Here is a 41,815-nt window from a genome sequence, read left to right as displayed (position 1 = left end):
TTTTATCAATCCGCCCTATGCAGAACACGGCAATAAACGCTCTATAAGAAATGCAAACAATAGCGCAAAAATCGCTGTTGCCCAAGATTATAATACTTATAGAGAATATTCAAGCGAATTTGGCACTAGTATGCGCGAGCTTTTTGCGCAATTTTTTGTGCGAATTTATAAAGAGATTCCAAATTGTATTTTGGGGAGTTTTTCCACACCAAAGCATATAAACTCTCAAAATTTTAGTAAATTTAGGCAATTATTTAAGGCAAAATTTTTAAAGGGATTTGCCGTCCCGAGTTATACATTTGATAATGTGCCCGGCGCATTTCCTATCTGTTTTTTGGTGTGGGATTTAGGCAACAAGAAAGATATTAAAAAGATTCGAGTTCAGATTTTTGATGAAAACAATAAGAAAATTTGTAAAAAAAATTTCTATGTAGAAAATAAGTTTATTAGTGCGTGGCTTCGTAAATTTTATGACAAAAATAACGAAAATTTAGCTTGGTTGATTTTGCCCGGTGTGGATATGCAGATTCAAAACGGAATTTACATAACAAAACAACCCACACAAAGCGATATTAAACAACATAAATTAGCCCAAATTACCAAATATAATTTGATTCCATTTTGTGTATATTTTGCCGTCCGCCACGCTATCAAGGCTTCGTGGATAAATAATAAAGACCAATTTTTGTTTCCCAAAAATAAATGGCGACAAGACACAGAATTTCACAACGATTGCCTAGCTTTCGCGCTATTTTTTGGACAAAATAAAATCACTTCAAAAGATGGCATAAACCACTTTATCCCATTTAGCGAGCAAGAAGTCGGCGCAAAAGAAGCGTTTCAAAGCGATTTTATGGTGCGATTTATGGAGGGCAAAGTCAAAAATGGGACACTTCTTGACTGCTTTGTCCCAAATGAAAAAATGACTTTTTCAAGCGAGGCAAAAGCCGTTTTTAGCGCGGGATTAGAGCTATGGCGATATTATCACGCGCAGGCAAAATCTAGCGAAAAATACCTAAATGACGCAAGTTTGTATGACATAAAAGAGTATTTTCAAGGACGAAGCGAATCTAAAAACGGCAAGCAGGGCAAGCTAAACGCAAAAAGCGAGGATTCTCATTATAATGACTTGCTAGCAAACTTACGCCTAGCCCTAAATGATTTAGCCACAAAAATACAGCCAAAAATCTATGAATACGAATTTTTGCTAGAATGACTTAAATTAGATTTTGGCAAAATCTAAAATCCAAAAAGGCAATCAAATGACACAAAAAACCACTGCAAAAAAAGACATTTTGCAAGATAACCCCACACAAAAACAGCAAAAACAGCAAACACAACCAAGACAGCAAAAATCTACCCCAAACAAAAACTTGCCCCCACCAACCATAAGCAAAAAAATCCTAAATATCGTGGGGCGCACAAACGCAAAATATGGGCTTATAAAAGAGGGCGATAAGATTTTGCTAGGGCTTAGCGGGGGGAAAGACTCTACGCTACTAGCTAGCATTTTGGCGTATATGAAAAAGCACGCGCCTTTTAAGTTTGAGTTTAAAGCGATTACGATTGACTATGGACGCGGTGGGGAGTATGAGTGTATAGCGGAGTATTGCGAGGCAAATGAGATACCATATCAGCTTATTCGCACCGATATTTATAAGATTTTAGAAGAGCATAAAAGAGAGGGGACGATTTATTGTAGTTTTTGCTCGCGTATGCGGAGGGGTAGCCTCTATACGCAGGCGTTGCAAGGTGGGTTTAATAAAATCGCATTAGGGCATCACCTAGATGACGCAGCGGAGAGCTTCTTAATGAATCTTACCTTTAATGGTGCGTTGCGCTCGATGCCTCCCATCTATAAAGCGCAAAATGGGCTTTTTGTAATTCGTCCGATGATTTTTTTGCGCGAGAGGCAAATCCGTGATTTTATCGCAAATAATGGAATCTATATCGCCCCAGATTGCAACTGCCCGATAAATTGGCTACCAGAGGACAAGCGCCCAAAAGCACGCGCAAACACCAAAGAGCTACTAAGCACGCTAGAATCTAGCAATCCTATGCTTTTTAAATCCCTCCAAAATGCGTTTAAAAACCTGCACGCAAATAGTTTTTGTGATGAAAATTTTTTAGATAAACAAGAATAGAAATTTAAGATTGTTTGCATTGTGTGCGTTTGGTGGTGCGGTTTTGTGGCGTGAGTTTTACGACTTAGATTTTGGGGCTAAATAGATTTTTGCATTAAAATAGATTTTTGCAAAGCGAAGTGCAAAAAACACGCCAAAATTTATGCAACAAAATTTATGCAGTTTGTGTAGCGCGAAAAAATGCGCACAAAATCTAAGAACAAAATCTAAGAAGGGGGGATTTTAAAATATGTGTTTATTTCTTCTTGTGGATTTGTTAGGTATTCGATTTGTTGGGGGAATCTATCTTTTAGACACATCCAATGCGTGCGTTTGTGTTCGCTTGTCTTTAGCGTCATATCGGCAAACGCGACAAAGCCGTATTCGCTAGGGTCGATAGAAAAAACCTCTATGCCATTTGCTTGTGCGTATTCCCATAGTTCGCCGTTGTGATAAAACATATCATCAACCACTTCATAAAATCCCTCCTCGCCAAATTCCCTCTTTAGCCTCGCCATTTCTATGTCATCAAAAGAAATATAGATGATACACCGCTCACATTTTACAATAAATGCCTGCATATTTTGGGGATTTGCATTTGCGCTGTTGCTTTGCTTATGGGGTGGTTTAGATTGCTTGTTTGTGTGCTTTGTGGCGATTTTTATGGGGTTTTGTAGATTTTGGGGGCTTTGTTTTTTTGGTTGCGTGCTTGATTTGGTGATAGTTTGCGTGATTGATTGTGCGATATTTTGCGTGCTTGTTTGCATTATAGCTTGCAAGCAAAATCCAAAATCCACTATAAAAAACCCCATAAATGCAACAACAAAAATATGTTTCATAGATTTTGCTACCTTTATTTTAATTTATTTTGATTGATTTTGATTTGCTTTGATTTTGCTATGAGCTAGATTTTTCTACAAAATAGATTTTGCGCTTTTTGGCTACGCGTTTTATTGTTTTGCCTCTTTTTGCCCGCTTGCCCTAGCTTTGTTTATGCCTTTGGTGATTTCTTTTATCGCAGAGTCCATAGCCCTGCGCAACAAATACGCCCTATCTTTTGGCTCTAAATCGATTTTTTTGCCGATTTCTAGCACTTTTTTGCCTTTGATTTCCATTTGTGCATTTGCCCTAGCACTAAACCTTCTGCGCTCGCCATTGAAAAAATCTGGGACAAATTCTAGCTCGATTTTTACGCTCGCTTGCTTGGTATCTGTGGCGACAAATACGCCTTTTGTGGTGCTTTGCGTCATTTTGCTCGCATATCGCAGGCTTACCACATAGTTTTCTTGTAGCTCATCACATAAGTCATTTAGCCCTGCTAAAAGGGCTTGATTTGCCTCATCTTGCGTGATGCCTAGTGCATTTTGTGGCTCATTTTGCGTGGCATTTTCGTCATTATCGGCGTTTGTTGATTGTGTCTTGCTAGCGTTTTTTGGCTTTTTTGCTTTTTTGGGCGTTTCTAGCTCTTTTATGCCATCTTTTTGAGCGCAATCCTCGCAAGGCACATCATCTAAAAGCCCGATTACCACACTTTGGATTTTAGCGCATTGTCTTGGTGGCGGGTTTTCTTGTGGATTTTGCACGCTTGGCAATGCCCTGTATCCAAAGCAACCATTTAGCCCAAAAATACCTAGCAAACATACCGCAAACATAGAGCTGGTTGCAAGATTTTTGCTAGTTTGATTTTGTTTTGCAGAGGTTAGATTTTTGATGCGGGTTTTTATGGGATTTTTGAGGTTTAAGAGTCGGGCTAGCGTTGTCTTTGTGGGTTTCATTGTGCTTCCTTAGTTTTTAGAGTTTTTTAGGGTGTTTTTTGTGGTTTGGTAGATTTTGGATTAGTTTGATTTTTGCGTTTATTTGCGGATTTTATTTAGAAATCCTGCATTATACACTAAAAAATTAAGATTTTTATTTATGGATTTTGCATAGGATTTTTAGTAGCATTTTGCGTGGATTTATGTTTTTGGAGTTGTTCGCAGGCTTGCTTATCGCCCCTATCACACGCAGACTGCAAAAACTGCATAATCTGCAAAAGCTGGGCTTTGGTTTGTGCGTCTTGGGCTGAATCTATGGCTTGTGATTTTTGTTGGCTTTGTTGGGTTTGTAGTTTTTTGGCGCGCTCTTGGCTGATTTTTTCAAACTGCCATTTATACACAAAATACAAAATCACGCACATTATTATCATAAAAATAAAATCCGTGCTACGCACTCTTAGTTTTTTGCAAAAGTTACACCACGCCATTTTGGCACTCCTTTTATGGTTTTTGGATTTTAAGCAAAATCTAACCCAAAATTTAAGTTTTGAAATTTTCTAGCTCAAAATAAAAAACCAAAAATATGAAAATCATAAAATACTATTGTATAATAGCCGTTTTGATTTTTTGATAACGGAGTATGGCGCAGCCTGATTAGCGCGCACCCTTGGGGTGGGTGAGGTCGTGGGTTTGAATCCCGCTACTCCGACCACTATCAAACATTACATATCAAAATCTTATTTCACAAATCTCAAAATCCAAACATTGCTTTTCTAAACATTGCTTTATGAAAATCCAAACCAAATAAAGCCAAAAATAAATCAAAAACTCTCTTTATTTTTTATCTTAGCTTTTTTAGTAAGTTTATGTTTTTTTTTACCTTTTTTATTGCAGATTTTCTCATTTGTAAAATGATATTTTACCTTGCGTTATTTTTGCGATTTTTTCTTTTTTTCGCCACACAAAATTAACATATTTTTAACAAATTTTGATTATATTTCGCTTCGTAGCCGATGGGCTACCAACATTTTAGAATCTATATTACGATTGCTTTGTATGAGGCGTGTGAAATGCTTTGTATTGGCATTTGTAACCTCTACATACGACAAAAGTTTCTGCATTTATCCGCGCGACTTTTTAAGCTATTTAAAAGCATAAAATCGCACGACTTCACTTCAAAGCATTGTTAGGATTCTAGTTTGCTACAAAAGCAAAAAGGACAACAATGAATGCTATAAACACAAGTTTCATAATGCTATGCTCACTTTTAGTCCTGCTGATGACGCCTGCGCTGGCGATGTTTTATTCTGGTATGGTGGGGACCAAAAACACCCTAAATACCATAATGAACGGCTTTATCGTCTTTGGCGTGATTACTTTGCAGTGGATTATCGTGGGCTTTAGTTTAAGTTTTAGCGGGGATAATGCTGGCATTATCGGGAATTTAGAGAATTTCGCGCTTGCTGGGATTAGCGGGTTTAACGATGATGGCGTGCCAAATATCCTTTTTATGCTCTTTCAAATGATGTTTGCGCTTATCGCTTCAGCGATTATCACAGGCTCGCTTGTGGGGCGGATTAAGCTTGGCGTGCTGGTGGTGTTTTTGCTCGTTTGGAGCACGGTGGTGTATGACGCGCTCGCGCATATGATTTGGGGTGGCGGATTTTTAGAATCTAGAGGGAGCTTGGATTTCGCAGGTGGCGGAGTCGTGCATATTAGCTCTGGTGTGGCTGGGCTTGTAGGCGCGCTACTCGTGGGTGCGCGTAAAACTCCCGCTTCGACAAGCGGTGCGCATTCTGTGCCGTATGCGTTTTTGGGCGCGATTTTGCTTTTTATCGGCTGGCTAGGGTTTAATGCAGGTAGTGCTGGCGCGGTAAATGACATCGCGGTAAATGCCTTTATCGTAACGATTATTTCAGCGGCAAGCGGGTTTTTAATCTGGGTGCTACTTGAATGGATAAAGCACAAAAAACCAACGGTGCTAGGTGGCTTAAGCGGGCTTGTGGCTGGGCTTGTGGGGATTACCCCGGGAGCTGGGTTTGTGGGAATCTGGTCAAGCGTGCTAATCGGTATGATAAGCGCGCTGGTGTGCTACTTTGGGCTATTTTATATCAAATACAAACTCAAATGGGACGATAGCCTTGATGCGTTTTCACTGCACGGCATAGGCGGAATCTGGGGCGGTGTCGCTGTGGGGCTCTTTGCAAGTGGCGCGGTAAATCCTGACATAGTCGCAGATGGTGCTTTGGGCGAGGGGTTGCTTATTAGTGGCTCATTTGCGTTATTGTTGGAGCAGATTTTTGCTATTATCGTGTGCGTAGGATTGTCCGCGGTGGCTAGTTTTGTGATTTTTAAGGGGATTTCGCTTATAACGGATTTGCGCGTGAGAGATGACATAGAAGAAGAGGGGCTAGATGCGCGCTTGCACGGAGAGCAGGCATATAATATGAGCGAATAAGATTTTATAAAATCTTAAAAACGATTAGGGATACAAATGAAGTTTCGTTTTGGATTTTGCTTTTTGTGTGTTTTGTGGCAGGGGAGTGCGCTAGGAGGGGCGGTGTGTGAGTATAAGATAGACAAAGCAAAAGAGGGGGTAAAATCCTATCAATCCTACAAAAAAAGAGATGAGGACAAACTAGCAAAAGCAAAAAATGAGCTAGAATCTTTGCTAAAAAATTGCGATGATGAAGCGGTGCTAAAAGAAATGGAGGAATATATCGCCCACACAAAGCAAAAACTAGAATCTGCAAGGCAAAATCTACATCTAGCAATCCAAAGCAACGACACTCATCAAATAACCCAAGCAAAGCTAGCGCACAAAATCGCTCACATACAATACATAGCGGCTAGACAAGAGCAACTGCGATTAAAAGATTTGCTAAAATCTAGTCGCTAGGATTTTGCGACATAGATTGCTTTTTTGCAAACATTTGCAACAATGCTACAAAAACTTACAAAAACACAAAATCATTTTTTAGCATTGTGCCCTAAAATCTTGGTGCTACAAAATCTTGCATTTAAAAACTTGCTTACAAAATTCTGCATTTCAAAATCTTGTATTTTCAAATCCTACTTAAATACATTGTTTTTTTTATTTTTTGCACTCAAAATATCCGCGCTTATATTTTTGCGACTAAAACACATATCCGCTTGTGATTCCAAAGAAATTATGCCCGCTATTTGGGAGGCTTAAAGTGCCATTGCTAAAATGCTTGACAAAGATTTCAAAGCTAAAACTACGCCACAAATAGCCCACAAACACGCGCTCTCCAAAGGTGAAATTTGAGCCCACACGCAATTCGCCCTTGTTTTTGATATATGCACCGATGCCAAGCCCTGTGTAAAGATTGCCGTAGTTTTGGCTTACAAAAAGCGGGAGCAAAATATCCTCGCTAATCCCTGCAAATGCGAGATTTAACGCGCTGAAATTCGTTTTATCAAAGCCACGCCCAAAGCCAAAAAATCCGCCCAATTCGAGATTTAGCCGCCCGTGAATGCGAAAAAAGCGATTTGGTTGTGAATAGATAAATTCGACTTGATAGAGATTTTCAAAGCCTTTGCTTCGCACACTTGCGCCAAACTCTAACCGAATCGCATTTTGTTTGTCGCCAAATGCGGGATTTGTGGCAAAATATTGCGCTAGATTTTTTTGCGGTGCGGAATCTAAACTTGCAAAATCCGCTGTGGAATCTAATTTAGATTTTGCAGAATGCGACAAATTTGGGGGGGGGGGGAAATGATAGAATCATTTGCAGAATCTATCACATTTTGCGTGGATTTTGCGCTAGATTCTGTGATTTGCGGGTTAGATTCTAGTGTAGATTTTGGCGTAGATTGTGCGTTTAACGCGCTTATAAAAAGCAGTGCAAAAATCGCCCTAATCATTGTTTGCCACCCTTTGTGATTTTGCTCGGATAATGAAAAATAATGCAAATTAAATCCTGCACACAATAGCGATTGTAAGAAATGTGTCCGCATAGGCTACCTTTGCAGTGAAGTCAAAAATCAAACGCCACAAATGCTAAATCTAAAAAATTATTCTTTGTAAAAAATTGTAAAATACTTTGTGAATCGTGCAAAAAAGTGAAATTGTAGCAAAAATCAATGAGAATTTGCGGAATTTATCTCAATGGATTGTCCAAGATGTATTTCTACTGAAATAAAGGATTTTCCAGAGAGCGCAAATATAGTGGAGTATAATTTTGGAGATTTTATGTTTTATACGCACGCAAATGGGCAAGCCATACAAGCAAATATCCAAAAAATCATCGAGGGGGTAGGGCTAGATTTAGATGATTTTGAGATTGATGGGACATATCGTAAATAGACAAAATCTATGCCAAACTTTGCTAAAAAATAATCGGCATTAGGCGGAGAGGTATTTTGCTTTTTATTGCTTATTTAGGCTGTTGTATTGATTGCAAGCTGATTGATTCCCTAAATCACACGCTTTGCCAAAATATGATTTTGCACTTTGAATATCCTGTCTCATACCATCGCCATAGCGTAACAAAATCCCAATTTTATGACACCCATATTGAGAATTCTCTACTCCCATCTCACAAGCTTTTTTTAGGTAGTCAAAAGCTTTTTTATAATTCTGCCCTACACCTTTGCCCACACCAAAAATACCTCTTCCTTCAAGATAAATTTCACCTAATGTGTTACAAGCAAAGATTTGCAATTCTTTGTTTTTGTTTTGGTTGCATTTTGTGTCTAATATTTGCAGGGTTTCCATATTGCCACTTTTGTAATGCAAGTATGGGAAATAGTTGTATGAATACTCATTTCCTAAGCTAATGGATTTTTTAAAATATTCCATTGCTTGATTATAATCACCTATTTTTGTATAGACAGCCCCTATGGAATTGCACGATTTAGGACACCAGCCATCAATCCCTATGCTTTGGCAAGTTGCCACGCATTCTTTTAGGCTAGAGAGTGCATTGCTCTCAATGAGGATTTGACACGCTTTTTTGTTGTTTTTTTCTATACATTCTATGGTTTGCTCTATGGATTGACTATTTGATTCATCAGCATAGAGTAGATTTATGAGTGTTAATGCAATTAACAAAATTTTAAAAGATTTCATTTGGACTTCCTTATATTTAGGTTATGGGCAGAGAAAAAATATAGCTTCTTGGTCATATCTATCGATGCTGTATGAGTTGGTTACAGGTGTGCTAGAGCGTGTTGTAGAAACCCCTGTGCTACTCCCGCTACCATAGGCGTAGCCACCAGAGCCATAAGCGTTAGCATTACTATTGGTTGTTGTCGTAGTGGTCGAATATGTCGGCACAAAGGTAGTGTAAGTGCCACTTATTGTTTTATCAAATATTGTAAGAGTAAGATAGAAATTTGCCCCTACTTTTTCAGCTGCTTCTGTTGGATTATTTTCTTTGTTTAGAGGACCTAAAAAGCTACTTGTGCCTATAATAGAGCAATTATAATAAAACACAAGTCGGTTTGTATCTGCTTCTAATTGTGCGACACTATTAGAATCTATGCCTTTGATTTGACTTGGATAGTCATAACTAGATTTTGCTGTAGCCACTTGTTCGTGCGTCATACTTGGCTCATAAAATTTCACAAATCCATTTTCCCCACCGCCAAAAAAGCTACAACCACATAGTAAAAATAATGTGCTTACTACGCTTAAAATTAACATTAAGGTTTTTGATTTTCGCATAGTTACTCCTTATTTGACTTTTAAATCTATTTCTAAATCAAAAAATTCAATAAGGATATTTACAAGATAGGTGGCACTTTGTTTATCAAGCTGTATTTGTTGGCTTTTTTGATTTGGGTTTTGCCTGTTTTCTCTGCCATAAGTATCAAGTTGGAAATACTTTTCTCCGTTTTGTGTAAAACCAAAACACTCTCCCTTGCTTACAGGTTCTTGTTTTTTGCCTTTTTTATTTGATAGGTATTGAAGTTTTTGTATCATTGCCATTGCAAATCCTCCTTGAATGAAAAATTTAAGCAATTCTACCCCCCCCCCTGCTTAAAGTTTGCTTAAAAGCCAAAAAGACAAATCAAAAATATGTCTTGGCAAGGTTTAAAAAATACGGTTAAGGCTTGTGAAGTTTTTGTAAGATTTATGGGGATTTTGGGGAGTTAGAATTTTTGTGTGTTTGATTGTGGATTTTGCAATGCGTTGCAAAGCGCGCTAACAAGCGCATTGAGATTGTGCCTTGTAATCGCAGAGATTGGCAGGATAAACGCAGGTTTGGCAAAATCCACGCTACTAAAACCTGCGCTCATAAAATCCGCATTGGTAAAATCCGCGCTACTAAAATCTAGCCCAAAATATTTCGCGCTAGATTCTGCATTTTGCGGATTTCGCGCTTGTTTTTGCGATTTATTTTGCGGATTTTGCGCTTTATTTCGCGCTAGATTCTGTGGGTTTGGCAGGGCGTCAATCTTGCTAAGCGCGATTCCATAGGGGCGTGTGGCTAGCGTGCTTGAGTAGGATTTTAGCTCGCGCCTTAGGTTTGCAAACTGCGCCTCCACGCTTAAACCCCCATCAAATCCCGCCCGCGTGCAATCAAGCACAAAAAGCAAAAACTTCGTGCGCTCGATGTGTCGCAAAAACTGCAATCCTAGCCCCTTGCCCGCACTTGCCCCATCGATTATGCCCGGAATGTCAGCCATCACAAAAGAATCTACCCCATTAAAACCTTTAGGATTTTCGCCCACCTCCACCACGCCCAAATGCGGTGTAAGCGTGGTAAATTCGTAGTTTGCCACTTCGGGTTTGGCGTTTGAGAGCGTGGAGATGAGCGTGGATTTGCCGACATTTGGGTAGCCCACTAAGCCCACATCAGCGATGAGCTTTAGCTCTAATTTTATGTGGCGAGACTGCCCTGCTATGCCTTTTTGAGCGTAGGTTGGGGCTTGGTTTGTCGCGGTTTTAAAATGCGCATTGCCTAAGCCCCCTTTGCCTCCCTTTAGCGCGACAAATTGCGCGTTTTCGCCTTTGGTAGCATTGCTAAAATCCTTGTCAAAATCGCACAAAACCTCCCCGCTCTCAAAATCGCTAATTTGCGTGCCAAGCGGGACTTTGATGATACAATGCGCCCCACTTTTGCCCGCGCATCGCTTAGGCTTGCCAGATTCGCCATTTTGGGCTTTGTGGTGCTTTTTGCCGCGAAAGTTTGCTAGCGTGTGGGCGTTGTTATCCACTTCAAAGATTATATCGCCACCCCTGCCACCATCGCCACCATCAGGTCCGCCTTGTATGACGAATTTTTCTCTGCGGAAGCTCACGCACCCAGCCCCGCCATTGCCCGAAGTGATAAAAATATCTACGCTATCGACAAACATTTCTAAATCCTACAAATGAGATTTTGCATTCGCGCTTTGTTGATTTTGGTTGCTTTATCGCTTGCTTGCGCGTCTAGATTTTAAAATCTCATTGTTGCAAAATCGCTTGAAATTTTTGCTGAAAAATTGGGGAGGTGCTTTTGGAGGATTTGTATCATTAGCGGGGTTAAGTCCTCTTTTACCATTGCGACTTGCATTTTAGCGAGCTTGCGCCCAAGCGGTGTTTGGTAAAATTTGATAAGCTCTTGCAAATCGCTAAGAGAGAGATATTTTTTGTAAATGCTCGGCAGGAGGGCTAGCATATCATTATACGCGCCACTCATATATTCGTTGTAGGCTTGGGCGATTTGGGCTTTTTGTGCCTTGCTAAGTTTGTTGCCATACTCCGCATAGAGCGCGTTTAGGGCTTGTTTGTCATCAAGCATTTGATTTAGCGCGGCGTTAGCTTGCGAGACATTGAGAAAGCGCATTAGCGCGTCTTCATATTCATCGGCATTCGCTACGCTAAGCCCTGCAAATAGCACGGCACATACAAATGTGCGAAAGAGGCAAACGCCATTCAAAGTGAGTTTTTTACACTTTTTCATTATGCGTTGGCGCGAGTTTTACGCCTTTGTCGCTTTTGCGCTTGTTTTTGCCACACTCTTTGAAGCTGGCTTTTTGGCTGGAGTGGCTTTTGTGTTTTGTGCTGTCTTGGTAGTCTGCGCGCTTTGGGCTAGTTTTACATCGCCTTGCGCTATCACAGAGACTTTTTTGCGTAGTTTTGATTTTTGGCTAAATTTCACCACGCCATCGATAAGCGCGAAAATCGTGTGGTCTTTGCCGATGCCGACATTATCGCCTGCGTGGATTTTAGTCCCTCGTTGGCGGACTATGATATTGCCCGCTCGCACAAATTGTGAGCCAAATTTCTTAATCCCTAGTCGGCGTCCTGCTGAGTCGCGGTTGTTTTGGGTGCTACCCTGTCCTTTTTTGTGTGCCATTTTGTCATCTCCTTTGTATTAAGTTTGGTTGCGCTTAGTTTTTTAGCTCTTTTTTTTTGGGGGGGGGGGGGCGTTTTTAGAGAATCTAGATTCTGCAAAACTTGTCTTAGTGGCTTTGCTTGATGAATTGCTGCATTTTATCTATGCTTGCTATCCACGCTCATTATCCGCGCTCGCCACTAAGACACCCTAAATCCAAAAATCCTTCGCGCGTTTATTGCCCTTTGAAATCATTATATTTCAAAATGCGTCTTTTGCAAACCAAGTTTTTGTGTTTGCTGTGCTTTAAATCCTAGAATCTACCCTGCGATAGCTACGATTCTCACTCGTGTAAAATCCCGCCGAAATCCGCGCTTTGTCTTGCTGTCTTTGCGTCTGCGCTTCTTAAAGGCGATGATTTTCTTGCCTCTGCCCTCGTTTATGACTTCTGCTTGCACTTTCGCGCCTTTTAGCAAAGGCGTGCCAATGCTTAGCTCCTTGCCATTATGCAGGGCTAGCACTTCGTCAAATTCTAGCTTGTCTTTTGGCTCTTTGCCAAGTTTGTCAAGTAGCAAAATATCGCCCTGCGCGACTTTATACTGCTTGCCACCATTTTTAAATATCGCATAATTTTCGCCCATCGCGTATCCTTCAATTTGGAAATAAAAAAACGCACATTTTACCTCAAAAATATTTAATTTAAGCTTTATTTAATCAAAAATTATGCGTATTTATTTGCATTTTGATTTTGCTAGATTCTGCATTTTCACAAGTTTTATCAAAAATTTTTTGCAAAATTTTTCACAAAAACCCTTGACTTAGAGTTGCTATCAGGTTTTATAATTGCGTTTGGATTTTTGGTTTCACTTGAAATCTTACTAAAAATCCAAAAATTTCATTTGAAAGGATAAGAAATGTTACTAGATTCAAACTTAGAGGAAGTCAAAAGCGGAGCGCGCATAAGCGCGAAAGGTTTCGCCGTAGCGCATAAAAGCGATAGTTTCAAGCCCTTTGATTTTTCGCGCCACGCGCTAGGGCAGGGCGATATTTTGATAGAAATTCTCTACGCGGGAATCTGCCACAGCGACATTCACAGCGCACGAAGTGAATGGCGAGAGGGAATCTACCCAATGGTGCCAGGGCACGAAATCGCAGGGCGTGTAGTCGCCGTAGGAAGCGGGGTGCAAAAATTTAAAGTCGGCGATTACGCAGGGGTAGGCTGTATGGTAAATGCGTGTGGCGAATGCGAGGCGTGTAAGCAATCTCAAGAGCAGTTTTGTATGAGTGGCGCGGTTTTTACTTATGATTGTATCGATAGATTCCACGACAATGCGCCCACCTTTGGCGGATATAGCAACAATATCGTGGTAAGCGAAAAATTTGCCGTTGTCGTGCCAAAGGACGCGCCACTAGATAAAGTCGCGCCACTGCTTTGCGCGGGAATCACAACCTATTCGCCACTAAAATTTAGCAAAGTCAAAGCGGGGGATAAAGTAGGCGTAGCGGGATTTGGCGGACTTGGCGTAATGGCGTTAAAATACGCAATTCAAATGGGCGCGGAAGTGAGCGTGTTTGCACGAAACAAAAACAAAGAGCAAGACGCGCTAAAAATGGGCGCAAAGGCACTCTACACGACTGACAATCTCGCGCAAGTCAAAGAGCGATTTGATGTCATCATCTCTACGATTCCCACAAAATACGAGCCTATGGAGTATGTGAATCTTTTGGCGTATGGCGGGGATTTTTGCGTGGTGGGGTTGCCACCAAGCGAGGTAATGCCAAATATTAGCCTCTCATCGCTTGTCTTTGCGGGACATAGGCGTGTGTATGGCTCAGTAATCGGCGGAATGAAAGAAACGCAAGAAATGCTAGATTTTAGCCTAAAGCACGGCATTTACCCCGAGACTGAAATCATTAGCGCAAATGAGGGCGCAATCGATGAGGCGTATGAGAAGCTTACCACAGGGAAGGCGAAGTTTAGGTATGTAATCGATATGGAGACGCTGAAATAAACTAATGTGCGTTGTCTCTTTGACGCTTTCGCGGGATTCTTCGCGCTCAAGCACTCAATGAACGCTCTAGTTCTATTTCGTGCTTTCGCGCTCGAAAACCCACGAAATCGCCTAAAGATACTTCCGCGCAAGTCGCTTGTCATTTTCTGCAACTACTTCGATTGTGATTTGCGCGAATCAAAGCGTAATTTTTTCGTCATTGCGAGGGAGCGAAGCAATCCACGCTTTTATTGTCATACTGAGCGAAAAGCGTAGCTTGTAGCGAAGTATCCAAACCACGCGAATCTAAAAACAAAACGCCGTGTGATTTGGATTCTTCGCTACACTCACTGCGTTCGTTCCGCTCAGAATGACAAAATATTAAATTTTCGTCATTGCGAGAATCTGCGTAGCAGATTCGTGGCAATCCAAAACATACAAATCTAAACAAAAAGCACAATCAATAACCCAAAATTAAATCAATAATTTGCATTTAGATTTTGCGTAATTTTCACTCCAAAAAGCCCTTTAAATTCTCATAATCCTTGCTTTCAAGCACTTTTTTAAATTGAGCAAAGTCTTTTTTGGATTCGTTGTAGATTGCCTTATACGCAGGGCTTTCATCATCGACATAGCTTAAAATTTGCAAACCATAAAAATACAAAGCTATGCTGCGTGTGGGCGTATCATCATCTAGCCACATAGGGAAGCCAAGCTTTCGCAAACCATTTAACGCCTCTTCAAAATACTTATCTTGTAAATCCCCGCTACTTATCAAAGTAAGGCTAAGATAATCAATCCCATAATGTAACCCCGCTAACTGCTCTAATTCAAATTCTTCTGGCTCAAATTCTTTTTCTGCGGTGCAGGGATTAGGTTCAGTGCAGGATTGTAAAATGCTTTGTTTGAGATCTATCATTTGCGCTTTGTCTGGCTTTTTGGCAAGTTCGTAGGCTTTTTTGAGTTTAGCGATTTTTTCATCGCTTATTTTTTTGTAGTAATCATTAGCATTGTGAAGCCGATAGTCGCCGTCTTTGTAAATGACATTGAGAGCGTTTTCAAGCAAAGTTGGCGTGAGTTTGTCGGGCGATTTTGCGCCACCGCTTAAATTTAGCGCGAAAATGTCATCAACTGCCTTTTGTGCTGAATCTTTGGCACGCTTTTGCATATTAACAAACCACAACGGCGGATTTTCCTCCATATAGAGCGCACCCATAAACATATCGGTAGTATTGCAATCCTTTCTTACCTTCCATTTGTTTAAATCCTGCGCAAACTCATCTGCGCCGTAAAACATTTTTGACATATCTTTAACTTTGGTTACATTCCATTTATCAATGGGCGAATTAAAATACCTTGCAAAAGAAAACATTCCCCGCATACTCGTTACGCTTGAAGTGTCCCATTTATCAAGCCTTAACTCCGCTCCGCCTATATCTGCAAACATATAGTCCATATCTTCAACCTTTGAAGTGTCCCATTTATCGATGAAATGGATAGCGTCATCAAAATGCGCCGCACCCCTAAACATAAATTTCATATCACGCACACTTGAAGTATCCCATTTTTCCAAACCATTATAATGTGGTCGCATTGAGTATTGAAACAAAAATGCCATAGAAGTGATAGCCGAAGTATCAATGTCGCCCAAATCTATGCTGAAATCATTAACAAGGGCTTGCAACTGAATTTTATCTTGCGGGAAGTATTTAAAGCCTTTTGGGGATTTTGGCATAGATTTGATAATCTCATCGCTTATGGGCTTTGAAAACTTGCTAAAATCAAGGGGCAAAGGGTTTTGGGTAATTTCATCTTGAGACGAAACTTTTTCTGTGCTTTCATAATACTTTTGCGGGAAAAGCGTTGCATAAAGTGGCTCTGGGGCGAGATACACAAGCGGGGCTAATACCAAAAAGCCCAAAAAAATGCTAGGGATTTTTGATGCAAACTTTTGAATCCAAGTTAAGATAAACGCGATGAGCGTTAAGAGGATTAAAGCACAAGCACCTAATGTCGTTACCACAGGGACAGCTTGTGCGTTTATGCCTTGCTCGTTTGAGATACTTATAAGCACTTCTTGCAGTGTAGATTCATCAAATGCGCCTACAAAAAAGAGTATCCAAAGCACACCAAAAAGCGCGAAAAAGCCATAAGCAAAACACACGCCCACCCTAAAAGTCTGCTTTTGTGAGAGTAGCACGAGCGCGACTACGCCCACAATGCCAAGCCAAAATTCTGGCAAAATCGCCCCTGCATACATTTTTGCCACAATGACATAAAGCGCAAAAAGCGCGAAAGCAACCCACTTGCAAACCTTTTGCGCGGTGCTAAATGCTAAATTTGAGCTATCTAAAATCTTATTTAAATCCATAATTTTCTCCATTAAATTTTACTTTGTAAAACGCGATTTTGGATTCTGTGGCGATAAAAAAGGGTAATTATACTTTAAAAATTGGTTACAATCACGCTTTAAATTTTTCTTTTAATGAGGTGCAGAGTGCTAGATTACGCAATCTTTCTAACCAAACGAATGATTTTGCAATTTTTATGCAATTTTATTCCATTTGGCAAGTATCGCAGAAAAGCTAGAAACGCGGTTTTTGATAAATATTGTAGCGACAAAATCATCACGCTTGACAAAATCGATTCACACTTGCCACATGAAGTTTTAGCACAAATCAACGCACATACTAATGAATATTTCATCACTAAAAACCGCGCAGTTCCTATAAATGCGGAAATCGAGAGAGAGAGAGAGAGGGGGGGGGGGAATCTACTAGATAAAATCCAAAGCGATAAAAAACACGCACAAGATTTACGCCACAAAAACACTAAAAACTTCATAAACTACGCAAACTCTACAAATCAAGCAAATCTAGCCAAAAATCCACACAAGATTCCACAAAAGACGCATTTTGGCTACTTTGACTTTGATAAAAACGCACAAAATCCTAAATCCCCGCTAAATCCTTGGGCTTTTATAAGAGTTTGCAACGAAGCCATTACCTTGAAAGCGTGTTTAGAAAGCATTTTACCCGCTATTCAGCGCGGTGTTATTGCCTATAATGACTGCACGGATGGTAGCGAAGAAATCATACTAGATTTTTGTGCCAAATATCCTTCGTTTATCCCTGCGAAATATCCGCACCACATTGAGATTCACACCCCAAAGGCGCAAGAAAATATGCTGCATAATTACTATAATTTTGCCCTATCATTTATCCCCAAAAATCAGTGGCTTATCAAAATCGACTGCGACCATATCTATGACGCAAAGAAGCTGTATAAAGCGTTTTACTTGCCAAAAAAGTGTTATGAAAGGCTAGTAATCGCACGAATCGACACGCTAATCAAAGATAATAGCGTATTTATCCGCTCAAACGCACAAGGTAATTTTTGGAATGTCGGCACAGACCATTGGCTAATCTGCAACAATGGACTACGCTTTAATGTGTGGTTTCCCGATAAAGAGCGTAAATTATTTTATGAAGGCTTGTTTTATAGACCAGCACGAATCACATACCACACAGAGCTAAATAACTATCATTTCCCATTTATTAAAAATTCTCGCGCTAGTGGCAATGAAAATGCGATTAAAAATGCTTTTACGCTAGATGAAATTCGCCAAAGCGATTTGGTTGGCACACGAATCGACCCTGAAATGCTTGATGAAAATAAAATCTTGCAAATTTATGATAATTTTGATTGGAGCAAGGCAAACTACAAAAAGCCCTAAATCTAAGCCTTGCCTAGTCATTGCGAGTGGATTTATCAACAATCCGCTTAGCAATCCAAAACCACGCTCTAATTGCTTGCAATGATATTGAAAATTCTCACAATGACAAGAAAATAGATTGCCACGAATTTGCTAGCGCAAATTCTCGCAATGACAGCGTTGCAAATTTTTTCAATGACAGGATTTCTGCTTCCATTGTGGATTGGCACATTTCTTATTCCACTTCCATTGCGGAGGGGGCTTTTAATCTCGCACTCAAATCGTCATTGCGAGAATCTGCAATTTTGTTAAAAGTTGCAGATTCGTGGCAATCCACAATGCAAAATAAGCAAAATAGATTGCCACGCAGTTTCGATTCTAAAGAATCCAAACTGCTCGCAATGACGATAAAGATTCCCCCTCCCTTGCGGAGGGGGTTTGGGGGGTGGGTAGATTTGTCATTGAGAGAATTTGCGACTTTGTCGTTGAAGGTTACATTACCGTCATTGCGAGAATTTGCGCTAGCAAATTCGTGGCAATCTACTTTGCTTATATTGTAGTGTGTATCGCCACGATTCTACGCTATGCGCAGAATCTCGCAATGACAGCTAATGTAAATTCTATCAATGACAGGATTTCCCCTCCGCAATGGAGGGGGCTTTTAATCCCACAAGTAAATCATCATTGCGAGAATCTGCAACTTTGTAAAAAGTAACATTTGCGTGGCAATCCCTTAGTAGCCTTTGTCAAATGCGTTTTTTTAAATCGCTTTATTTTTTTTCGCAATCCTGCAAAATCTAGCGCAAATCTTTCTTTTAGATTCGTGCTTTTTTGGATACTTCGGACTATGCGTTTTAGTATGATAGATAATAGATTGTCATAAAAATCTTGCGGATTTTTACAGCGTTTTTTGGCTAAATCTAGCTAAAAATACGCAAAATCTACCCACTGATAAATGCGCTAAGTGTGCTTTGTATCACGATAGCGTTGATAATGTCGATAAAAAAAGCACCTGTCAAAGGCACGATGATAAAAGCGATATGGCTAGCCCCATAGTGCGAAGTAACGGTCTGCATATTTACCATAGCCGTAGGTGTAGCCCCAAGCCCAAATCCACAATGCCCCGCTGCCAAAACCGCCGCATCATAGTCCCTCCCGCAAAATCTAAATGTAACAAATATCGCATACAACGCCATAGCAATCGATTGTATAGACAAAATCACAAGCATAGGCAAGGCTAACGCCACTAGCTCCCACAGATTTATACTCATCATCGCAAATGCCAAAAATAGTGAGAGGCTGACATTGCCGATGACAGAGACTTCTCTATCAAAAACCTGATGGATTTTTAGCGCGCTTAAAAGATTTCGCAACACTACGCCACAAAATAAACAATACACAAAAGTAGGCAAATTTAGCCCTTGACTCTCGCCAAAGTAACTGCGCTCAAAGCCCTTTAGCATCGTGCCAATAAGCAGGCAAATCGCAATTAGGGCTAGTGATTCTACAAAACTTGTCGAAGTGATAAGCCTCTCTTTTGTCGGGGCTTCAAATCCGCTTAGGTTTTCCTCTTGTTCGCGTGCTTTTGGGACTTTTAGCTTGTAGCGTTTGACTAAAAATCTAGCCACAGGACCACCGATAATCCCACCCATAATAAGCCCAAAAGTAGCACACGCCATCGCCACTTCCGTAGCCGCGCTAAAATGATATGGCGCGGCTTTAAAAATATCTGCCCAAGCCGCTCCCGTGCCGTGTCCGCCACTCATTGTGATTGAGCCTCCGAGCAAGCCAATAAGCGGATTTACCCCCATAAGATATGCCGTGCCTATGCCAATGATATTTTGCAAAAAGAGCAACCCGCACACAAATACCAAAAAAATAACAAGTAATTTTCCGCCTTTTTTTAGCGAAGCAAAATCCGCACTTAGCCCCACAGAAGTAAAAAACGCAAGCATTAGCGGGTCTTTTAGCGAGCTATCAAATCTAAATTCTATTTGCATAAATTTATAAAGCAAAAAAATCAAAATCGCAGCGATAAGCCCACCCACCACAGGTTCAGGGATATTATAATCACGCAAAAACTTTATCCTAGCGATGATAAATCGCCCCAAAATCAGCACCGCCACCATCACCACCAGCGTGGAGTAAAAATCAAAGCTAAAAATATTGATAGTAGAATCCATATTGCCACCTTTCTTAACACAAAGTTTCTTAACACAAAGTATGAAAAATTTAGATTTTAACACACGCAAGGTAAATGCGTTGAGGGATTTGGTTTGGGGACTAGCAAAGTAGCACAAAGCCAAAAGCAAAACAAAGTCAAAACAAAGACAAACAAAACCAAAGACAAAAGCAAAAATAAAGCGAGTAGATTTAAAATGTTATAATGCGTTTTTAGATTTTTACAAAGGAGCGTTTATGTCCATAGCTAAGCCAAATAAGCAAAATCTATCAAATGCCTTGCCCCAAAATATCTCACAACCAAAATCACAAAACACTACGAAAGCACAAACACCGCAAACAATATCGCAAAACACAGGGGCAAATCCTCTCTCAAATCGCTTGCAAAAAAATCTACGACTAAAAGCAGAATGGGAAAAGCAAGATTCTATTTTGCTTTCATTTCCGCACGCAAATAGCGATTGGGCGGGCAAGATTGATGAGGCTAGGGAATGTTTTGTGGATATTATTAGAGCGATTAGCGAGTTTGAAAAAGTCATTATTTGCGTGGATACGCACGATTTTGATGGGTTTTTGTATTTGCAAAAAGCGTTTGGCAAATCTAGTGGCATCACAAATCGCAATGATTTTGAAACGCTAAAAACATTTGATTTAAATGAAAAAATAACCCTTGTCTTTGTGAGGACAAATGACACTTGGGCGCGAGATTTTGGAGCTATCACGCTAGAATTAGATTTTGAAAAAAAACACTCTTTGCAAACATATTTTAGGCAAACGCACTCTAAGCAAGCGCATTTTAGGCAAACACAACTTATAGATTTTGTATTTAATGGCTGGGGAGGGAAATACCGCGCAGATTTTGACAACCAAATCAACCAAAATCTTGCAAAAGAGGGGATTTTTACCTCTCCATTGACTTCGCTAGATTTTGTGCTAGAGGGCGGGAGTATCGACACTGATGGCGCAGGCACGATTCTCACCACAAGTGCTTGCCTGCTAGAAAAGCATAGAAACCCACATTTAAACAAAGCACAAATAGAATCAAAATTAAAAGAATATTTGGGGGCTAGTCGCGTGCTGTGGGTGGATTTTGGGTATTTGCGTGGCGATGATACAGATAGCCATATCGATATGCTTGCGCGGTTTATAGATTCTAGCACGATTGCATACATTGGCTGTGATGATAGGGCTGATGAGCATTATGAAGAGTTATCAAAAATGCAAGCACAGCTAAAATCCTTTCGGCAGGAAAATGGAGAGCCTTATAATCTTGTGCGATTGCCTTTTGTCGGCGCGATTTATGATGAAAATAATGAGCGATTGCCCGCTAGCTATGCAAACTTTTTGTTTGTAAATGGAGGGCTATTAGTCCCCATTTATGATGATAAAAATGACAAAAAAGCCTTAGAGATTTTGGCAAACGCACTGCCACATTTGCGCGTGGTGGGGGTAAATGCACGCACTCTTATCAAATGGCACGGAAGTTTGCATTGTATAAGTATGCAGCTGTATTAGGGTTTGTGATTTTGCTAAATCTAGCCAAAATCTAACAAAGCGTAAAACCAAGCAAAAAAACAAAGTTTTAAAAAATAAAGCGCAAAACCAAATCGCAAAAAATAAAGTATAAAAAATGCTAAAAATCCATTGCAAAGGAATCACTCAAGGCGTAGGATTTCGCCCATTTGTGTGCAATCTAGCAAATGATTTGGGATTAGGCGGGGCGGTAGTAAATGTCGGTGGCGATGGGATAATCTATCTTGATATAGACTATGTTTGGGGGGATTTTTTATCAGGCGAGATTTTGGCAAATCCAAAAAAACGCAACCACATTCTCAACCACATTGCGCATAAAAAATTTATGCGTTTTTACGCGTTACATTTAGGGGGTTTGTGGAAAAAAGATTTGATTTTTTGCAATGCTCAAAAAAGCGCAAAAAGCGCAAAAAATGGAGTGAATCCTACAAAAATAAGCATAAAAAATGGAGCAAAAATCACAAAAAATGATTTTCTTGCATTTTTTAGCGCGTTTTTTGCCAAACTCCCGCCAAATGCCAAAATCCACTCCATACATATTTCGCACATTTGCAATGCAACATACCACAACATCATAAAATCCAAAACGCACCAAAATCAAACACATAATGCAGGATTTTTTATCTTAGATTCTAGCCCCGCTTTTTTATCGCTAGATTCTCATATCCCGCAGGATTTAGCCACTTGCGAGCATTGTCTAAGCGATATTTTTTCGCCCAAATCGCGTCATTTTTTTTATCATCTTATTTCTTGCACAAATTGCGGTGGGCGATACTCACTCATCAAATCTATGCCCTATGATAGGGCAAATACTGCGATGAGCGCGTATCAAATGTGCGGAAAATGCGCTAAGGATTATGCCGATACAAAAAGCAGATTTTACCACGCACAGCCTATTTCGTGCAATGAATGCGCCGTGCCACTAAAGCTATACAAAGGCAAAAAGGTATTGGCAAAAAATGAAGCAGCCATAAAAAAAGTAGCCAAATACTTAGAATCTGGCAAAATCATTTGCATAAAGGGGCTTGGAGGGTTTGCGCTCATCTGTGATAGCACAAATCCGCTTGCTATAAAAAACTTGCGAGAGAGGAAAAATCGCCCCTATAAGCCATTTGCCATAATGGCACAAGACATCGCCACCGCAGGGCAAATCGCTATACTAAATAGCGCGGAATCTAGCGCGCTAATCTCTCAAAGCGCGCCTATCATACTAGCTAGGCAACGAAAAAAAAATGCCTTAAATTTAGCTTTGGAGCAAATCGCGCCAAATCTATCTAGCATTGGAATCTTGCTTGCAAATACGGCGTTGCACCATATTTTGTTTCGCTTTTTTGCAAAGCCCATCATCTACACAAGCGCAAATCTAAAAGGCGAGCCTATTATCACAAATATTGGGCAAGCACAAGAGAGTTTAGAATTTGTGGCGGATTATTTTTTGGATTTTGAGAGGGGGATTTATAATGGCGTTGATGATAGCATTTTGCGCTTTATCGCAGGGGAGATGCGTCCCATTCGCCTAGCGAGAGGGAAAACTCCGCATAATTTTGAGCTACCAAATATTTTGCCAAATTCACTAGATTTGAAATCGCAAAATCTATCAAAATCTACACAAAAATCCACGCAAAAAAATACACAAAAAAATACGCAAAAACCCCAAAAGATTTTAGCATTTGGCGCACAGGATAAAACCACCCTTTGCTACGCAAGTAGCGATATTTCTAGCCATAACGCAAAGTTTATGCTAAGCCCATATATCGGGGATTTAGCTAGCATAGCCACGCAGGAAAAATACCTTAGCGTTATGGATTTTTTTTCGCGCATTTATGATTTTGTCCCTAGCGTGCTTGTGAGTGATTTTCACCCGCGATATGAGAGTGTGAGATATGCTAAGCAAATGCAAGAAAATCTAGCACAAAAAAGCGAGACTAAGCATTTGCAAATCTATCATCATCACGCACATTTATGCGCGATTTTGGGCGAGGTGGCTAGCAGTGCAGATGAGGAGATTTTGGGAATCATTTGGGATGGGAGTGGGCTAGGGGAAAATGGCGATATTTGGGGAGGGGAATTTTTGTTTGGTGGGTTTAGGGAAGCGCGTAGGGTAGGGCATTTGCAAGAGTTTAGCCTCTATGGCGGGGAAGTGGCGATAAAAGAGATTTGGCGTGTGGGATACGCCCTAAGCAAACTATGTGGCAATGAAAAAATGCAGGCAAAATATGAAACATATTTTCAAAACAACGAGTTTTTAAAAATCGCATTGCAAAAAGGCATAAATTCGCATAAAACAACTTCGGTTGGCAGGCTATTTGACGGGGTGGCTAGCTTGATGGGGATTTTGCAAGAGACAAGCTATGAGGGGCAAAGTGGTGCGCTGATAGAGGAGCTTTATTATCAAAGTTTTGATTTGGGAGATTTTGGTTTGGAGCATTTGGCAGGGCAAGATATGGATTTTAGGGAATCTTATTTGGTGGATTCTAGTTTGCAAAATTCTAGTTTGGGGGATTTTGGAGGGGATTTTAGTTTGGGATATTTTAGCGGGGATTTTGCACGCTATCCATTTGAGATACAAGATGGCGTAGTGAAGCTAGAATCGTTTATAAATGGCATTTGTGAGGATATATTTTTGGGCGTGGATTTGCGCGTGGTGGCTAGGAAATTTATCCGCACGCTTAGTGCTATCGCGCTAGATTTTGCGCTAGATTTTTTACACGGGCAAAATCTAAAATCTAGCGCAACAAAATCAAACCCCCAAAAATCTAGCGTGCAAAAATCCATTACCCAAAAATCTAGCACGCTAAAATCTAGTGAGGATTTTAGCAAAAACGCAGATTTTAGCGCGAAATCTAGCATAGATTTTAGCGCGAAAAATGATACAAAATCTAGCGCAGATTTTGGAGCGCAAATCAAAGTGTGCTTTAGCGGAGGGGTGTTTCAAAACAAGGCATTGTGCGAGGAAATCCACGCGGCGTTTTTGAGAGAAAATATCCCACATTTTTTTCATACTATCGTGCCGACAAATGATAGCGGGATTAGCTTTGGGCAGGCATTATTTGGGATTTATGGCAAGCATTAGCCAAGTCATTTTAGCCAAAAATTTGCATAAAAAACATACAATAACAAGATATTTTTTTAAGGAGAATCTATGCAAAAATATCCGCATTTGACTATCCCGCTTTCAGCGGGCAGTGGTGGGGCAGATAGCGATGAGCTAATAAACAAAATCTTTTTGCCACATTTGGGGAGGTTTTTTGTGAGTGAGGGGGAGGACGCGGGCGTTTTTGGCGTTGGCGATTTGGGCAGGCAGGGGGGCAGATGTGGTGGCAAAGATAGCGATGAAAATGGCGTGGATTTCGCGCTTAGCACCGATAGCTTTGTCATTTCGCCTATATTTTTTAGCGGAGGGGATATAGGCAAACTAAGCGTATGCGGAAGTAGCAACGATGTGGCGATGATGGGGGCAAAGCCAGAATTTATCTCATTTGGATTTATGATAGAGGAAGGGCTAGCATCAAGCGCGCTAGAGAGGGTGGTGGAGAGCATAGAGCGCGAGGTAGAAAAAATGGGCTTAAAAATCTTAAGTGCTGATACCAAAGTCCTCCCAAAAGGCTCGCTAGATACGCTGTTTATCAACACTACTTGCGTAGGCAGAGTGCTAAAAAGGGGCATTTCTAGCAAGGCATTGCAAAAGGGGGATAAAATCATACTTTCAGCCCCCATAGGTGCGCACGGAGCGAGCATATTTGCTAGCAGGGAGGGGATAGGATTGCAGTCGCATTTGCAGAGCGATTGCGCACAGCTTTTTCCTATGCTAGAGCCGATTTTGCGCGGGGATTTTGGGATTCACGCGCTTAGAGATGCCACGCGTGGTGGGCTATCAGCCGTGCTAAACGAATGGGCAAACGCTTCAGGTGCGTCTATCGAGATCGATGAAGAGTGCATAAAAATCGATGATGAGGTGCGCGGAGTGTGCGAGATACTAGGGCTAGAGGCGTATATGCTAGCAAATGAGGGGGTTTGCGCTATGAGCGTGAAATCTAGCGAGGCGGAGAAAATCTGTGAGATTTTGCGCGCTCATACGCTAGGGAGACACGCCAAAATCATAGGCGAAGTAACCCAAACAAACGACAAAAAAGGCGCAAATGGCAATCTCACAAGCGATTTTGCCAAATCCGCAATGCCAAATGCCCGCGTGGTGCTAAAAAACAAATGGGGCTCAAAGCGATATATGGAATACCCTCAAGGCGAACTACTGCCTAGAATCTGCTAGGTTTTGGCTGGGGGTTTTTGTTTATTTTGGTTGGTTTTTATTTTTTATTTTTTTGTGTTTTGTGTTTTGTGTTTTTGGTTTTTTCTGTTGTTTGGTTGTTTGGTTGGTTTTTTTGTTTTTGTTGTTTTGGTTTTTTCTTTTTCTTTTCTTTTTTTGGTTTTTGGTTGTTTTTGCATTGTAGGGGTTTTTGTGGTGGGGGGCTTCCGTCATTGCGAGCGGTTTTGGATTTTTTAGAATCGAAACTGCGTGGCAATCCAAAATAAACCCCCTCCCTTGCGGAGGGGGTTTGGGGGTGGGTTTTCTTGTCATTGTGAGATTTTGCAATTTTGTCATTGCAAGAATTTTCAATGTCATTGCGAGCGCAACTTGTTGCGCGTGGCAATCCAAAATAAACCCCCTCCCTTGCGGAGGGGGTTTTTGCTTCGGCTAACGCCTCGCAACCCGTTGGGTGAGGGTGGGTAGATTGCGTCATTGATATAATTTGCATTGCTGTCATTGCGAGATTCTAGGCTTTTGTTAAAAAGACTAGAATCGTGGCAATCTATTTTATTAAATTGCTAAATGTGTGTTTTGCGCTTTGTGAATATAGATTGCCACGCTCACTGCGTTCGCTCGCAATGACGAATAAAATCTTTGAGATACTTCGCTACGCTCAGTATGACAAAATTCTTTTGTGGATTGCCACGCGTGGCGTAGCCACGCTCGCAATGACGGCAACACTTCTCATACTGAAACATTTTGTCATACTGAGTGTAGCGAAGTATCTCTAAACTTAAAAACTCAAATAGAGATATTTCGCGCTCACGCACTCAATATGACAAAGAAATTTTCGTCATTGCGAGCAGTTTGGATTCTTTAGAATCGAAACTGCGTGGCAATCTATTTTGCTTTTTTTACATTGTGGATTGCCACGCTCACTGCGTTCGCTCGCAATGACATTGAAAAATCATCGCAATGAAAAATAATGGATTGCCACGAATTTGCAACTTTTAACAAAGTCGCAGATTCTCGCAATGACGATTTGCGTGGGGGATTAAAAGCCCCCTCCCTTGCGGAGGGGGTTTGGGGGTGGGTAGATTGCGTCATTGATAGAATTTGCATTGCTGTCATTGCGAGATTTTAGGCTTTTGTTAAAAAGGCTAGAATCGTGGCAATCTATCGTTAAAAAATACCAAAAAACACTATTTTGATAAAACTAATAAATAGATTGCCACGCTCACTGCGTTCGCTCGCAATGACGAATAAATGCTTTGAGATACTTCGCTACGCTCAGTATGACAAAATTCTTTTGTGGATTGCCACGAATCTGCAACTTTTGACAAAGTCGCAGATTCTCGCAATGACATTGAAAATCATCACAATGACAAATAATGGATTGCCACGCGTTGCGTTGCAACGCTCGCAATGACGGAAGCAGAATCCTTGCCTACAATGACGGCGGTGGAATCTAAAGAAACCCACCCCCTAGCCCCCTCCGCAAAGGGAGGGGGAAATAATGCCATTGATAGAATTTGCATTGCTGTCATTGCGAGCAGTTTGGATTCTTTAGAATCTAAACTGCGTGGCAATCTATTGTTTCTGTATCGCATTGTGGATTGCCACGAATCTGCAATTTTTAACAAAGTCGCAGATTCTCGCAATGACGGTGTGGTTTTTGGATTGCCACGCGGATTTTGTATAAAATCCGCTTGCAATGACAAATAAATGCTTTGAGATACTTCGCTACGCTCAGTATGACAAAATTCTTTTATAGATTGCCACGAATCTGCAACTTTTAACAAAGTCGCAGATTCTCGCAATGACGGATTTACCCTCCCCCTTAATCCCCCTCCGCAAGGGAGGGGGAAAAGCGTGCCCATCGGCAAGGGGGGCAAAAGGCAAAAACACTGCAAGGGAGGGGGAAAAAGGTTTACCCGTCAATGTAATAAACCTTTTTCTTAGATTTCTTTTCTTTCTTTTTCTTTGATTTGTTGGACTTAGATTTTTGGGTGGATTTTTTGGCTTTGTTGCTACCGACTACATTTCCGTCTTTGTCGGTTTTGTAGTCTGTGCCCCCAAACCAATAAGCGTATTTTAGATTTACCGTCGTAGTTACGCCATTAAACCAATCCTGCGTAGGTCCGCCTATGTTTTTGTCTTTGGCAAAGCTACTAAAAAAGAATAGTCCATCATAGCCTAGACTTATTTCGTGGTTTTTCTTTACATTCCATATAAAGTCAAAAGCTAGATTCCCATACACTTTTGGCAAAGCGATTTCAGAGGTCGCGGAGGCTGTTTGGGGGAGGTAGTCAAGCTCTTGAGAGCCAGATTTGTGCTCTTTTAGCGTAGCACTAAATTTTTGCCTATTTAGGAAGTTATATTTCGCTCCGATTTTAGTGTTGAAGCGAAATTTATTGCCCACCACTTTGTAGTAGCGCACGCCTAGACTCACTTGAGGCAGATGCCACATAAAGCCATCATAAAACTCATCATTGATTCCTGTGGTTAGAAAATAATGAGTTTTTAGCAGTTTGTTATCAAATGTAGATAGCATATCATAGCTTAGCCCGATTTCAGGGGCTATGTAGCTATTTCGCCTAAATTGATAAAAAGTAACTCCACCTTTGATTTCAGCACCCACATTATACATTAGCACTTCGCTAGATAGCTTTGAGTTGCTTCTTAGCCTTATGTTTTCAGCGGCACTATCAGCGATACTCATCGTAGGGAAATCCACCCCACCGCGCACATTGACTTTGAGAAAGCCCTCTGCGACTTTCCTAGCTATGCTAAAGGTTTTAAAATAATTTATCCCGCCATTTAAGCTATTATTTAAAATATTAGCGTTTCTTCCTGCTAGCTGTGTGTCGTTGTTGCCAAACTCATAGCCGATATATCCGCCAAAGATTCCGTTTTTGCGCAGGTTTCTTTGCACGCCAAATATTCCACCCACTGCGTATTCTACCACTTGATTGCTCGCTAGGTAGCCATAAGTGTGGCTAGCATAGGGCAGGGCGAAAAGCCTCCAATCCCTCTTGCCACTATAAGGGATAAACGCCACATCTAGCTGGTCAAGTAGCTCGAAGTTGTTGTAGCCTTTGTCTATGTCTTGCCCTTTGCTTTGCTCCAAAGTCAGCCTTGCCATTTTTTCGCGCACTTTATCTAGCTTTTTCTCATTTTTGCGTTTTAGTTTGTTAAATTTAGAGCTACGATTGGTTATCCTGCTCATCTCGTATTGCAAAAGTCGCAGTTCTACTTCTTGGTTATAAAATTTATCACTGCGAAATGTCTTTGTCGTCATCGTATCTAGGATATTTTGCACCATCGTATTTCGGCGCATATTTGCTAGAGCCAAAGCACGATATACCCCCGCACTATAGGTATTGCTCGCATCGACTTCTAGGTAGAATCCTTCGTAGTTTGCATTTAGCCTAAAGCCAGATCCAGCTTTAAAATTAGACACTGTTAATTTTCCACCAGAAGTGTATGCGGTGCTACTGCCATTGCTACCGTCATTTGTGCGTATAAAGTCTGTATATTTATATAGTTTTCCTGCTGTTGCAGCACCTGTGCTTACAGTGATAGCCGCTCTTTTTGCTTCTATGGTAGTGCTAGCACCTTGTTTTAGCAGTATGACTTCACCGCTTTTGCCATTATCTAGCGTTGCGGGTAATGATAATTCTAGCCCATCTAACACTAACTTATTTAGTGTGAGTTTAGAAAAATCAGTCGTGCCTAGAGCTGGAGCTAGCCCTGTATTATTCGCCCTACTTCCTAGTGTGAGCGTGTCTATCGTCCCATTAGAATCACTGCTAAAACCTCTAAAAGTTGAGCTAGATGACACAGACATACTGCCAATATTAGCTTTCAAATCTAAGTTATTAAGACTTCCTCCATCTAGTGCTAGGGTAGATATGCTACCTCCTGTTACTCTTAGAGTGCCTATGCTTGCGCCACTATTGATGCTTAGGCTTGATATATTGCCACTATTATTATTTGTAAGCGTGGATATACTGCTACCGCTATTTAGCGTTAGAGTGCCTATTGTTTTGGTATTTGTTAGGCTACTTATCGAGGAACTATTTAGGTTTAGCGTATTGATTGCCCCGCTATTTGTGAGGTCTCTTATGGAGCTATTTGTGGCATTTAGGTTATTTATCGTGCCTTTGTTGTCTAGCTTGCCTGTTATCGAACTATTTGTGATAGTTAGATTTGAGATGGTTTTGTTGGCATTGTTGGTTAGGTTGGTTACTCTTGCGCGATTTTGCAAGTTTAGATTGCTTATGCCACCATTATTGTTGATACTAGACACCGAGCTATTATTGACACTTAGCGTGCCTATGTTGTTATTGTTGTTTAGCGTGCTGACATTGCCACTATTTACATTTAGCGTGCCTACCCAGCTATTTGCATTTAGCGTGCCGACAGTGGAGCTAGATATATTTGTGGTTTGGTTGCTAGATTTTATATCTAGCGTGCCGATATTTGAGCCATTTTGTATGTTTATGTTATTGGAGCTTCTATTGCCTTCCACAGTTAGGCTACCTAGCCTTGTGTTTCCTACGCTTACTTGGCTGTAGTTCCCCGTGTCAAAAGATACGGTCAAGTTAGAATTGCTTGCGTTGGTGTTGTTGATATTTAGATAGTTGCTACCACCGCCTGCGGGAGAATATGGATATGGCTGAAATGACAAAGTCTTAGGTCTGTTATCAGTCGCTGTGAGGTTGCTGATATTGTAAGTAGTGCTACCGATGGAGCGATATGGATTCCACAGGTCGCCTAGACTCATATTGCCTGAGCAATTAACTGTGCTATGGTTTGCTTGGTTTGTCCCTCCACAGCCTGCTACTAGGCTATCTATGCTAAGGCTAGCGATAATCGCACTTGCGGCTATGGACATCGCTAGGTGCTTTTTGGACTTGGTGGTTTTATTTACCCACCCCCTAGCCCCCTCCGCAAGGGAGGGGGAAACTCTTGCGTCATTGCGAGCAAATGCGTTAGCATTTGCGTGGTAATCCACTTTTTTGTCATTGCGAGAATTTGCGCTAGCAAATTCGTGGCAATCCACTTTGTCTATATTACATTGTAGATTGCCACGCTCACTGCGTTCGCTCGCAATGACGAAAATTTCTTTGCGAGATTTTGCATTGCCGTCATTGCGAGCGCAACTTGTTGCGCGTGGCAATCCAAAATAAGCCCCCTCCCTTGCGGATGGGGTTTGGGGGTGGGTGTCATTGCTTGCAATGACGATTGAATCTGTCGGGTTGCTACTTTTTGTCATATTATTCCCCTTTGTCGTGTTGTTTTTCTTTGTCTTATTTTTTTTCTTTGTCATATTGAGGGCGAAGCCCGAAATATCTCTATTTATTTTCGTATTTTGAGATACTTCGCTTCGCTCAGTATGACAAAATTCTTTTGTGGATTGCCACGCGTTGCGTTGCAACGCTCGCAATGACGGAATGTTTGTCGTATGACAAGCGGATAGATTGCCACGCTCACTTCGTTCGCTCGCAATGACGGAAGCAGAATCCTTATCCACAATGTCGGCGGTGGAATCAAAAGAAACCCACCCCCTAGCCCCCTCCGCAAGGGAGGGGGAAACTCTTGCGTCATTGCGAGCGCAACTTGTTGCGCGTGGCAATCCAAAATAAGCCCCCTCCCTTGCAAGAGTGGCAACACCTCTTAAAACCCCCTCCCTTGCGGAGGGGGTTTGGGGGTGGGTGTCATTGCTTGCAATGACGATTGAATCTGTCGGGTTGCTACTTTTTGTCATATTATTCCCCTTTGTCTTGTTGTTTTTCTTTGTCATATTGAGGGCGAAGCCCGAAATATCTCTGTTTTTATTGATATTTTGAGATACTTCGCTACGCTCAGTATGACAAGAAACCCACCCCCTAGCCCCCTCCGCAAGGGAGGGGGAAATAATGCCGTCATTGCGAGATTCTGCGCGTAGCGTAGAATCGTGGCAATCCACTTTATTATGTTTGTCAAAAGCGTGTTTTGCGCTTTGTGGATATAGATTGCCACGCTCACTTCGTTCGCTCGCAATGACGAAATGGTTGGCGTCATTGAAAGAATTTTCAATGTCATTGCGAGCAAATGCGTTAGCATTTGCGTGGCAATCTATTTTGTCTATATTACATTGTAGATTTTGCTTGCGCAACTGCGCCCACTCGCGCTTACGCGCTGAATCGCTACTTCGTAGCTGTGGGCTTGTGCCACGCAAGTCTTGCGACTTGCTCGCAATGACGAAATGGTTGGCGTCATTGAAAGATTTTGCATTGCCGTCATTGCGAACAATGACGATTGATTTTTCGTTGGCTAAGTTTTTAGCATTTGTGTTTAGGGTTTTCATATTCACTCCTTAATGTGAAATGTTTATTCCTTAGGATTGCAAAAGGATTGCAAATCGCTAAGGATTATACCAAAATGCACTTATTTTCTAGCCTTTTGATAGTAAATCGCAGGGCTACACAAATAAGTTAATGTATTGTAAATAAATAAACCTTAAATGAAAATAAAGAAATAACAAAAAAAAAAAAACGGCAAAAAAAGTCAAAAATTCACACAAAAAATCTCAAAAATCCAAAAAATTCCAAAAAACTCGCAAAACTTTTGTGGAATTTATGAAAATCTAACCACAAAATCCCTATAATTTTGCGTTAAGAAACTTAAAAGATTTTGCTTTTTTTGAGTTCGCATTTTGGCATAGCATTATCTGTGCCATAAAAGCAAATGAAAAACAAATAAACAACAAATGGAAGCAAAATGTAGCCAAAATCTAGCGACAAAAAGGGCAAAAATCTTAAGTTTCATACCAAAATATAGGGAGAAGTGGCGATGAAAAAGATGAAAGAGGTGAAAGAGATGAACGAGATGAGGGCAAAAATGGCAAACGAACATCTAAAATCCTGCGTAGTGGCAAAAATGGCAAAAATGGCGGAAAAAATGAAGGCAAAAATAGCAGGGCTAAAAAAGTGGCTATCAGTAGCCCTGCTAGGCGCGCTAAGTGTATGTGCAAATGCAAATATCATAGTCGATGACTGCGATAAAGATACTTGTGCTAGCAAGGCGCATAACTACGAAATACAGGGCGATGTGGATATGGCAGTGGCGTATTATAAAAAAGCTATTGAGCTAGGAGATGCGGAGGCGTATTCGTTTCTAGCACTGCTATATCAAGCCCAAAATAACCCCGCTTTGGCACGGCAAAATTTTCAACTAGGCTGTGATAAGGGGCAGTATGATGCGTGCTATAATTTTGGGACTTTTTTGGAGCTTGGCAGGGATTTTGCCCACGCGCAGACATACTACACGATGGCGTGTGAAAAAGGAAATGACAAAGTAAAATCTAATGCCTGCCATAATCTAGGTGTGCTGTATAGTAGCAAGGACTTGGGAGCGCAAGAGGACTACGCAAAGGCACTGCAATACTACAAAGAAGCCTGTGATTTGGGGAATCCAAAAAGCTGTGGCTCTCTAGGGACATTTTATGAAAAAGGAAATGGCGGAGTGGAGCAGGACTACGCAAAGGCGTTTGGGCTATATGAGTCCGCTTGCAATCAAGGCGAGGCTAGAAGCTGCTTTAATCTAGGGACGATGTATGATAGGGGGTTTAGCGTAAAGCAGAATTTCAAAAAAGCGTTTGGGCTATATCAAATCGCGTGCAATGCCAAACACGGCGAAGCCTGCAACAATATGGGGCTAATGTATGATGAGGGGCTGGGGGTAAGAAAAAGTCCGCAAAAGGCGTTGGAGTATTATCAAATCGCGTGTGATTTGGAAAGCCTCGTGGCGTGCAACAATCTAGGCTATCTCTACGAAAACGAACCAAAACTAAAAGATGTGCAAAAAGCCTACACATACTACCAAAAAGCGTGCGATATGAAAAGCTCAAAAGCCTGCTACAATCTAGGCTATCTCTATGACAATGATGAGGAAAATCGCAATGCGACAAAGGCGTTTGAGCTGTATAAAATCGCGTGTGATTACAAAGACGCTATGGCGTGCAACAATCTAGGAAATCTATATGACAAAGGCGATGGCGTGGAGCAAAACTTTGAAGTGGCAAAGAAGTTTTATGAGAGGGCTTGTGAGATGGGTGCACAGCTAGGGTGTGTGAATAAGGAAATGTGGGATAAAAATCATACGCAACTAGATAGGCGCGGAGAAAACAAAAAATGATATGTGGGGCAAGTGGCGATAAAAGTGGCGGCAAAAATAGCGCGATAAGAAGCGAAGCGATGAAGCACGAAACGATGAAACGCAGAGCGATGAAGCGTGTCTGCGTGGATTTTGCTTTTTTAGTGGATTTTGTGCTTTGTGTGGGGTTTGCGTGGGCTTTGCGTTTTGTGGATTTTGCGCGTTTTTTTTGCTTGGCACATTTTGTGCGTTTTGTGGATTTTGCTTTTTTTGCGCGTGTAAAATGTCGTGCAAAATGTCTTGTAAAACATCGCACAAAAAATAGCGCAAAATATCGCGCAAAAAGCCTTATATCGCGACTTTTTGCGTGCACAATCTGCCTGCTTGGCTTAGCAAGTAATGCAAATGCGATGAGCTATGCTGCGTGTCAAAATTTTTATAAACAGGCTAGCTCTGTGGTTGATTCTAAGCGGGTATTTTCGATTATGCACGGGGGTAAGCCCTACTTGCTAGCTTACTCAAAAACGCCTATTCATTCTTCCAAAATCATCAAAAAAGACATATTTTTGGGGCTATATCTTTTCTCTGGCAAAACCCCCCTAAGCTACAACATAAAGCCCATAGATAGCTATGCAAACTCACTATCGCTAGCGGGGGTAAATGATAGCTCTGCGGTGGGTGGCGTGGTGGTGCGCTCTGGCGGGGGGATTTTTGATTTGGCTAGATTTTCTAAGGCATTGCCAAAAGATTCTGTGATTAGCAATATTTGCTTTCAAATCTATGGATTTTACGCCTATGATAATTATTTCGTGCCAAAAGTGCTGATTGATAGATTTTTGTCGCAAAAGGGCGGAATCTATGGCGACATAGGCGTGCGCATCATCGAATCTAGCCAATCCCAAAACCTAGCCCAAAAAAATCCTGCCAATCCAAAATCTAGCCACGCCACAACTCCCAAAACCCCAAAATCTATCATCGTAGAGCAAGTTGATATATTTTTCCCAAATAATCCATTTTTGCCAAAAGATAGGATTGTATCCATAAATGGCGAGAGTGTAAAATCTAGCGTGGATTTTGAATGGATAGTGGCAAATCTAAGCCCAAATTCTACCGCCAAAGTGTCTATAATGCGCTATGGCAAGCCCCAAACCCTAGAAGTCAAAGTCTTGCATAGACAGGGAGGGGGATTGCTTAGCGATACATTTTTGGAGCGGTTTGGCGTGTGGCTAGATGAAAATCTTGTGATTCGCGCTATAAAAACGCCATTGCCATTTAATCTATCGCTTTTAAGCGAGGGCGACCAGCTTTTGTGGATTGATAGAGTGCCGATAAAAAGGGGAGATGGATTTTGGCATTTGAGGGAGTTGCTAATGCAGGCGTGGCTAAATGGCAAGATAGAGCTACTTATACTGCACGAGGGTGTAGAAGCCTTTGTGCGCTCACAAATGCGCTAGGGGGTGGATTTTGGGATTTGTAAAATTGTTTGGAATCTTTATGGTTTTTTGCGAAAACTTCGTATGGCAAGTGTCGGTGGTATGATAAAAGTCGGTAGTATGGCAAGTGTTGGCAGTGTGATAAATTTCGGTGGTATGATAAAAAACCCACCCCCACCCAACGGGTTGCAAGGCGTTAGCCGAAGCAAAAACCCCCTCCGCAAGGGAGGGGGCTTTGAATCCCACAAGCAAACCGTCATTGCGAGCGAACGCAGTGAGCGTGGCACAAGCCCACAGCTACGAAGTAGCGATTCAGCGCGTGAGCGTGAGTGGGCGCAGTTGCGCAAGCAAAATCCACAGCTCAAACAAATCGTCATTGCGAGCAAGTCGCAAGACTTGCGTGGCAATCTATATCCACAAAATGCAAAACACACTTTTGACAAACCGAATAAAATAGATTGCCACGCAAATGCTAACGCATTTGCTCGCAATGACGGCAATGCAAATTCTCTCAATGGCAGGATTTCCCCCTCCATTGCGGATTTGCGCACTTCTTGTCCCCCCTCCCTTGCGGAGGGGGCTAGGGGGTGGGTTTATTTGGATTCCACCGCCGACATTGCAGGCAAAAACGCCACTTCGTCATTGCGACCGTTGCAACGCAACGCGTGGCAATCCAAAATATAGCAATCCAAAAGAATGAAATCAACAAGAATGCAATCAACAAGAATGCAATCCACAAATTTTCAGGCATTAAAAAAAATAAGCAAAACACGCGATAAACAACACAACACAACAACAAAGGAGAACAAATGCTAGAATCGTATCAAGCATTGCAACAAGCGTTGATTGAATATTATAGCGTGATAAAGGCGGTGCATATTATTAGCATTATTTGCTGGATGGCGGGTCTTTTTTACCTGCCTAGACTTTTTGTCTATCACGCAGAAAATGCCACAAATACAGATTTTGTCTCGGTGGTGAAACTCCAAGAATACCGCCTTTTTGCCTATATTATGCGTCCTGCTATGCTTTTTAGCGTGTTTAGTGGTGTGTTTATGATATTTTTAGCCCCTGAATTATTTAAAAGTGGCATTTGGTTTCACATAAAATTATTATTTGTGATTTTGCTACTTTGCTATCACATTGTTTGCGGGATTTTGGTAGGCAAAATGCAAAAAGATGAAGCCAAATTTAGCGGAAAATTTTTCCGTGTTTTTAATGAAATCCCCACACTTTTGATGATAGTCATCGTGCTTTGCGCGGTTATTAAGTTTTAATAGATTGATTTTAGGTTTTTTATGTAATAATTTCGCAATATCTTACTACGCAAAAAGGACAAACAATGACGGCGATAGATTATGAAAAATACGAGGATATGACAAAAAAAGAAATCGCAAAATCTTTGCAAAAAGCACAAAAAAGGGTGCAGAATTTTTCCTTAAAAATACAGCAAGAAGCCAAACTTATCAAATATCTAAAATCCAAAATCAAAAAAACGCCCAAAAACAATAAATATGATTTTGTGTCGCTTGAAAAATCAGGGCTAATTGAATTGCAAAAAGAGGTTGAAAAACAATTTAGCCCACAAGAGCTAAAACAAATCAAACAGGAGCTACAAGAGGAAATCAACAGGGATTATGACAATGACGCATAAAAGCCCAAAATCTCAAATCATTGTTGATAAAAAGGTTATGAAATTTTTAAAAAAATTAGCAAAGTCGCTCCCGCAGGTTTATATAAAAATCGTTGATTTTCTAAAAGATGATTTAAGTAATGCTGATAACCCTTGCAAACTACCAAACGCAAAGCATTTGCAAGGTTTTAGCGATAATCGCTATCGGTGGAGGTTGGGGGATTATCGCATTATTGGCATTGTGGAAAAAGATAGATTTTTTATAATCCAAATTATAAAAATTGCAAAGAGAGATAACAACACTTATAAAGATTTGTAGGAGAAGTAAAATGAGCAAACAAAAACTATGGGGTGGGCGTTTTCGCGCTGATTCTAGTGCGCTTTTGGAGGAGTTTAACGCCTCTATTTCGTTTGATAAAAGGCTTTGGAGTTATGATATTTTAGGCTCGAAAGCACACGCAAAAATGCTTTGTAAAATCGGTGTTTTAAGCAAAGATGAGTGTGAGCAAATCACGCAAGGGCTAGAATCTATCGCTACACAAATATCACAGGGTAGATTTTGCTTTGAAATCGCTGATGAGGATATTCATATGAGTATCGAAAAAGCCCTCATAAGCCAAATCGGTGAAGTAGGCAAAAAGCTCCACACCGCCCGCTCACGCAACGACCAAGTAGCCCTAGATTTTAGAATGTTTGTGCTAGATGCAAATAGGGCGATAAAAGATGAGATTTTAGCCCTAATCAACGCTCTTTTAGAGATAGCCTCACGCCACACGCACACGCTTTTAGCGGGTATGACGCATTTGCAACACGCACAAGTGGTAAATCTAGGATTTCACATAGTCGCGTGGATAGCGAGTCTAAAGCGCGATATAGAGAGGCTAGATAGTGCGTATAAAGCTGCGGATTTTATGCCTCTTGGCAGTGGGGCATTGGCTGGCACGCCATATAAAAACGATAGAGAGTTTTTGGCTAGAGAGCTAGGGTTTGGCGCACCTACGCTAAATGCAATGGATTCTGTGAGTGATAGGGATTTCGCGCTAGATTTGCTATATGCTATCGCTATGCTTAGTATGCACATCTCACGCATCGCCGAAGAAATGGTGCTATGGAGTAGTGCGGAGTTTGGGTGGCTAAGGCTTAGCGATGAATACGCCACAGGAAGCTCGATAATGCCGCAGAAAAAAAACCCCGATGTCCCAGAGCTACTGCGAGGCAAAAGCGGGCGAGCGTATGGGAATCTAATCTCTTTGCTTGTGGTGATGAAATCCCTCCCCCTTGCCTACAACAAGGACACACAAGAGGACAAAGAAGCGGTATTTGATAGCGTGGATAATGCCCTAATAAGTCTAAAGATTTTGCGAGAAGCGTTAAAAAGCGCGGAATTTGACACGGAAAAAATGGCAAATGCTTGCAAGGTGGGGCATTTGAGTGCTACGGATTTGGCGGATTTTTTGGTGCGCGAGTGCGGAGTGGCTTTTAGAGAGGCGCATCATATCACGGGAAATGTCGTAGCCTACGCAGAATCTAAGGGCATAGATATAAGCGAGCTAAGCCAAAATGAGCTAGAAAATCTACTAAAAAATACCAACATAAAGGACATAAAACAAGTCAAAGACACGCTAGAGCTTACGCGCTCTATGCACTCACGCGACACGCTAGGGGGTAGCTCTCCAGCGCAGACACAAGCCCAAATCGCCACGCTAAAATCGTGGCTAAAAAACGCCCAAAAAGACACATACAAATACAAAGGACAAATATGAATCTAGCCAAAACCTCCACCAAATCCAATGCAAAAACACGCACAAAATCTAATGCAAAAGCTAACACAAAAGCACGCGTGAAATCTAGCCCAAAATCTAGCGCAAAATCTAATGCAAAATCAAGCGTGAAAACAAGCACAAAATCAAGTCCCAAAAAAGCCAAAACACCCAAAATGCCAAATACAAAGCTAATCAAAAACGCAACAGATTCTAACTTTTTGTCGCTTATGAGTTTGGATAGTGCTCTAAGCGCAAATGAGCCAAAAAAAGCCACACGCAAGATAAAATCTAGCAACAATGCAAAATCAAAAAACACCACAAAAACCCCCCCAAAAAACCCAAAAAAAGCAAGCGCGCAAAAAAATCCCCCCACCAAAAAATCTACCACCAAACAAACTGCCACAAAAAAATCTAGCACCAAAAAAACGACTACGCAAAATCTATCCAAACAAAAGCAAATCATATCAATGTTTGATTCAATCGCTAAGGACTATGACAGAGCAAATCATCTGCTATCTTTAGGCATAGATATTTCGTGGCGAATCGATGCGTGCAAGCGGGCATATCAGGCTTTCGCAAGCAAAAATATGCCAAAAGAGCAAAAATCCACGCCCAAAAAACAAAGCGGACTTATGATAGCAGACATCGCCTGTGGCACGGGCGATATGCTACTGCAATGGCACAAAGAGGCAAAAAAATCAAATATCGCGCTAGATTCTCTAATCGGTATCGACCCATCAAAACAAATGCTAAAAATCGCTCAAAACAAAATAAAAAACAAACTAGATAAAACCTCAAAAACCAAAATCCTAATCAAAATAGGCGAAGCAAAGGATTTAAGCACGCTAAAAAGCGGTAGCATAGACATACTATCCATTTCGTATGGTTTGCGAAATGTGCTTGAATACGACAAGGCATTGGGCGAATTTGCTCGCGTGCTAAAACCTAATGGCGTGCTAGTGGTGCTAGATTTTTTCAAAAAGCCAAACCCTAGCTTGCTAGATAAAATAGTAGGAATCTATACGCGCATTATTTTGCCTTTTATCGGGTGGGCTATTTCGCGCAATTTTGAAGCGTATAAATATTTGCCAGATTCTATGGATAGCTTTGTAAGCCCGCAAAAATTGGCAGATGATTTGGGTAAACTAGGGTTTGAAGGAATCCAAATCAAAGGATATAGCGCAAATATTTCTCATCTCATTTTGGGGATAAAATCTTAGGGATTTTATGTTTGGATTATTATGATTTTGCGATTTTAATGCAACGCGTGGCAATGACTAAAATTTTTTTGTCATTGCGAGCGCAACTTGTTGCGCGTGGCAATCTATTGTTGTTGTAATTTCAAGAATTTTCAATGTCATTGTGAGCAATTAGATTCTGCGTTTTAGCAGAATCTAATGCGTGGCAATCCACATTCACAAATCGCAAAAACACACATTTAGCAATTTAATAAAATAGATTGCCACGATTCTAGTCTTTTTAACAAAAGCCTAGAATCTCGCAATGACAAGAAAACCCACCCCCACCCAACGGGTTGCGAGGCGTTAGCCGAAGCAAAAACCCCTCCGCAAGGGAGGGGGTTTTTAATCCCCCACGCAAATCGTCATTGCGAGAATTTACGACTTTGTTAAAAGTTGCAGATTCGTGGCAATCTACAAAAGAATTTTGTCATACTGAGCGTAGCGAAGTATCTCAAAACATTTATTCGTCATTGCGAGCGCAACTTGTTGCGCGTGGCAATCCATTATTTTTCATTGCAATAATTTTCAATGTCATTGCGAGCAATTAGATTCTGCGTTTTAGCAGCATCTAATGCGTGGCAATCTATATCCACAAAACACAAAACACGCTTTTGACAAACATAATAAAATAGATTGCCACGCAGTTTCGATTCTAAAGAATCCAAACTGCTCGCAATGACGGAAACAAAATCATCGCTAGCAATGACGAATAAATGCTTTGAGATACTTCGCTACGCTCAGTATGACAAAATTCTTTTGTAGATTGCCACGACTTCCTGCGGAAGTCTCGCAATGACGGCATTATTTCCCTCCCTTAGCACGAGGGGACTAGGGGGGTGGGTATTTTTATTTAGAAAAAGACATTTTGTCATTGCGAGAATTTGCGTTAGCAAATTTGGGGCAATATATTCTCCCATCATCATTGCAGGCAATTAGATTCTGCGTTTTAGCAGCATCTAATGCGTGGCAATCTAGATTCCCGTCATACCAAGCCTTTGGGTGAAGTATCTAAAATGTTAAGCCAAAAAAGAGATATTTCGCTAACGCTCAATATGACAATGTGTTTTTGTAGATTGTGTTTTTTGGATTGCTATGATTTTGTGATTTTTGCAAAAAGTAGTAGATTTTTGCAATGACAAAAATGTGGTATTTGTGGGGGTTTGGAATGTTGGATTTTGTATAAGATTTTAGGGGGTTTATGATATGTTGTAGCGCGTAAAATCTTTACTTAAAATCTACTTAAAACCCACTCAAGCCCACTCAAAAAAGAGCAATTTCACGCACATCGCCACGCACACGATGACTACTAATGGTTTGATGATGCTGATTCCATAGCGCAGGGCGAGCTTCGCGCCGATATTTGCACCCACAAACTGCCCAAACGCCATAGCCACGCCCACCGCAAAGAGAATATGCCCAAATGCCAAAAACACAAGCACGGAGGCAAGATTGGTAGCGAAGTTATACAGCTTTGCTTGCGCGAGCGCGTCTTTTATCCCAAAGCCTCCTAGCGAAAATAAAGCAAGCATAAGAAACGAGCCTGTGCCCGGACCAAAAAACCCATCATAAAAGCCGATACCACCGATGATAAGGGCTAGAGCGATTTTGCCTATGCGTGCATTTGTAGAATCTGTGTGTGATTCTTGCTTGATTTTGGGCGAAAAGAGAAAATACAGCGCGAAAAAGAGGAGCAAAAACGGAATGATTTTACGCAAAAAATCCGCGCTCACCACCTGCACGAGCAATGTCCCGCACAGCGAAAACACAAA

The 41,815-nt window shown here is 41.1% G+C and carries 46 protein-coding genes, 1 tRNA gene and 2 pseudogenes (1 of these 49 running past the window's edge); 25 read left to right on the top strand and 24 right to left on the bottom strand.

The window, feature by feature from the left end; genetic code table 11:
- Both ACWIUO_RS06505 and ACWIUO_RS06500 read left to right on the top strand, forming a co-directional pair.
- Positions 1 to 1,216, top strand: a pseudogene (locus ACWIUO_RS06505) (hypothetical protein); the annotation flags it as partial.
- A gap of 46 nt (positions 1,217 to 1,262) precedes the next feature.
- Entirely contained in the window at positions 1,263 to 2,144 is an 882-nt protein-coding gene (locus tag ACWIUO_RS06500) for a tRNA 2-thiocytidine biosynthesis TtcA family protein (protein WP_454177098.1), read from the top strand.
- 206 nt (positions 2,145 to 2,350) lie between these two features.
- Here ACWIUO_RS06500 and ACWIUO_RS06495 read toward each other — a convergent pair whose 3' ends face one another.
- The 3 genes from ACWIUO_RS06495 to ACWIUO_RS06485 form a co-directional block, all read right to left on the bottom strand.
- A complete protein-coding gene (locus ACWIUO_RS06495) occupies positions 2,351 to 2,962 on the bottom strand; it encodes a hypothetical protein (RefSeq protein ID WP_454177097.1) in 612 nt (203 codons plus the stop codon).
- A 111-nt stretch (positions 2,963 to 3,073) separates the two neighbouring features.
- The gene (locus tag ACWIUO_RS06490) at positions 3,074 to 3,898 is read right to left on the bottom strand and encodes a hypothetical protein (RefSeq protein WP_454177096.1); all 825 of its coding nucleotides are present in this window, start codon (positions 3,896 to 3,898) and stop codon (positions 3,074 to 3,076) included.
- 137 nt (positions 3,899 to 4,035) lie between these two features.
- On the bottom strand, positions 4,036 to 4,365 hold the full coding sequence (locus ACWIUO_RS06485) for a hypothetical protein (RefSeq protein WP_454177095.1): 330 nt from the start codon (positions 4,363 to 4,365) through the stop codon (positions 4,036 to 4,038).
- Between the two features lie 146 nt (positions 4,366 to 4,511).
- On the opposite strand from ACWIUO_RS06485, the gene ACWIUO_RS06480 reads away from it, so the two are divergent.
- A tRNA-Pro gene (locus ACWIUO_RS06480) sits at positions 4,512 to 4,589 on the top strand.
- 280 nt (positions 4,590 to 4,869) lie between these two features.
- On the opposite strand, the gene ACWIUO_RS06475 is transcribed toward ACWIUO_RS06480, so the two are convergent.
- Positions 4,870 to 4,998, bottom strand: a complete 129-nt coding sequence (locus ACWIUO_RS06475; protein ID WP_454177094.1) for a hypothetical protein — start codon at positions 4,996 to 4,998, stop codon at positions 4,870 to 4,872.
- A 104-nt stretch (positions 4,999 to 5,102) separates the two neighbouring features.
- Between ACWIUO_RS06475 and ACWIUO_RS06470 the strand changes: the two genes are divergently transcribed.
- Both ACWIUO_RS06470 and ACWIUO_RS06465 read left to right on the top strand, forming a co-directional pair.
- On the top strand, positions 5,103 to 6,335 hold the full coding sequence (locus ACWIUO_RS06470; RefSeq protein WP_454177093.1) for an ammonium transporter: 1,233 nt from the start codon (positions 5,103 to 5,105) through the stop codon (positions 6,333 to 6,335).
- A gap of 36 nt (positions 6,336 to 6,371) precedes the next feature.
- Entirely contained in the window at positions 6,372 to 6,776 is a 405-nt protein-coding gene (locus ACWIUO_RS06465; protein WP_454177092.1) for a hypothetical protein, read from the top strand.
- A gap of 237 nt (positions 6,777 to 7,013) precedes the next feature.
- Here the strand turns inward: ACWIUO_RS06465 and ACWIUO_RS06460 are convergent, their stop codons facing one another.
- Entirely contained in the window at positions 7,014 to 7,598 is a 585-nt protein-coding gene (locus tag ACWIUO_RS06460) for an acyloxyacyl hydrolase (RefSeq protein ID WP_454177091.1), read from the bottom strand.
- The gene (locus ACWIUO_RS06455) at positions 7,571 to 7,765 is read right to left on the bottom strand and encodes a hypothetical protein (protein ID WP_454177090.1); all 195 of its coding nucleotides are present in this window, start codon (positions 7,763 to 7,765) and stop codon (positions 7,571 to 7,573) included. Before ACWIUO_RS06455 ends, ACWIUO_RS06460 begins: the two co-directional genes overlap by 28 nt.
- A gap of 244 nt (positions 7,766 to 8,009) precedes the next feature.
- Between ACWIUO_RS06455 and ACWIUO_RS06450 the strand changes: the two genes are divergently transcribed.
- On the top strand, positions 8,010 to 8,207 hold the full coding sequence (locus tag ACWIUO_RS06450; protein ID WP_454177089.1) for a hypothetical protein: 198 nt from the start codon (positions 8,010 to 8,012) through the stop codon (positions 8,205 to 8,207).
- A 63-nt stretch (positions 8,208 to 8,270) separates the two neighbouring features.
- Here the strand turns inward: ACWIUO_RS06450 and ACWIUO_RS06445 are convergent, their stop codons facing one another.
- From ACWIUO_RS06445 to rplU, 7 genes and pseudogenes are all read right to left on the bottom strand, one after another.
- A complete protein-coding gene (locus ACWIUO_RS06445; RefSeq protein WP_454177088.1) occupies positions 8,271 to 8,972 on the bottom strand; it encodes a tetratricopeptide repeat protein in 702 nt (233 codons plus the stop codon).
- A gap of 21 nt (positions 8,973 to 8,993) precedes the next feature.
- Positions 8,994 to 9,569, bottom strand: a complete 576-nt coding sequence (locus ACWIUO_RS06440; protein ID WP_454177087.1) for a hypothetical protein — start codon at positions 9,567 to 9,569, stop codon at positions 8,994 to 8,996.
- 9 nt (positions 9,570 to 9,578) lie between these two features.
- A complete protein-coding gene (locus tag ACWIUO_RS06435) occupies positions 9,579 to 9,833 on the bottom strand; it encodes a hypothetical protein (protein ID WP_454177086.1) in 255 nt (84 codons plus the stop codon).
- 164 nt (positions 9,834 to 9,997) lie between these two features.
- Positions 9,998 to 11,206, bottom strand: coding sequence for a GTPase ObgE (gene obgE / locus ACWIUO_RS06430; RefSeq protein ID WP_454177085.1), 1,209 nt, complete (start codon positions 11,204 to 11,206; stop codon positions 9,998 to 10,000).
- Between the two features lie 80 nt (positions 11,207 to 11,286).
- On the bottom strand, positions 11,287 to 11,793 hold the full coding sequence (locus ACWIUO_RS06425) for a DUF2059 domain-containing protein (protein WP_454177084.1): 507 nt from the start codon (positions 11,791 to 11,793) through the stop codon (positions 11,287 to 11,289).
- Between the two features lie 150 nt (positions 11,794 to 11,943).
- A pseudogene (gene rpmA, locus ACWIUO_RS06420) lies at positions 11,944 to 12,189 on the bottom strand (50S ribosomal protein L27); the annotation flags it as partial.
- A gap of 299 nt (positions 12,190 to 12,488) precedes the next feature.
- Positions 12,489 to 12,809: a 50S ribosomal protein L21 gene (rplU, locus tag ACWIUO_RS06415; protein ID WP_454177083.1), complete on the bottom strand. Its 321-nt coding sequence runs from the start codon at positions 12,807 to 12,809 to the stop codon at positions 12,489 to 12,491.
- Positions 12,810 to 13,082: 273 nt separating this feature from the next.
- Here rplU and ACWIUO_RS06410 point away from each other — a divergent pair, with 273 nt between their 5' ends.
- Complete coding sequence (locus ACWIUO_RS06410; RefSeq protein WP_454177082.1) at positions 13,083 to 14,180, top strand: NAD(P)-dependent alcohol dehydrogenase; 1,098 nt, start codon at positions 13,083 to 13,085, stop codon at positions 14,178 to 14,180.
- Positions 14,181 to 14,376: 196 nt separating this feature from the next.
- Here ACWIUO_RS06410 and ACWIUO_RS06405 read toward each other — a convergent pair whose 3' ends face one another.
- Positions 14,377 to 14,610 (bottom strand): hypothetical protein, encoded by a 234-nt coding sequence (locus ACWIUO_RS06405; protein WP_454177081.1) that lies wholly within the window; start codon positions 14,608 to 14,610, stop codon positions 14,377 to 14,379.
- A 60-nt stretch (positions 14,611 to 14,670) separates the two neighbouring features.
- The gene (locus tag ACWIUO_RS06400) at positions 14,671 to 16,530 is read right to left on the bottom strand and encodes a BspA family leucine-rich repeat surface protein (protein WP_454177080.1); all 1,860 of its coding nucleotides are present in this window, start codon (positions 16,528 to 16,530) and stop codon (positions 14,671 to 14,673) included.
- Positions 16,531 to 16,656: 126 nt separating this feature from the next.
- Between ACWIUO_RS06400 and ACWIUO_RS06395 the strand changes: the two genes are divergently transcribed.
- From ACWIUO_RS06395 to ACWIUO_RS06385, 3 genes are read left to right on the top strand one after another with little or no spacing between them, the layout of a single operon-like run.
- A complete protein-coding gene (locus tag ACWIUO_RS06395) occupies positions 16,657 to 17,895 on the top strand; it encodes a beta-1,4-N-acetylgalactosaminyltransferase (RefSeq protein WP_454177079.1) in 1,239 nt (412 codons plus the stop codon).
- Between the two features lie 26 nt (positions 17,896 to 17,921).
- Positions 17,922 to 18,434: a hypothetical protein gene (locus ACWIUO_RS06390; protein WP_454177078.1), complete on the top strand. Its 513-nt coding sequence runs from the start codon at positions 17,922 to 17,924 to the stop codon at positions 18,432 to 18,434.
- The gene (locus ACWIUO_RS06385; protein WP_454177077.1) at positions 18,407 to 18,589 is read left to right on the top strand and encodes a hypothetical protein; all 183 of its coding nucleotides are present in this window, start codon (positions 18,407 to 18,409) and stop codon (positions 18,587 to 18,589) included. The genes ACWIUO_RS06390 and ACWIUO_RS06385 overlap by 28 nt, the downstream gene beginning before the upstream one ends.
- Positions 18,590 to 18,815: 226 nt before the next feature.
- On the opposite strand, the gene gltS is transcribed toward ACWIUO_RS06385, so the two are convergent.
- On the bottom strand, positions 18,816 to 20,057 hold the full coding sequence (gltS, locus tag ACWIUO_RS06380; RefSeq protein ID WP_454177076.1) for a sodium/glutamate symporter: 1,242 nt from the start codon (positions 20,055 to 20,057) through the stop codon (positions 18,816 to 18,818).
- 235 nt (positions 20,058 to 20,292) lie between these two features.
- Here gltS and ACWIUO_RS06375 point away from each other — a divergent pair, with 235 nt between their 5' ends.
- The 3 genes from ACWIUO_RS06375 (at position 20,293) to hypE (ending at position 25,855) form a co-directional block, all read left to right on the top strand.
- On the top strand, positions 20,293 to 21,570 hold the full coding sequence (locus tag ACWIUO_RS06375) for an agmatine deiminase family protein (RefSeq protein ID WP_454177075.1): 1,278 nt from the start codon (positions 20,293 to 20,295) through the stop codon (positions 21,568 to 21,570).
- A 115-nt stretch (positions 21,571 to 21,685) separates the two neighbouring features.
- Positions 21,686 to 24,661 (top strand): Kae1-like domain-containing protein, encoded by a 2,976-nt coding sequence (locus ACWIUO_RS06370; RefSeq protein WP_454177074.1) that lies wholly within the window; start codon positions 21,686 to 21,688, stop codon positions 24,659 to 24,661.
- Positions 24,662 to 24,730: 69 nt separating this feature from the next.
- A complete protein-coding gene (gene hypE / locus ACWIUO_RS06365; RefSeq protein ID WP_454177073.1) occupies positions 24,731 to 25,855 on the top strand; it encodes a hydrogenase expression/formation protein HypE in 1,125 nt (374 codons plus the stop codon).
- A gap of 37 nt (positions 25,856 to 25,892) precedes the next feature.
- Here the strand turns inward: hypE and ACWIUO_RS06360 are convergent, their stop codons facing one another.
- Together ACWIUO_RS06360 and ACWIUO_RS06355 are read right to left on the bottom strand one after the other, a co-directional pair.
- The gene (locus ACWIUO_RS06360) at positions 25,893 to 26,342 is read right to left on the bottom strand and encodes a hypothetical protein (protein WP_454177072.1); all 450 of its coding nucleotides are present in this window, start codon (positions 26,340 to 26,342) and stop codon (positions 25,893 to 25,895) included.
- 62 nt (positions 26,343 to 26,404) lie between these two features.
- On the bottom strand, positions 26,405 to 26,563 hold the full coding sequence (locus tag ACWIUO_RS06355) for a hypothetical protein (protein ID WP_454177071.1): 159 nt from the start codon (positions 26,561 to 26,563) through the stop codon (positions 26,405 to 26,407).
- Between ACWIUO_RS06355 and ACWIUO_RS06350 the strand changes: the two genes are divergently transcribed.
- On the top strand, positions 26,529 to 26,714 hold the full coding sequence (locus tag ACWIUO_RS06350; RefSeq protein ID WP_454177070.1) for a hypothetical protein: 186 nt from the start codon (positions 26,529 to 26,531) through the stop codon (positions 26,712 to 26,714). The two genes, ACWIUO_RS06355 and ACWIUO_RS06350, sit on opposite strands and share 35 nt — an antisense overlap.
- Positions 26,715 to 26,734: 20 nt before the next feature.
- Here the strand turns inward: ACWIUO_RS06350 and ACWIUO_RS06345 are convergent, their stop codons facing one another.
- The 4 genes from ACWIUO_RS06345 to ACWIUO_RS06330 all read right to left on the bottom strand — a co-directional run bounded on the left by ACWIUO_RS06345 (position 26,735) and on the right by ACWIUO_RS06330 (position 32,189).
- On the bottom strand, positions 26,735 to 26,956 hold the full coding sequence (locus ACWIUO_RS06345) for a hypothetical protein (RefSeq protein WP_454177069.1): 222 nt from the start codon (positions 26,954 to 26,956) through the stop codon (positions 26,735 to 26,737).
- A gap of 80 nt (positions 26,957 to 27,036) precedes the next feature.
- Positions 27,037 to 27,201, bottom strand: a complete 165-nt coding sequence (locus ACWIUO_RS06340; RefSeq protein WP_454177068.1) for a hypothetical protein — start codon at positions 27,199 to 27,201, stop codon at positions 27,037 to 27,039.
- 9 nt (positions 27,202 to 27,210) lie between these two features.
- A complete protein-coding gene (locus ACWIUO_RS06335) occupies positions 27,211 to 27,714 on the bottom strand; it encodes a hypothetical protein (protein WP_454177067.1) in 504 nt (167 codons plus the stop codon).
- A 50-nt stretch (positions 27,715 to 27,764) separates the two neighbouring features.
- On the bottom strand, positions 27,765 to 32,189 hold the full coding sequence (locus ACWIUO_RS06330) for a hypothetical protein (RefSeq protein WP_454177066.1): 4,425 nt from the start codon (positions 32,187 to 32,189) through the stop codon (positions 27,765 to 27,767).
- Positions 32,190 to 32,674: 485 nt separating this feature from the next.
- On the opposite strand from ACWIUO_RS06330, the gene ACWIUO_RS06325 reads away from it, so the two are divergent.
- The 9 genes from ACWIUO_RS06325 to ACWIUO_RS06285 all read left to right on the top strand — a co-directional run bounded on the left by ACWIUO_RS06325 (position 32,675) and on the right by ACWIUO_RS06285 (position 40,594).
- Positions 32,675 to 34,018 carry a hypothetical protein gene (locus tag ACWIUO_RS06325; RefSeq protein WP_454177065.1) on the top strand — a complete coding sequence of 448 codons (1,344 nt, stop codon included), beginning with the start codon at positions 32,675 to 32,677 and terminating at the stop codon, positions 34,016 to 34,018.
- Complete coding sequence (locus ACWIUO_RS06320) at positions 34,015 to 35,430, top strand: DUF7488 domain-containing protein (protein WP_454177064.1); 1,416 nt, start codon at positions 34,015 to 34,017, stop codon at positions 35,428 to 35,430. The genes ACWIUO_RS06325 and ACWIUO_RS06320 overlap by 4 nt, the downstream gene beginning before the upstream one ends.
- Before the next feature lie 3 nt (positions 35,431 to 35,433).
- Complete coding sequence (locus tag ACWIUO_RS06315) at positions 35,434 to 36,093, top strand: hypothetical protein (RefSeq protein WP_454177063.1); 660 nt, start codon at positions 35,434 to 35,436, stop codon at positions 36,091 to 36,093.
- A 125-nt stretch (positions 36,094 to 36,218) separates the two neighbouring features.
- On the top strand, positions 36,219 to 36,686 hold the full coding sequence (hemJ, locus tag ACWIUO_RS06310) for a protoporphyrinogen oxidase HemJ (RefSeq protein ID WP_454177062.1): 468 nt from the start codon (positions 36,219 to 36,221) through the stop codon (positions 36,684 to 36,686).
- 65 nt (positions 36,687 to 36,751) lie between these two features.
- Positions 36,752 to 37,063: a hypothetical protein gene (locus ACWIUO_RS06305; RefSeq protein WP_454177061.1), complete on the top strand. Its 312-nt coding sequence runs from the start codon at positions 36,752 to 36,754 to the stop codon at positions 37,061 to 37,063.
- Positions 37,053 to 37,361, top strand: coding sequence for a type II toxin-antitoxin system RelE family toxin (locus ACWIUO_RS06300; protein WP_454177060.1), 309 nt, complete (start codon positions 37,053 to 37,055; stop codon positions 37,359 to 37,361). The genes ACWIUO_RS06305 and ACWIUO_RS06300 overlap by 11 nt, the downstream gene beginning before the upstream one ends.
- A 10-nt stretch (positions 37,362 to 37,371) precedes the next feature.
- Positions 37,372 to 38,805, top strand: coding sequence for an argininosuccinate lyase (gene argH, locus ACWIUO_RS06295; RefSeq protein WP_454177059.1), 1,434 nt, complete (start codon positions 37,372 to 37,374; stop codon positions 38,803 to 38,805).
- Positions 38,802 to 40,025 (top strand): bifunctional demethylmenaquinone methyltransferase/2-methoxy-6-polyprenyl-1,4-benzoquinol methylase UbiE, encoded by a 1,224-nt coding sequence (gene ubiE / locus ACWIUO_RS06290; RefSeq protein WP_454177058.1) that lies wholly within the window; start codon positions 38,802 to 38,804, stop codon positions 40,023 to 40,025. The genes argH and ubiE overlap by 4 nt, the downstream gene beginning before the upstream one ends.
- A 314-nt stretch (positions 40,026 to 40,339) precedes the next feature.
- Complete coding sequence (locus ACWIUO_RS06285) at positions 40,340 to 40,594, top strand: hypothetical protein (RefSeq protein ID WP_454177057.1); 255 nt, start codon at positions 40,340 to 40,342, stop codon at positions 40,592 to 40,594.
- A 104-nt stretch (positions 40,595 to 40,698) separates the two neighbouring features.
- On the opposite strand, the gene ACWIUO_RS06280 is transcribed toward ACWIUO_RS06285, so the two are convergent.
- Entirely contained in the window at positions 40,699 to 40,848 is a 150-nt protein-coding gene (locus tag ACWIUO_RS06280; protein ID WP_454177056.1) for a hypothetical protein, read from the bottom strand.
- Here ACWIUO_RS06280 and ACWIUO_RS06275 point away from each other — a divergent pair.
- Positions 40,839 to 40,982 carry a hypothetical protein gene (locus ACWIUO_RS06275; RefSeq protein WP_454177055.1) on the top strand — a complete coding sequence of 48 codons (144 nt, stop codon included), beginning with the start codon at positions 40,839 to 40,841 and terminating at the stop codon, positions 40,980 to 40,982. The two genes, ACWIUO_RS06280 and ACWIUO_RS06275, sit on opposite strands and share 10 nt — an antisense overlap.
- A gap of 23 nt (positions 40,983 to 41,005) precedes the next feature.
- Positions 41,006 to 41,182 (top strand): hypothetical protein, encoded by a 177-nt coding sequence (locus tag ACWIUO_RS06270; RefSeq protein ID WP_454177054.1) that lies wholly within the window; start codon positions 41,006 to 41,008, stop codon positions 41,180 to 41,182.
- Between the two features lie 114 nt (positions 41,183 to 41,296).
- On the opposite strand, the gene ACWIUO_RS06265 is transcribed toward ACWIUO_RS06270, so the two are convergent.
- Positions 41,297 to 41,815 carry the 3' portion of a TSUP family transporter gene (locus ACWIUO_RS06265; RefSeq protein WP_454177053.1) on the bottom strand. Its footprint extends 255 nt past the window's final position, so the window shows 519 of its 774 coding nt (coding positions 256-774); its start codon lies beyond the right edge, outside the window — the gene reads right to left on this strand; its stop codon occupies positions 41,297 to 41,299.

It is taken from the genome of Helicobacter sp. T3_23-1056 (assembly GCF_053654535.1).
The sequence above is the reverse complement of the archived record's forward strand: the minus strand, read 5'-3'. Positions and strand labels throughout refer to the sequence as shown.

Coding starts and splice junctions, on each gene's coding strand:
- ACWIUO_RS06400 (WP_454177080.1), bottom strand. CDS start 16,530: ATGGATTTAAATAAGATTTTAGATAGCTCAAATTTAGCATTTAGCACC.
- ACWIUO_RS06305 (WP_454177061.1), top strand. CDS start 36,752: ATGACGGCGATAGATTATGAAAAATACGAGGATATGACAAAAAAAGAA.
- ACWIUO_RS06475 (WP_454177094.1), bottom strand. CDS start 4,998: ATGCAGAAACTTTTGTCGTATGTAGAGGTTACAAATGCCAATACAAAG.
- ACWIUO_RS06445 (WP_454177088.1), bottom strand. CDS start 8,972: ATGAAATCTTTTAAAATTTTGTTAATTGCATTAACACTCATAAATCTA.
- ACWIUO_RS06340 (WP_454177068.1), bottom strand. CDS start 27,201: ATGTCATTGCGAGAATCTGCGACTTTGTCAAAAGTTGCAGATTCGTGG.
- ACWIUO_RS06455 (WP_454177090.1), bottom strand. CDS start 7,765: ATGATTAGGGCGATTTTTGCACTGCTTTTTATAAGCGCGTTAAACGCA.
- hemJ (WP_454177062.1), top strand. CDS start 36,219: ATGCTAGAATCGTATCAAGCATTGCAACAAGCGTTGATTGAATATTAT.
- ACWIUO_RS06330 (WP_454177066.1), bottom strand. CDS start 32,189: ATGAAAACCCTAAACACAAATGCTAAAAACTTAGCCAACGAAAAATCA.
- rplU (WP_454177083.1), bottom strand. CDS start 12,809: ATGGGCGAAAATTATGCGATATTTAAAAATGGTGGCAAGCAGTATAAA.
- ACWIUO_RS06435 (WP_454177086.1), bottom strand. CDS start 9,833: ATGGCAATGATACAAAAACTTCAATACCTATCAAATAAAAAAGGCAAA.
- ACWIUO_RS06370 (WP_454177074.1), top strand. CDS start 21,686: ATGCTAAAAATCCATTGCAAAGGAATCACTCAAGGCGTAGGATTTCGC.
- ACWIUO_RS06500 (WP_454177098.1), top strand. CDS start 1,263: ATGACACAAAAAACCACTGCAAAAAAAGACATTTTGCAAGATAACCCC.
- ACWIUO_RS06465 (WP_454177092.1), top strand. CDS start 6,372: ATGAAGTTTCGTTTTGGATTTTGCTTTTTGTGTGTTTTGTGGCAGGGG.
- ACWIUO_RS06300 (WP_454177060.1), top strand. CDS start 37,053: ATGACGCATAAAAGCCCAAAATCTCAAATCATTGTTGATAAAAAGGTT.
- ACWIUO_RS06450 (WP_454177089.1), top strand. CDS start 8,010: ATGGATTGTCCAAGATGTATTTCTACTGAAATAAAGGATTTTCCAGAG.
- ACWIUO_RS06320 (WP_454177064.1), top strand. CDS start 34,015: ATGATATGTGGGGCAAGTGGCGATAAAAGTGGCGGCAAAAATAGCGCG.
- ACWIUO_RS06495 (WP_454177097.1), bottom strand. CDS start 2,962: ATGAAACATATTTTTGTTGTTGCATTTATGGGGTTTTTTATAGTGGAT.
- ACWIUO_RS06275 (WP_454177055.1), top strand. CDS start 40,839: ATGACGGCATTATTTCCCTCCCTTAGCACGAGGGGACTAGGGGGGTGG.
- gltS (WP_454177076.1), bottom strand. CDS start 20,057: ATGGATTCTACTATCAATATTTTTAGCTTTGATTTTTACTCCACGCTG.
- ACWIUO_RS06345 (WP_454177069.1), bottom strand. CDS start 26,956: ATGCAAATTCTATCAATGACGCAATCTACCCACCCCCAAACCCCCTCC.
- ubiE (WP_454177058.1), top strand. CDS start 38,802: ATGAATCTAGCCAAAACCTCCACCAAATCCAATGCAAAAACACGCACA.
- ACWIUO_RS06410 (WP_454177082.1), top strand. CDS start 13,083: ATGTTACTAGATTCAAACTTAGAGGAAGTCAAAAGCGGAGCGCGCATA.
- ACWIUO_RS06485 (WP_454177095.1), bottom strand. CDS start 4,365: ATGGCGTGGTGTAACTTTTGCAAAAAACTAAGAGTGCGTAGCACGGAT.
- ACWIUO_RS06440 (WP_454177087.1), bottom strand. CDS start 9,569: ATGCGAAAATCAAAAACCTTAATGTTAATTTTAAGCGTAGTAAGCACA.
- ACWIUO_RS06325 (WP_454177065.1), top strand. CDS start 32,675: ATGAAAAAGATGAAAGAGGTGAAAGAGATGAACGAGATGAGGGCAAAA.
- ACWIUO_RS06280 (WP_454177056.1), bottom strand. CDS start 40,848: ATGCCGTCATTGCGAGACTTCCGCAGGAAGTCGTGGCAATCTACAAAA.
- obgE (WP_454177085.1), bottom strand. CDS start 11,206: ATGTTTGTCGATAGCGTAGATATTTTTATCACTTCGGGCAATGGCGGG.
- ACWIUO_RS06425 (WP_454177084.1), bottom strand. CDS start 11,793: ATGAAAAAGTGTAAAAAACTCACTTTGAATGGCGTTTGCCTCTTTCGC.
- ACWIUO_RS06470 (WP_454177093.1), top strand. CDS start 5,103: ATGAATGCTATAAACACAAGTTTCATAATGCTATGCTCACTTTTAGTC.
- ACWIUO_RS06335 (WP_454177067.1), bottom strand. CDS start 27,714: ATGGGCACGCTTTTCCCCCTCCCTTGCGGAGGGGGATTAAGGGGGAGG.
- ACWIUO_RS06490 (WP_454177096.1), bottom strand. CDS start 3,898: ATGAAACCCACAAAGACAACGCTAGCCCGACTCTTAAACCTCAAAAAT.
- ACWIUO_RS06360 (WP_454177072.1), bottom strand. CDS start 26,342: ATGCAAATTATATCAATGACGCAATCTACCCACCCTCACCCAACGGGT.
- hypE (WP_454177073.1), top strand. CDS start 24,731: ATGCAAAAATATCCGCATTTGACTATCCCGCTTTCAGCGGGCAGTGGT.
- argH (WP_454177059.1), top strand. CDS start 37,372: ATGAGCAAACAAAAACTATGGGGTGGGCGTTTTCGCGCTGATTCTAGT.
- ACWIUO_RS06375 (WP_454177075.1), top strand. CDS start 20,293: ATGTCCATAGCTAAGCCAAATAAGCAAAATCTATCAAATGCCTTGCCC.
- ACWIUO_RS06270 (WP_454177054.1), top strand. CDS start 41,006: ATGCGTGGCAATCTAGATTCCCGTCATACCAAGCCTTTGGGTGAAGTA.